Annotated in this window: 53 protein-coding genes and 3 pseudogenes (1 of these 56 running past the window's edge); 33 read left to right on the forward strand and 23 right to left on the reverse strand. The window is 72.5% G+C overall.

Annotated elements, in window-relative coordinates; all coding sequences use genetic code 11:
• Window positions 1–196: 196 nt before the first annotated feature.
• Window positions 197–541, reverse strand: coding sequence for an STAS domain-containing protein (locus ACIA8F_RS28865; RefSeq protein ID WP_399383087.1), 345 nt, complete (start codon window positions 539–541; stop codon window positions 197–199).
• A 536-nt stretch (window positions 542–1,077) separates the two neighbouring features.
• On the opposite strand from ACIA8F_RS28865, the gene ACIA8F_RS28870 reads away from it, so the two are divergent.
• The 5 genes from ACIA8F_RS28870 to ACIA8F_RS28890 all read left to right on the forward strand — a co-directional run bounded on the left by ACIA8F_RS28870 (window position 1,078) and on the right by ACIA8F_RS28890 (window position 4,142).
• On the forward strand, window positions 1,078–1,971 hold the full coding sequence (locus ACIA8F_RS28870) for a SigB/SigF/SigG family RNA polymerase sigma factor (RefSeq protein WP_399383089.1): 894 nt from the start codon (window positions 1,078–1,080) through the stop codon (window positions 1,969–1,971).
• A 9-nt stretch (window positions 1,972–1,980) separates the two neighbouring features.
• Entirely contained in the window at window positions 1,981–2,331 is a 351-nt protein-coding gene (locus tag ACIA8F_RS28875) for an STAS domain-containing protein (RefSeq protein WP_399383091.1), read from the forward strand.
• On the forward strand, window positions 2,328–3,284 hold the full coding sequence (locus ACIA8F_RS28880; RefSeq protein WP_399383093.1) for an anti-sigma factor RsbA family regulatory protein: 957 nt from the start codon (window positions 2,328–2,330) through the stop codon (window positions 3,282–3,284). Before ACIA8F_RS28875 ends, ACIA8F_RS28880 begins: the two co-directional genes overlap by 4 nt.
• A gap of 182 nt (window positions 3,285–3,466) precedes the next feature.
• Window positions 3,467–3,910: an ATP-binding protein gene (locus ACIA8F_RS28885; protein ID WP_399383094.1), complete on the forward strand. Its 444-nt coding sequence runs from the start codon at window positions 3,467–3,469 to the stop codon at window positions 3,908–3,910.
• Window positions 3,911–4,019: 109 nt separating this feature from the next.
• Complete coding sequence (locus tag ACIA8F_RS28890) at window positions 4,020–4,142, forward strand: hypothetical protein (protein ID WP_399383096.1); 123 nt, start codon at window positions 4,020–4,022, stop codon at window positions 4,140–4,142.
• 62 nt (window positions 4,143–4,204) lie between these two features.
• On the opposite strand, the gene ACIA8F_RS28895 is transcribed toward ACIA8F_RS28890, so the two are convergent.
• Window positions 4,205–5,272 (reverse strand): mechanosensitive ion channel family protein, encoded by a 1,068-nt coding sequence (locus tag ACIA8F_RS28895; RefSeq protein ID WP_399383097.1) that lies wholly within the window; start codon window positions 5,270–5,272, stop codon window positions 4,205–4,207.
• 102 nt (window positions 5,273–5,374) lie between these two features.
• Window positions 5,375–6,067 (reverse strand): VanZ family protein, encoded by a 693-nt coding sequence (locus tag ACIA8F_RS28900; protein WP_399383098.1) that lies wholly within the window; start codon window positions 6,065–6,067, stop codon window positions 5,375–5,377.
• A gap of 260 nt (window positions 6,068–6,327) precedes the next feature.
• Between ACIA8F_RS28900 and ACIA8F_RS28905 the strand changes: the two genes are divergently transcribed.
• Both ACIA8F_RS28905 and ACIA8F_RS28910 read left to right on the forward strand, forming a co-directional pair.
• A complete protein-coding gene (locus ACIA8F_RS28905; RefSeq protein WP_399383100.1) occupies window positions 6,328–6,693 on the forward strand; it encodes a PRC-barrel domain-containing protein in 366 nt (121 codons plus the stop codon).
• 294 nt (window positions 6,694–6,987) lie between these two features.
• Window positions 6,988–7,332 (forward strand): SH3 domain-containing protein, encoded by a 345-nt coding sequence (locus ACIA8F_RS28910; RefSeq protein WP_399383102.1) that lies wholly within the window; start codon window positions 6,988–6,990, stop codon window positions 7,330–7,332.
• A 64-nt stretch (window positions 7,333–7,396) separates the two neighbouring features.
• On the opposite strand, the gene ACIA8F_RS28915 is transcribed toward ACIA8F_RS28910, so the two are convergent.
• Complete coding sequence (locus ACIA8F_RS28915) at window positions 7,397–7,552, reverse strand: DUF6131 family protein (protein WP_356662007.1); 156 nt, start codon at window positions 7,550–7,552, stop codon at window positions 7,397–7,399.
• Window positions 7,553–7,739: 187 nt separating this feature from the next.
• Entirely contained in the window at window positions 7,740–9,203 is a 1,464-nt protein-coding gene (locus ACIA8F_RS28920; protein WP_399383105.1) for an MFS transporter, read from the reverse strand.
• A 116-nt stretch (window positions 9,204–9,319) separates the two neighbouring features.
• On the opposite strand from ACIA8F_RS28920, the gene ACIA8F_RS28925 reads away from it, so the two are divergent.
• Window positions 9,320–9,937 carry a TetR/AcrR family transcriptional regulator gene (locus ACIA8F_RS28925; RefSeq protein WP_399383107.1) on the forward strand — a complete coding sequence of 206 codons (618 nt, stop codon included), beginning with the start codon at window positions 9,320–9,322 and terminating at the stop codon, window positions 9,935–9,937.
• Here the strand turns inward: ACIA8F_RS28925 and ACIA8F_RS28930 are convergent.
• Window positions 9,858–10,286, reverse strand: a complete 429-nt coding sequence (locus tag ACIA8F_RS28930) for a hypothetical protein (protein WP_399383108.1) — start codon at window positions 10,284–10,286, stop codon at window positions 9,858–9,860. The two genes, ACIA8F_RS28925 and ACIA8F_RS28930, sit on opposite strands and share 80 nt — an antisense overlap.
• A 297-nt stretch (window positions 10,287–10,583) precedes the next feature.
• Between ACIA8F_RS28930 and ACIA8F_RS28935 the strand changes: the two are divergent.
• A pseudogene (locus ACIA8F_RS28935) lies at window positions 10,584–11,278 on the forward strand (IS5 family transposase); the annotation flags it as partial.
• 60 nt (window positions 11,279–11,338) lie between these two features.
• On the opposite strand, the gene ACIA8F_RS28940 reads toward ACIA8F_RS28935, so the two are convergent.
• From ACIA8F_RS28940 to ACIA8F_RS28950, 3 genes are all read right to left on the reverse strand, one after another.
• Window positions 11,339–11,911 carry a dihydrofolate reductase family protein gene (locus ACIA8F_RS28940; RefSeq protein ID WP_399383110.1) on the reverse strand — a complete coding sequence of 191 codons (573 nt, stop codon included), beginning with the start codon at window positions 11,909–11,911 and terminating at the stop codon, window positions 11,339–11,341.
• 392 nt (window positions 11,912–12,303) lie between these two features.
• A complete protein-coding gene (locus tag ACIA8F_RS28945) occupies window positions 12,304–13,257 on the reverse strand; it encodes a class I SAM-dependent methyltransferase (RefSeq protein ID WP_399383111.1) in 954 nt (317 codons plus the stop codon).
• A 139-nt stretch (window positions 13,258–13,396) separates the two neighbouring features.
• Window positions 13,397–14,056 carry a helix-turn-helix domain-containing protein gene (locus ACIA8F_RS28950; RefSeq protein WP_399383113.1) on the reverse strand — a complete coding sequence of 220 codons (660 nt, stop codon included), beginning with the start codon at window positions 14,054–14,056 and terminating at the stop codon, window positions 13,397–13,399.
• A gap of 110 nt (window positions 14,057–14,166) precedes the next feature.
• Here ACIA8F_RS28950 and ACIA8F_RS28955 point away from each other — a divergent pair, with 110 nt between their 5' ends.
• The 4 genes from ACIA8F_RS28955 (at window position 14,167) to ACIA8F_RS28970 (ending at window position 18,543) form a co-directional block, all read left to right on the forward strand.
• Window positions 14,167–15,198 (forward strand): NAD(P)/FAD-dependent oxidoreductase, encoded by a 1,032-nt coding sequence (locus tag ACIA8F_RS28955; RefSeq protein ID WP_399383115.1) that lies wholly within the window; start codon window positions 14,167–14,169, stop codon window positions 15,196–15,198.
• Window positions 15,199–15,322: 124 nt separating this feature from the next.
• A complete protein-coding gene (locus ACIA8F_RS28960) occupies window positions 15,323–16,984 on the forward strand; it encodes an MFS transporter (RefSeq protein WP_399383116.1) in 1,662 nt (553 codons plus the stop codon).
• Window positions 16,985–17,020: 36 nt separating this feature from the next.
• On the forward strand, window positions 17,021–17,557 hold the full coding sequence (locus ACIA8F_RS28965; RefSeq protein WP_399383117.1) for a GNAT family N-acetyltransferase: 537 nt from the start codon (window positions 17,021–17,023) through the stop codon (window positions 17,555–17,557).
• A 152-nt stretch (window positions 17,558–17,709) separates the two neighbouring features.
• A complete protein-coding gene (locus ACIA8F_RS28970) occupies window positions 17,710–18,543 on the forward strand; it encodes an SDR family oxidoreductase (protein WP_399383119.1) in 834 nt (277 codons plus the stop codon).
• A 57-nt stretch (window positions 18,544–18,600) separates the two neighbouring features.
• Here the strand turns inward: ACIA8F_RS28970 and ACIA8F_RS28975 are convergent, their stop codons facing one another.
• Complete coding sequence (locus ACIA8F_RS28975; RefSeq protein ID WP_399383120.1) at window positions 18,601–19,584, reverse strand: deaminase domain-containing protein; 984 nt, start codon at window positions 19,582–19,584, stop codon at window positions 18,601–18,603.
• A 114-nt stretch (window positions 19,585–19,698) separates the two neighbouring features.
• On the opposite strand from ACIA8F_RS28975, the pseudogene ACIA8F_RS28980 reads away from it, so the two are divergent.
• Window positions 19,699–20,556: pseudogene (locus ACIA8F_RS28980) on the forward strand (glycosyltransferase); the annotation flags it as partial.
• A gap of 27 nt (window positions 20,557–20,583) precedes the next feature.
• Here the strand turns inward: ACIA8F_RS28980 and ACIA8F_RS28985 are convergent.
• Both ACIA8F_RS28985 and ACIA8F_RS28990 read right to left on the reverse strand, forming a co-directional pair.
• Entirely contained in the window at window positions 20,584–22,308 is a 1,725-nt protein-coding gene (locus ACIA8F_RS28985; RefSeq protein ID WP_399383122.1) for an acyl-CoA dehydrogenase family protein, read from the reverse strand.
• Between the two features lie 86 nt (window positions 22,309–22,394).
• Window positions 22,395–22,955, reverse strand: coding sequence for a PadR family transcriptional regulator (locus ACIA8F_RS28990; RefSeq protein ID WP_399383124.1), 561 nt, complete (start codon window positions 22,953–22,955; stop codon window positions 22,395–22,397).
• A gap of 153 nt (window positions 22,956–23,108) precedes the next feature.
• Here ACIA8F_RS28990 and nadE point away from each other — a divergent pair, with 153 nt between their 5' ends.
• The 3 genes from nadE (at window position 23,109) to ACIA8F_RS29005 (ending at window position 26,110) form a co-directional block, all read left to right on the forward strand.
• Window positions 23,109–23,939, forward strand: a complete 831-nt coding sequence (gene nadE, locus ACIA8F_RS28995; RefSeq protein WP_399383126.1) for an ammonia-dependent NAD(+) synthetase — start codon at window positions 23,109–23,111, stop codon at window positions 23,937–23,939.
• A gap of 223 nt (window positions 23,940–24,162) precedes the next feature.
• The gene (locus ACIA8F_RS29000; RefSeq protein WP_399383128.1) at window positions 24,163–24,498 is read left to right on the forward strand and encodes a hypothetical protein; all 336 of its coding nucleotides are present in this window, start codon (window positions 24,163–24,165) and stop codon (window positions 24,496–24,498) included.
• A gap of 28 nt (window positions 24,499–24,526) precedes the next feature.
• The gene (locus ACIA8F_RS29005) at window positions 24,527–26,110 is read left to right on the forward strand and encodes an MFS transporter (RefSeq protein WP_399383130.1); all 1,584 of its coding nucleotides are present in this window, start codon (window positions 24,527–24,529) and stop codon (window positions 26,108–26,110) included.
• Window positions 26,111–26,125: 15 nt separating this feature from the next.
• Here ACIA8F_RS29005 and ACIA8F_RS29010 read toward each other — a convergent pair whose 3' ends face one another.
• Window positions 26,126–26,821 carry a TetR/AcrR family transcriptional regulator C-terminal domain-containing protein gene (locus ACIA8F_RS29010; protein WP_399383132.1) on the reverse strand — a complete coding sequence of 232 codons (696 nt, stop codon included), beginning with the start codon at window positions 26,819–26,821 and terminating at the stop codon, window positions 26,126–26,128.
• A gap of 41 nt (window positions 26,822–26,862) precedes the next feature.
• Between ACIA8F_RS29010 and ACIA8F_RS29015 the strand changes: the two genes are divergently transcribed.
• Window positions 26,863–28,317 (forward strand): FAD-dependent monooxygenase, encoded by a 1,455-nt coding sequence (locus ACIA8F_RS29015; protein WP_399383134.1) that lies wholly within the window; start codon window positions 26,863–26,865, stop codon window positions 28,315–28,317.
• A gap of 15 nt (window positions 28,318–28,332) precedes the next feature.
• Here the strand turns inward: ACIA8F_RS29015 and ACIA8F_RS29020 are convergent, their stop codons facing one another.
• The 3 genes from ACIA8F_RS29020 to ACIA8F_RS29030 all read right to left on the reverse strand — a co-directional run bounded on the left by ACIA8F_RS29020 (window position 28,333) and on the right by ACIA8F_RS29030 (window position 31,979).
• Window positions 28,333–29,946 carry an alpha/beta fold hydrolase gene (locus ACIA8F_RS29020; RefSeq protein WP_399383136.1) on the reverse strand — a complete coding sequence of 538 codons (1,614 nt, stop codon included), beginning with the start codon at window positions 29,944–29,946 and terminating at the stop codon, window positions 28,333–28,335.
• 313 nt (window positions 29,947–30,259) lie between these two features.
• Window positions 30,260–31,144 carry a patatin-like phospholipase family protein gene (locus ACIA8F_RS29025; protein WP_399383138.1) on the reverse strand — a complete coding sequence of 295 codons (885 nt, stop codon included), beginning with the start codon at window positions 31,142–31,144 and terminating at the stop codon, window positions 30,260–30,262.
• A 376-nt stretch (window positions 31,145–31,520) separates the two neighbouring features.
• The gene (locus tag ACIA8F_RS29030) at window positions 31,521–31,979 is read right to left on the reverse strand and encodes a hypothetical protein (protein WP_399383265.1); all 459 of its coding nucleotides are present in this window, start codon (window positions 31,977–31,979) and stop codon (window positions 31,521–31,523) included.
• Between the two features lie 578 nt (window positions 31,980–32,557).
• Here ACIA8F_RS29030 and ACIA8F_RS29035 point away from each other — a divergent pair.
• From ACIA8F_RS29035 to ACIA8F_RS29045, 3 genes are all read left to right on the forward strand, one after another.
• Complete coding sequence (locus tag ACIA8F_RS29035) at window positions 32,558–34,684, forward strand: PIG-L family deacetylase (RefSeq protein WP_399383140.1); 2,127 nt, start codon at window positions 32,558–32,560, stop codon at window positions 34,682–34,684.
• A 233-nt stretch (window positions 34,685–34,917) separates the two neighbouring features.
• The gene (locus ACIA8F_RS29040) at window positions 34,918–35,979 is read left to right on the forward strand and encodes an aromatic acid exporter family protein (RefSeq protein ID WP_399383142.1); all 1,062 of its coding nucleotides are present in this window, start codon (window positions 34,918–34,920) and stop codon (window positions 35,977–35,979) included.
• A 46-nt stretch (window positions 35,980–36,025) separates the two neighbouring features.
• The gene (locus tag ACIA8F_RS29045) at window positions 36,026–36,718 is read left to right on the forward strand and encodes an aspartate/glutamate racemase family protein (RefSeq protein WP_399383144.1); all 693 of its coding nucleotides are present in this window, start codon (window positions 36,026–36,028) and stop codon (window positions 36,716–36,718) included.
• 6 nt (window positions 36,719–36,724) lie between these two features.
• Here the strand turns inward: ACIA8F_RS29045 and ACIA8F_RS29050 are convergent, their stop codons facing one another.
• Window positions 36,725–37,171, reverse strand: a complete 447-nt coding sequence (locus tag ACIA8F_RS29050; RefSeq protein ID WP_399383146.1) for a hypothetical protein — start codon at window positions 37,169–37,171, stop codon at window positions 36,725–36,727.
• Window positions 37,172–37,434: 263 nt separating this feature from the next.
• Between ACIA8F_RS29050 and ACIA8F_RS29055 the strand changes: the two genes are divergently transcribed.
• Window positions 37,435–38,538 carry a hypothetical protein gene (locus ACIA8F_RS29055; protein WP_399383148.1) on the forward strand — a complete coding sequence of 368 codons (1,104 nt, stop codon included), beginning with the start codon at window positions 37,435–37,437 and terminating at the stop codon, window positions 38,536–38,538.
• Between the two features lie 61 nt (window positions 38,539–38,599).
• On the opposite strand, the gene ACIA8F_RS29060 is transcribed toward ACIA8F_RS29055, so the two are convergent.
• Complete coding sequence (locus ACIA8F_RS29060; RefSeq protein WP_399383150.1) at window positions 38,600–39,970, reverse strand: M64 family metallopeptidase; 1,371 nt, start codon at window positions 39,968–39,970, stop codon at window positions 38,600–38,602.
• Window positions 39,971–40,121: 151 nt separating this feature from the next.
• On the opposite strand from ACIA8F_RS29060, the gene ACIA8F_RS29065 reads away from it, so the two are divergent.
• A complete protein-coding gene (locus ACIA8F_RS29065; RefSeq protein ID WP_399383152.1) occupies window positions 40,122–41,474 on the forward strand; it encodes a tetratricopeptide repeat protein in 1,353 nt (450 codons plus the stop codon).
• A gap of 88 nt (window positions 41,475–41,562) precedes the next feature.
• Here ACIA8F_RS29065 and ACIA8F_RS29070 read toward each other — a convergent pair whose 3' ends face one another.
• Window positions 41,563–42,087, reverse strand: a complete 525-nt coding sequence (locus ACIA8F_RS29070; RefSeq protein ID WP_399383154.1) for a GNAT family N-acetyltransferase — start codon at window positions 42,085–42,087, stop codon at window positions 41,563–41,565.
• Window positions 42,088–42,300: 213 nt separating this feature from the next.
• Between ACIA8F_RS29070 and ACIA8F_RS29075 the strand changes: the two genes are divergently transcribed.
• Window positions 42,301–42,954, forward strand: coding sequence for a helix-turn-helix transcriptional regulator (locus ACIA8F_RS29075; RefSeq protein WP_399383156.1), 654 nt, complete (start codon window positions 42,301–42,303; stop codon window positions 42,952–42,954).
• On the opposite strand, the gene ACIA8F_RS29080 is transcribed toward ACIA8F_RS29075, so the two are convergent.
• The 3 genes and pseudogenes from ACIA8F_RS29080 to ACIA8F_RS29090 all read right to left on the reverse strand — a co-directional run.
• Window positions 42,852–43,286 (reverse strand): 4-oxalocrotonate tautomerase family protein, encoded by a 435-nt coding sequence (locus tag ACIA8F_RS29080; protein WP_399383158.1) that lies wholly within the window; start codon window positions 43,284–43,286, stop codon window positions 42,852–42,854. The two genes, ACIA8F_RS29075 and ACIA8F_RS29080, sit on opposite strands and share 103 nt — an antisense overlap.
• Window positions 43,287–43,354: 68 nt before the next feature.
• Window positions 43,355–43,693, reverse strand: coding sequence for an SDR family oxidoreductase (locus ACIA8F_RS29085; RefSeq protein WP_399383267.1), 339 nt, complete (start codon window positions 43,691–43,693; stop codon window positions 43,355–43,357).
• A gap of 16 nt (window positions 43,694–43,709) precedes the next feature.
• Window positions 43,710–43,856: pseudogene (locus tag ACIA8F_RS29090) on the reverse strand (SDR family NAD(P)-dependent oxidoreductase); the annotation flags it as partial.
• Window positions 43,857–43,981: 125 nt separating this feature from the next.
• Between ACIA8F_RS29090 and ACIA8F_RS29095 the strand changes: the two are divergent.
• From ACIA8F_RS29095 to ACIA8F_RS29115, 5 genes are all read left to right on the forward strand, one after another.
• Window positions 43,982–44,101 (forward strand): LysR family transcriptional regulator, encoded by a 120-nt coding sequence (locus ACIA8F_RS29095; RefSeq protein WP_399383268.1) that lies wholly within the window; start codon window positions 43,982–43,984, stop codon window positions 44,099–44,101.
• Between the two features lie 64 nt (window positions 44,102–44,165).
• The gene (locus tag ACIA8F_RS29100; RefSeq protein ID WP_399383160.1) at window positions 44,166–44,510 is read left to right on the forward strand and encodes a LysR substrate-binding domain-containing protein; all 345 of its coding nucleotides are present in this window, start codon (window positions 44,166–44,168) and stop codon (window positions 44,508–44,510) included.
• 407 nt (window positions 44,511–44,917) lie between these two features.
• On the forward strand, window positions 44,918–46,426 hold the full coding sequence (locus ACIA8F_RS29105; RefSeq protein ID WP_399383162.1) for a cellulase family glycosylhydrolase: 1,509 nt from the start codon (window positions 44,918–44,920) through the stop codon (window positions 46,424–46,426).
• A 16-nt stretch (window positions 46,427–46,442) separates the two neighbouring features.
• On the forward strand, window positions 46,443–48,239 hold the full coding sequence (locus ACIA8F_RS29110) for a glycoside hydrolase family 6 protein (protein WP_399383164.1): 1,797 nt from the start codon (window positions 46,443–46,445) through the stop codon (window positions 48,237–48,239).
• Window positions 48,240–48,505: 266 nt separating this feature from the next.
• The gene (locus tag ACIA8F_RS29115) at window positions 48,506–49,684 is read left to right on the forward strand and encodes a serine hydrolase domain-containing protein (protein ID WP_399383166.1); all 1,179 of its coding nucleotides are present in this window, start codon (window positions 48,506–48,508) and stop codon (window positions 49,682–49,684) included.
• 111 nt (window positions 49,685–49,795) lie between these two features.
• On the opposite strand, the gene ACIA8F_RS29120 is transcribed toward ACIA8F_RS29115, so the two are convergent.
• Entirely contained in the window at window positions 49,796–50,848 is a 1,053-nt protein-coding gene (locus tag ACIA8F_RS29120; RefSeq protein ID WP_399383168.1) for a LacI family DNA-binding transcriptional regulator, read from the reverse strand.
• 449 nt (window positions 50,849–51,297) lie between these two features.
• Here ACIA8F_RS29120 and ACIA8F_RS29125 point away from each other — a divergent pair, with 449 nt between their 5' ends.
• The 4 genes from ACIA8F_RS29125 to ACIA8F_RS29140 all read left to right on the forward strand — a co-directional run.
• The gene (locus ACIA8F_RS29125) at window positions 51,298–52,671 is read left to right on the forward strand and encodes an ABC transporter substrate-binding protein (protein ID WP_399383170.1); all 1,374 of its coding nucleotides are present in this window, start codon (window positions 51,298–51,300) and stop codon (window positions 52,669–52,671) included.
• A 147-nt stretch (window positions 52,672–52,818) separates the two neighbouring features.
• Window positions 52,819–53,787: a carbohydrate ABC transporter permease gene (locus tag ACIA8F_RS29130; RefSeq protein ID WP_399383172.1), complete on the forward strand. Its 969-nt coding sequence runs from the start codon at window positions 52,819–52,821 to the stop codon at window positions 53,785–53,787.
• Window positions 53,788–53,791: 4 nt separating this feature from the next.
• Window positions 53,792–54,757: a carbohydrate ABC transporter permease gene (locus ACIA8F_RS29135; RefSeq protein ID WP_399383174.1), complete on the forward strand. Its 966-nt coding sequence runs from the start codon at window positions 53,792–53,794 to the stop codon at window positions 54,755–54,757.
• A 74-nt stretch (window positions 54,758–54,831) separates the two neighbouring features.
• Window positions 54,832–54,899, forward strand: partial view of a GH1 family beta-glucosidase gene (locus ACIA8F_RS29140; RefSeq protein WP_399383176.1) — the start only. The gene runs 1,369 nt beyond the window's last position; the window shows 68 of its 1,437 coding nt (coding positions 1–68); its start codon is at window positions 54,832–54,834; the stop codon falls past the right edge of the window.

Here is a 54,899-nt window from a genome sequence, read left to right on the forward strand (position 1 = left end):
AGACCCCATTCGCGTCGACTCCCTCCTCCGCCTTGCGATCCACGGCACCAGACCCCGCTCCCTGATCCGGCCTGATCGACAAGACACCCCCTAGGACAGGACCCGGCGTGAGCGGCACAACGGGCGGGGTACGCGCTACGCGCGGGAACCCTGAAACGCGCGGGTACCCGGAACGGGTTCGCGCTGCCAGGGCGGTTCACGCTCCGAGCGCGGCCTCGACGCTCTCGTGCAGGGACAGGACCGTATCGGCCCCGGTCACCGCGAACAGCCGTCGCAACTGCTCGCCGGGGGCCGCGATCCGAAGGGTCGTGAGGTGGTGCAGCCGCAGCAGCAGGTTGAGGAAGGAGGAGTCCCCGAAGGTGATGGCGCCGGCGTCCAGGACCACCAGCGGATGCAGGCCCGCGGCATCGGTGAGGGCCTCCTCCAGCGGGACCAGGGTGTCCTGGTCCAGTTCACCCCGGGCCACCACCACCCAGCCGGCCCCGGCCGGGTAGCCGTCCCCGACCACGCCCTGCCCGTATCCGTCCCCTGCTCCGGTCATGTCCGCCTTCCCCGGTCGTCGGTCGTATCGTTCTTCCAGGGAGTATGCCTGCTCGCCGCCCCGGCGCCGCAGCCTCCCGGCTGTTCGCTCCCCGCTCACGGCTCCCGGGTGGAGCAGTCCCGGCTCTCAGCCGAAGACGTCCGGGACGTCCGGCCAGGCGCGGAGCGGCCGGGCCGCATCGGGACCGGTCGGACCGCGTCCATCGCGCCACCGGGTCGGCGTCGGCGGTCGACCGCCCTTCCAGCCACAGCCGGGCCACGTACGGCAGGTTCGCCCTCTCCATGGGCATCCGCTCGCGCCGCACGCGCAGTTCACCCGTCGTCAGCGCCACCTTCCGGTCCCTCTTCGGATACCAGACGCGACCGACCCCGAACGGCGTCGACCGCAGGCGCCCGGACCGGGAGCGCCGTTCCGAAAAAGAATCGCCGCCTCGTAGGGTGTAGACCCTCCGAGGAGGGGCAGAAGCGCCCCGGCAGCCGTCAGTCGATCGGGAGGGAGCGGCCACCATGTATCGCTCGGCCACCGTTGTAGGCCCCATGCGTGCAGCATCCGCTGAAGTACCCGTGTCCAACCAGGAGTCCGCGGGAACGCCCGCGCAGGACACGGACCTGTTCCAGGTGCAGAACGCCCGGGAGATGGCGCCCACTGACGCGCGGGAGCTCTCGCGGCACTTCTTCGCGAGGCTGCGCACGCTGGAGGAGGGGACGCGCGAGTACCAGTACACGCGCAACACCCTGATCGAGATGAACCTCTCCCTCGTCCAGTTCGCCGCACGTCGCTTCCGGGCCCGCGTGCTCGGCGGCGGACTCGACATGGACGACATCATCCAGGTGGGGACGATCGGCCTGATCAAGGCCATCGACCGCTACGACACCGAGCGCGAGGTCGAATTCTCCACCCTGGCCCTCCCGTACATCACCGGTGAGATCAAGCGGTACTTCCGCGACACCACCTGGGCCGTGCACGTCCCGCGCCGCCTGCAGGAGCTGCGCACGGAGCTCGCCAAGGCACAGGACGCCCTGAGCGACGTCCTCGGCAGGGCGCCGACCGTCAAGGAGCTCGCCCAGCACCTGAAGCTGTCCGAGGACGAGATCATCGACGGGCTGATCGCCGCGAACGGCTACACGAGCAGCTCGCTCGACGCCACCGCCGACAGCGACGAGACCTCCTCGGCGGGCCGAGGCGCCCGCCCGGCGGCGGAGCGGCACGGAGCCGTCGATCCCGGCATGGAGCTCTTCGAGGAGTTCCACACCCTCGCGCCCCTGCTGGAGCAGCTGGACGAGCGCGAGCGGTTCATCCTCCAGATGCGCTTCGGCCAGGAGAAGACCCAGGCGGAGATCGGCGCCGCACTCGGCGTGTCCCAGATGCAGGTCTCGCGGATCCTGTCCCGGACCCTGACCCGGCTGCGCACCGGCATGCTCGCGGTGTAGGAAGGGACCATGAACTCCCCACCCGGTGCGGAGGCAGGAGCGGACGCCCGGGCGCCGCTGAGCTCCCGGCCGTGGCAGGACCGTTCCGGGGCGCGCCTGAGCGGCAGCTGCGACCTCGATACCCGGCAGTGCCTGACCGCGGCGCTCGGCGCCCTGACCGCGATGCCCGGCCCCGTCGTCCACCTCGACCTGTCCGCCGTGGTCTTCCTCGACGCAGACGCGGTCGCCGCCCTCGTACGGGCGGCGGCCGCCCTCAGCGGGCAGGGGCGGCGGCTGCTGCTCCACGACCCGCCGTACTCGCTCCGCAGGGTCGTGGAGATGTTCCCGGACGAATGCGCCGCGCTGGAGGTCGCAGCATGATCACCGTTCCTGAGCCCACCGGGCCCGGGGCCTTCGTCCATCCCGCCCTCTTCTACCAGGACCTGGACGCGTACGTGGCCGGCGTGGGCTCCTTCGTGGACACCGCCGTGGCCGCCGGCGAACCCGTCCTCGTCGCCGTACCGGGCCCGCAGCTGGACGCCCTGCGCGAGAGCCTCGGCGGGAGCGCCGCGGACGTCACCTGGACGGACATGACGGAGCTGGGCCGCAATCCCGGCCGCATCCTGGCCGCCCTGCAGGACTTCGCCGGCCTGCACGTGAGCCGGGCGGTCCGGATCGTCGGAGAACCGATCTGGCCCGGCCGCTCCCCCGCCGAGGTCCTGGAGGCCACCCGGCACGAGGCCCTCATCAACACGGCCTTCACCGGCCGGCCCGCCACCGTCCTGTGCCCCTACGACACGCGGGGGCTCGCACCCGGCGTACTGGCCGACGCGCGGCGCACCCACCCCACCCTCATCGAGGACGGCACCGAGCTGCCGAGCCCGGCGTACACCGACGCCGCGCGGGTCTCGGCCGACTGCGACCGCCCGCTGCCCGAACCCGAGGGCGGAGCGACCCGGTTCGCCTACTCCCACGGAGGACTGGCCGAGGTCCGCGACCGCGCCGACGCCTGGGCCCGTGGGACCGCCCTGACCCCGGCGCGCCGCGGCGATCTCGTCCTGGCCGTCAGCGAAGCGGCGGCCAACTCCCTGTCCCATGGCGGCGGCAAGGGCGCCCTGCGGCTGTGGACCACGTCCGGTGCCGGTGCGGGGGTCGTCGCCGAGATCCGGGACGCGGGCCGCCTGGCGGATCCCCTCGCGGGGCGCCGCCGCCCCTCCCTGGGCTCCGCCCTCGGCGGCCGCGGCCTGTGGATGATCCACCAGCTCTGCGATCTGGTCGAGGTCCGGGCCCTGGACGACGGCTTCACGCTGCGGCTCCACATGGCAACGCCCTGACACCGGAGGTCACCTACACTCGGGGGCGGGCTCGGGTGTTCCCGGGCCGCTCGGGGGCATACGGACAGTCCGGAACGGCGGCCACGGCCTCGTCGGGCGGTTCCGGAAGCAGCGAACGAGGCAGCGTCGGCACGGGGGTGCACAGCATGGTGGAGACCATAGGACCGGAGACGGGAGATCCAGTGAGCGCCGGCCTTCCCGGCAGCCTTCCCGCCGGAGCCCAGCGGCGTCGCCTCGCCTTGGCGGGCGTCGGCGGCGCGGTGGCCAAGGGACGCGATTTCACGCGCCGGGCCCTGGGCGACTGGGGCTGGGACGGAACGGAGACCGCCGAGGACAGCCTGCTCCTGGTGTCGGAGCTGCTGACCAACGCCTCCCTGCACGCGGGCGGTTGTCACGAGCTCGTCCTCACCTCCGGGGAAACCCTGCGCATCGAGGTCTACGACGGCACGACGGACCTCCCCCTCCTCCACCCCGCCCCACGCCACGGCACCCCGGGCGGCCACGGACTGCACATCGTGGAACGCCTCTCCGACCGCTGGGGCACCCACACCCACCCCCACGGCAAGGCCGTCTGGGCCGAGATCGAAGCCTCCCGGCTCAAGTCCGGCAGGCCCGCGACACGCTGACCGCGGGCCGGGAGGGGCGGGCCGGATCCGATCGGGCCCGTGGTCCGCTCGTGCCGGCCGTCCCGGCCGGAGTGTGCGTCAATCCGGCCGCCGGGGGCAGGAGCGCTTCATGACCTCTCATCAGCTCACCTCCCTGTCCCTGGCCCCGGCGATCGGGCCCTCCTGGGTGCACCTGCTGGTCATCGCCTTCGCCCTGATGGTCCTCGTGCACACCCTCGCGCGGCACCGATAGGTCCGTGCGCCCGGCCGGCCCGGACCCGTACGGTACGGGCCCGGGCCGGCGGGGACTTCGTGTCAGTGGGTGTGTCCGCCGGGCGTGCCGGGCGCTGTCGGGGCCCGGTCCAGCAGGACGCGGGGCAGGGCCCCGGGGTGCTTCTCCGAGAGCCAGGCGATCAGCTGCTCGCGTACGGCGCAGCGCACCGTCCACACGTCGTCGGCGTCCTTGGCCGTGACGATGGCCCGGACCACGATGGTGGAGGGCGTCGTCTCCGTGACGGCGAGGTCCCAGGCGCGGCCGTCCCACTGCGGGCAGGCGTGCAGGATCTCGTGGACCTTGTCCCGCATGAGGTCCACGGGCGCGCTGGGGTCGCAGTGCACGAAGACGGTGCCGGTCATCTGGACGCCTCCCCGCGACCAGTTCTCGAACGGCCGGGTGGTGAAGTACGAGACGGGCATGGTGATGCGGCGTTCGTCCCAGGTGCGGACCGCGAGGAAGGTGAGGGTGATGTCCTCGACCACCCCCCACTCGCCGGAGACCACCACCGTGTCCCCGATCCGCACGAGGTCGCCGAAGGCGATCTGGAAGCCCGCGAAGAGGTTCCCGAGGGTGGGCTGGGCCGCCACGCCGGCCACGATGCCGATGATCCCGGCGGAGGCGAGCACGGAGGTGCCGAGCGCGCGGAAGCTCGGGAAGGTGAGGAGCATGGCGGCGCCCGCGATGACCCCGACGACGACGGTCAGGACCCTCGTGATCAGCGTCACCTGGGTGCGGACCCGGCGTACCCGGGCCGGATCGCGGGTGCCGGTGGCGTAGCGGGCGTACCCCGACTCGACGGCGGCGGAGGCCACGACCACGATCAGCCAGGCCCCGGCGCCGATCAGGGCCAGCGAGAGGATCCGGCCCGTGGCGGCCGCGTTGTCCCGCAGCGGCGGCCACGTCGTGTTCCGGAAGGCGGCTTTGAGTAGTGCGGCGAGCAGGACGATCTGCAGGGCGTGGCGGCAGCGGCGGAGCAGGTTCCACCACGGTGTTTCGGGATGTCGTGCATCGGCGCGGCGGAGCAGTCGGTCGACGGCCCAGCCGGTCGCGGCGGTGAGCAGGATCGAGCCTCCCAGGAGGGCCAGGAGGCGAAAGGCGCTGTTCATGTCTCCCCAGTGGGTGGTAGCGGCACGGACCTTTCCGCACCTGCCCCACGGCCGGGACCTGACACGGGGAGTGCGCAGCTCCCCGGTCCGGTGGCCGGCGGGTCACCCGCCCCGCTGGAAGGCCTTCCGCCAGCCCGGGCGGCCCGGCTTCGCCGCCTGCTGCGCTGTCAGCTCGGGCGTGGGCTCGGCCCGCGGAGCCGGCATCGGCTCCGGCCTCGGTGCGGGTACGGGCCGCTCCTGGCGGGGCCTGCGGTGCCACCAGTGCCTGCGGCGCGGGTGTACGGCCCGTCCCAGGCGGCGGCCGATGAGCAGGTAGCCGAGGAGCGCTCCGGTCGTGTTGAGGATGACGTCGTCGATGTCGAAGACGCGTCCCGTGACGAGGGCGCCCTGGATCAGCTCCACCAGCGTCATCAGACACACCGTCACCGCGGCGACCCGCAGCAGCCCCCGGGCCGGGGGCATGAGGACGGGCAGCAGCACGCCGAACGGCAGGCCCAGCAGGAGGTTCCCGCCCAGTTGGCGCACGGCCTCGAAGGTGGAGGCGCCGTCCAGGTAGAGGCTGATCGAATGGCCGGGCCGGACGTTGCTGTGCACCAGGTCCACCGAGGCGGCGGAGGGTTCCAGCGTGAGCCGGGCCAGGACCACGCTGAACAGGACGGTCCCGATGAAGGCCGCCAGCATGGCCAGTGCCCGGACGGCCGGATGGACCGGGCCGCGTTGTCTCCATCCTTCCGCCGCCACTACGGACCCGCTGTCGGGGTTCTCGCCGCGCCGCGGCGCTCGTCTCCATGTCATGGCGGCTCGTGTGCCCTGCGAACGGTCTCCTACGCCCCTGGCGGGCGAGTCGCGTCCGGACCGCGTGTCCTGGTAACTCCGGTGTTCCGGACGGCGAATGAAGGGCGGGAGCCGGGGCAGGCGCGTTCGTGCGGGGCACCGACGCGGGCTCCGCGCAGGACATCGAACGAACCATCGCGTCGAAGAAGTCGAAAGACTCGAAAGAGAGGGACGGCCGGCACTGCCCCGCCGCCCCCTGTCTGGAGAAGGAGTTGTTTCGCGTGACTGAGCATGTGTGGAGCTACCGGTCGACCGCCGGCCATCTGACCGGCACCGACCTGATCGGGTACACGGTCGAGGCGACCGACGGCAGCATCGGCAAGGTCGACAAGCACTCCGACGAGGCCGGTGACGCCTATCTGGTCGTGGACACCGGGGTGTGGATCTTCGGCAAGGAGGTCCTGCTCCCGGCGAGCACCGTGATCATCGTCGATGCGAACCGGCAGAAGGTCTACGTGGACGGCACGAAGGAGCAGATCAAGAACGCTCCGGAGTTCCACCGCGAGAAGCACCTCGACGACGTCGGGTACCGCGAGGAGATCGGGACCTACTACTCCGTCGGCGGCTTCGGCGGCCGCATCATCTGACCCGCAGGCGCGACACGGGCCCGGACTCTACGAGTCCGGGCCCGGTTTCGTCTCCGCGGACGGTTGCCCTGCCCACGGTTGCCCTGCCGGCGGTGGCGGCGGCGCCGGCTGTCTCGGCGTCGTAGGGCCGGGAACGCCGGCGGGGCGCAGGACCCTTGGGCCATTCGGAGCAACAGGGGCGTGTTCTCCCCGGGCCGCCCGCGTTCCGGCGCCGGAGCGGTGGATAGTCGGTCGGGCGGTCGGCCGCACGGGCTGCCGGCCCCGCGCCCAGGCGACACAGGGAGAGTGGAACCGATGGTGAAGAAGGCATTGCTGACGTACGCCTTGGCGGCCGGAGTACTGATCGGGCCGCTGAGCACGGCCGGCTGGGCGGCCGACGGGCTCGCGGCCGGTTACGGACGGGGCCCCTCCGGCCCGGTGGGCGTCGTCGAGTCCCGCGCACCGCTCAACGTCCGCGAGAAGCCGACCGTGTACTCGGACGTGGTGAAGCAGCTGCAGCCGCACGCGCGGGTGGTCCTCGAGTGCCAGAAGCGCGGGGGCTGGGTGGACGGCAACCCGGTGTGGTACCGCCTGCACGGCGCGAAGGGCTGGGTCTCGGCCCGCTACGTCCACAACCTCCAGCCGGTCCGCCCCTGCTGAGAGCGCGCGGCGAGCCCTGACAGGGCATGAAGGAAAGGCCCCCGGTGTCCGGAGGCCTTTCCTTTTACCAGTAGTGGCGGCGGCCGCCGACGGCGTGGCCGACCGAGCCCATGATCCACAGCACGGCCCCCACCACGAGCAGGATGATGCCGATGGTCCACAGGATGGAGATTCCGGTCAGGAATCCGATGAGCAGGAGGATGAGTCCGGCGAAAAGCATGATGTCCTCGTTCGCGGGTCGGGAGGACTGCTGAGCGGTTGCTCGGCAGCGGTGCCTCGGCTCGCGTCTACCCCCTTACCCCCTTCTTATCTGCGCCGTGGCCTGCCGGTTGATCACGTCTTCTGCGCGGCCGCGTACTCCCTCGCGAGGGAGTACGCGGCCGTCTGCGGACCGCCCTCGGACAGCGCTACTTGTTCAGTGCGGTGGAGGCCGTTTCGGTCACCGGGTCCGCCTGGTCCCGCAGTTCGAGCTGCTGCGGCCGGAGGGCGGGGATCAGGGCGGCGATGGCCCCGGACAGCAGGGCGAAGCCGCCGCCCATGAGCAGGCCGGTGCGGAAGCCCGCCTCGGAGGTGAAGGTGAGTCCGCCCGCCGTGGTGGTCATCTGCGCCAGGACGACACCGACGACGGCAGCGCCGACGGAGGTGCCCAGGGAGCGCATCAGGGCGTTGAAGCCGTTGGCGGCGCCGGTTTCCGTCAGCGGGACCGCGCTCATGATCAGCGCGGGCATGGCTCCGTAGGCGAGGGCGACACCGCTGTTGATGACCATCACGGCGGCCATCAGCCCGACGGCCGTCGAGGAGAAGAGGAGCGCGACCCCGTAGCCCGCGCCCAGGACGAGTGCGCCGCTGACGAGGGTGACCTTCGGCCCGTGGAGGTTGGTGAGCTTGCCTCCGAGGGGGGACACGGCCATCATCATCAGCCCGCCGGGCAGCATCCACATGCCCGCCGCCAGCATCGACTGGCCCAGGCCGTAGCCGGTGGCCGCGGGGAACTGCAGCAGTTGCGGGATGACCAGCATGCTCGCGTACATGCCGAAGCCGATGGACACCGAGGCGAGGTTGGTCAGCAGGACGCGCGGGCGGACCGTGGTGCGCAGGTCCACGAGCGGATCGGTGGTGCGCCACTCGAACCAGCCCCAGGCGGCCAGCACCACGACGGCGGTGGCGATCAGGCCGAGGGTGGTGGCGGAACCCCAGCCCCAGTCGGCGCCCTTGGACACGAACAGCAGCAGGGACACCAGGCCGGCCGCGAGGCCCAGCGCGCCGATCACGTCGAAGCGCTGACCCTTGGCGGCGGCCGGGACCTCGGGAATGAAGGCCACGATCATGACGGCCACGCAGCCGGCGAGCGCGGCGGATCCCCAGAACAGGAAGCGCCAGCTGGTGTACTGGGCGACGGCCGCGGAGAGCGGGAGGCCGATGCCGCCGCCGATGCCCATGGAGGCGCTCACGAGGGCGATGGAGGAACTGAGCTTCTCCGCGGGGAGGATGTCGCGGAGCAGGGCGATGCCCAACGGGATCATGCCCATGCCGACGCCCTGCAGGCCCCGCCCGATGATCATCTGGACCACACCGCCCGCCAGCGCGCACACCACCGAGCCGATGATCAGCGGTATGCAACAGGCCAGGAGCATGCGGCGCTTGCCGAGCATGTCGCCCAGGCGTCCACTGATGGGCACGCACACGCCCGCGACCAGGAGGGTGGCGGTCACCACCCAGGCGGAGTTGGAGTGGGTGGTGTGGAGGAGGTTCGGCAGGTCGGCCAGCAGCGGCGTGACCAGGGTCTGCATGACGGCTGCGGCGATGCCCGCGAGGGCGAGCGTCGCGATCACCTTGCCGGAACGGGGGACGGCCGCGGGCGGCTGTTGCATGAAAGGTCCTAGGAGCGAGGTCGGCACACACCACAATCAGTAGTCAACTATCAGTTCGCGGTGTGCGACGTGTCAACCGGATCCGATCGCCGACTATCGGTTGTAGGGTCGGCTGCGTGTCGAACGACAGTCCCAAACCCTTGCGTGCCGACGCCGTGCGCAACATCGAGAAGATCGTCCGAGCGGCCCGCGACGTGTACGCCGAGCTGGGACCCTGTGCGCCGCTCGACGAGATCGCGCGACGCGCCGGCGTGGGGATCGCCACGCTCTTCCGCCGCTTCCCCGACAAGGCGGCCCTGCTCCGGGCCGTGCTCGACCAGCAGTTCACCCAGGACGTCCTGCCCGCCATCGACCGCGGGCTGGCCGACGAGGACCCCCGCCGCGCCCTGACCGTCGTCCTCGAGGCCGCCCTGGCCTCGGCGGCCGACGAGCACCACGTCCTGACGGCCGCCCGCAGGGCCGGGGTCCTCTCCGCGGAGGTCAGCGCCCGGTTCTTCGAGGCCCTCGACCCGCTGGTGGCGCGCGGCCAGCAGACCGGGGTGATCCGGGAGGACCTCGTGCCCGACGACCTGAAGAGGATCGTGAGCATGCTGGTCAGCGTGCTCTGGACCATGGACCCGGCCGAGGAGGGCTGGCGCCGCTACGTGGCCCTGCTCATAGACGCACTGAGCCCGGCCGGGGCGAGCCCCCTGCCCCACCCGGCTCCCCCGCTGCTGCGCCGGCCGCAGGACTGAGCCCCTCCGGGCCGCGGCTCAGATCCAGTCGCGCCGCTTGAAGCCGAGGTAGAGGGCGACGGAGAGGGTGGGCATCAGGGCGGAAGTGGTCGTCCACGAGGTAGTCGAGCAGCCCGTGGAGCAGGAAGCCGACGCCCTCCTTGGCGAGGTCGGCGGAATCGTCCCAGTAGGAGACGGCCGGCTCGTGCAGCCCGAACTGCTCGGTGATCAGGTCGAAGTCCGCCTCGGTGGGATCGCAGAGGTCCAGCCAGACGGTGCAGTCCGGCTGCCCCGCGTACGCGGAGAGGTCCTCGGCGGGGAACCCCTCCAGGGCCAGGACGCCGTCGCGGTAGAGCCGGGTTCGTGCCACCGGAGCAGGCTAGGGGGTGTCTTGTCGATCGGGCCGGGTCAGGGAGCGGGGTCTGGTGCCGTGGATCGCAAGGCGGAGGAGGGAGTCGACGCGAATGGGGTCTCCCCTGCTCGAGCGAAGCCGAGAGCTTGGGGAAGTCGGCGAGTGACGACAACGCGGCGAGGCGCGGTGCCAGACCCCGCGAGCCCGGCCTGATCGACAAGACACCCCCTAGGGCCTGTCCGGCGGATCTTGTGACCGTCGCGGCCTTGGTTCGTTGGCATGCACATGAGGCGGGGAGATCTCACAAGCGAAGAATACGAGCGTCACCGCCGCTGGTCAGCGGATGGCACCTGGGACAGACTCTTCGCGGCCGTCCTGGCCGATGCCGATGCGGAAGGCCGCATCGACTGGTCGATGGTGAGCGTGGACTCTACGTCCCGCCGGGCCCACCAACATGCCGCCGGAGCACGCAGGGAGCCCCCACGGCTGCCGGGAAAAGACGCGCGCCCCGGCAAAACACCGCCCCACGAGGGAATCGGTCGCTCCCGGGGGGGCCTGACCTGCAAAATCCACCTCGCCGGTGAGGGCGGACGTCGCCCACTGGCGCTGCTGATCACCCCAGGCAGTGGGGAGACGCCCCACAGCTCATCTCGATCCTGGAGCGTGTCCGCGTCGCCCGCCAGAACGGCGGGCGCCCCCAGACCCGGCCCGACCATCTCGGCGGAGACCAGGCGTACTCCTCCCGCCGCAACCGCGGTTACCTGCGACGACGCCAGATCAAGCACACCATCCCCGAAACAGAGAACCAGCGGGCCAACCGCCAACGCAAAGGCAACAAGGGCGGCCGGCCCACCGGCTTCGACAAGACGATCTACAAACGCAGGAACGGAGTCGAGCGAACGATCAACGCGCTGAAGGGCTCTCGGGCCGTAGCGACCCGCTTCGACAAACGGGCGTACGTCTTCCACGGCACCGTCACCCTGGCGGCGATCAGGCTGTGCCTCCGATGACACACCTGCCCGGGTGTCACATCCAAAGACGCGACGGCGCAGGAAGTGCTGGAGCTGTTGTCAGCGGACGACGTCGAAGATGTTCTTCTGCAGGCCGTTGGCGTAGACCTCGTGCTCGACCAGCTTCAACTTCTGCGTGTCCTTGTCCGTGGCGCTGAAGAGCCGCTTGCCCGCGCCGAGCAGCAGCGGGAAGACGAGCAGGTGGTAGCGGTCGATCAGGCCGGCGTCCGAGAGGGCCTGGTTCAGGGAGGCGCTGCCGTGGACGATGATCGGGCCGCCCTTGGTCTCCTTCAGCGCGGCAACCTCGTCGAGTGAACGCAGGATCGTGGTCTCGCCCCAGTTCGCCACCAGGTCGTCCTTGCCGAGGGTGGTGGAGACGACATACTTCGGCATCTCCTTGTAGTCGGCGAAGTCCTCCATGTCGGGCCACACCGGGCTGAACGCCTCGTAACTGGTCCGGCCCATAAGCATCGCGGTGGCTTCCTGCTGATCTTGGCCCTTGATGCCGAACGCCTCGGGCAGGAACTCGATGTCCTTGAAGGTCCACCCGGAGTTCCGGTAGCCGGGCTCGCCGCCCGGAGCCTCCACGACGCCATCGAGCGAGATGAAGGCGGTGCTGATCACAGTGCGCATCAAAGGTCCTCGGTATCTCGTGTCCGGTTCTCAACAGATCCGGTCGGTGCGCGATTGGATCACACTCGCGGCTTCAACGCACCAACCTTGATCTTTGACTGCGGATCACGGAGAAACTCATCGGTCGTTGCCCACTCTCCCCAGCAGCCTCACACCGGAGAGAGCACACAGGCCGGAATACTGCCTGGTCACCTACGAGATGCTGCCGTCGGACATGATCCGCGGGACAGGCCCTGGACGGACGGCTCGGGCCGGTCCGCGAGCGACACCCCCGGGGACACGGCCCGGGACGGCGTCGCTCTGCGGAAACCGGCCCGCGAGGGCATCGCGCGAGGCGTTGCGCCGTGCGCGAGGCGTGGTGCCGTGTGCCGTGCCGATGGAGCTCGCGCGGATCAGTTCGGGCGGCGTGCGGCCCAGACGGTGCGCTCGGTCCGCACGGCGAGGTCGTCGCGGCGCAGGATGCTCCCGGGGCCGTCGGTGTCGAGCAGCAGGTCGAGGGCGGTGAGGTCCTCGGGGCTGAGGACCTCGACGATGCTGCCGCGAAGGCGCTGCAGGCTGCCGAGGGCGTACGCGCCGACGGCTTCGCTGCGGGAGCCCTCGATGTTCACGTCGATCACGCGGTCGCCGTCGAGGGTGAATCCGGCCGCAGTGAGCTTCGGTCCCCAGTCGGCGCCGCGGTGGGGCACGTGCTCGGCGTGGTAGCTCTCGCTCGCGGTGTGGCAGCGGTCTTCCAGTCCGGGCCGGCCTTCGGGGGCGTCCTCGGGCAGGAAGCGGGGGAAGCCCGCCAGTTCGACGACGGCGAACAGTCCGCCGGGGGCGAGCAGTTCGCGGACGGTGCGCAGGGCCCGGTCCGGGTCGGCCATGTGGTGCATCGAGGCCGAGGCCCACACCAGGTCGGGCACACCGAGGTCGGGCCATTCGGTCGCGTCGAGGTCGGCCTGCACGGTGCGGACGCGGTCCTCGACGCCCCGGGCGCACGCCTTCTCGCGCAGGCGCTGGAGGTGCCCCGCCGAGGAGTCGACGGCCGTGACGTGGGCATCGGGGAACTGCTCCAGCAGGGCGAAGGTGCCGGCTCCGGTGCCCGAGCCCAGGTCCACGATGTGGCGAGGGGGCTCGTTCAGGGGCAGCCAGGTGGTGATGTCGGTGATGTGCTCGGCGAGGACTTCCGCGTCCAGGTCGAGGATCTCCGCCTGGCCCTCGAGGTCGCTCCGGGTGTGTCCGTGGTGCGCATGGCCGGGCTGGGCGTGGCTCTGCCGGTCGTTGCCGTGGTTGCCGTGGCCGTGGTTGCCGTGGCCGTGGCCGTGCTGGGTGTCGCCGTGCTGGGGTGCGTGCGGTGCGTGGGTCATGACTCCACCGTAGGGCCGCCATGCGCTTGCGGCATCGAATCTTGCCGGCTAGGCAAGAAGATGGCCCCGTGGACCCCAGGACGCGCAAGACGCCCGCGCCCGACACCTTGTACGGGGCGGGAGGCAGCGCCGCGCGGCCTCAACGAGCCGGCCCCTGAGCAGCACCCGCGCCGCCCGCACCACCGCCGGCACTCCCCACGCCGTCCGCTTCGCCCGCGTCACCGACGCCGCTGTCCCGCTGGTGTCCTCGGCGGGCGTCGCGGTCGAAGATGCCCAGGATCTCGCACGGCCCCCCTTCTGCCCCGATCGCGTGCGGCATCATCGTGGGGAACTCCGCGGACTGGTTGGCCTCGATGCGGAAGCGGCGGTGCCCCAGCAGGAGGATCGCGGTGCCGGACAGGACCACGAGCCATTCGCGCCCGGGGTGCGCGCGCATGCGGGAGGGATTGTCGGGCGGCGGCTCGGTCATGCGCTGGCGGATGACCGTCATGCCCGGCTCGCCCTTGATGGGCCACCGCATCTGCCCGCGGGCGGCGTCGATCATCGGGCTGGTGACGACGTCGTCGGTCGCGGTCTCCACGAGCTGGTCCAAGGTGGTGTCCAGGGCGCGGGCCAGGGTGACGAGACTGTCCAGGGCCAGGCGGCGCTGGCCGTTCTCGATGCGGCTGAGCGTGGACTGGCTGAGCCGGGCGCGCACGGCCAGTTCCTCCAGGGACCAGCCCTGCGCCACCCGCAGCGCACGGATGCGTTTGCGTACGAGGCTGTCCAGATCACCGTCTTCTTGCGTCATAGGCAACATTGTATGCCCGCGCTGCAAGTCGGGGTTAGCGTCGTGTCCAGACAGACGGCCCCGGACCATCTCGGACCACCGGGCCGGTACGAAGGAACACCCAGAAAGGAACCGACGACATGCCCGCGATGACTACCGCATGCACGACGGACGCACTGCCGGACGGGACCGTCGACGCCGTGGTGATCGGCGGCGGCGCCGCCGGCCTGAACGGTGCACTGATGCTCGCCCGCTCCCGCCGCTCGGTCGTGGTGATCGACAGCGGCACCCCCCGCAACGCACCCGCCGAGGGCGTGCACGGCCTGCTCGGCCTCGACGGCACCCCGCCGGCGGACCTGTACGGGCGGGGCCGTGAGGAAGTGCGCGGCTACGGCGGCCTCATCGTCTCCGGCGAGGTCGGCGCCGCCGAGCACGCAGCTCCGTCCGCCGACGGCGACCTGCGCTTCACCGTCACCCTGACCGACGGCCGCGCCCTGACGGCGCGCCGCCTGCTGGTCGCGACCGGCCTGCGCGACGTACTGCCCGACCTGCCGGGACTGGCCGGGCACTGGGGGCGGAGCGTGGTGCACTGCCCGTACTGCCACGGCTGGGAGGTGCGCGACGAGCCGATCGGCGTCCTCGCCACCGGTCCCGCGTCGGTCCACCACGCGCTGCTCTTCCGTCAGCTCACCGACGACCTCGTCTACTTCGCGCACGGCACCGAGCTCGACGAGGAGACCCGTACGCGCTTCGCCGCGCGCGGCATCCGGGTCGTCGACACCCCGGTCGAAGAGGTCGTGGAGGACGGGGACGGCGGCATCGGGGGCCTCCGGCTGACGGACGGGCGGGTCATCGCCCGCCGCATCCTCGCGGTGGCGACCACGCTCGTGGCCCGCACCGAGGGGCTGGCGGGCCTGGGCCTGCCGATGGAGAACCTGCCCGGCGGCGGCCGCAGCTTCGTCTCCGGCCCGGCCGGCGCCACCGACGTGCCGGGGGTGTGGGTGGCCGGCAACGTCACCGACCCGCTGGCCCAGGTCGGGGCCTCGGCCGCGGCCGGGGCGCTGGCGGGCGCACACATCAACGCCCTGCTCGCCGTCGCCGACACCGACGCCGCGGTCGCGGCCCTCGCTGCGGCAGGGAACGGCACGGCCTCCGCCACCACCCTCGCCTGACGGGCAGCAGGCACTCGGGCGCCCCTGGCGCCTGACCACCCCCATCCCTCCCCCTCCCCCTTCACCGGCAGCGCCGGACCCGGTCCGGCGCTGCCTTCCGCATGCCCTTTTCCGAGAGGAAGCCATGAGTACGAACCAGCCCGCAGGGGCCGCGGTCCCCGAAGCGCCAGACCCCGCCCGCGGAGACGACGGCCCGGATCCGCGCCGGCTGCGCACCGTTCTGATCACCGTGTGCATCGCCTTGATGGCCGTGATCGCCTCGGTCTCCGGACTGAACGTCGCCCAGCCCGACCTCGCCGTCGAGTTCGGCGCCTCGCAGAGCACCGTCCTGTGGATGATCAACCTCTACACCCTCACCCTGGCCGCGCTCCTGCTCCCGCTCGGTGCGCTCGGGGACCGGCTGGGCCGCAAGCCCGCGCTGATCGCGGGCCTGGCCGTCTTCGGCATCGCGAGCGCGCTCGCGGGTCTCGCCCCCTCGGTGGAGGTCATGCTCGCCGCCCGCCTGCTCAGCGGAGTGGGCGCCGCGATGATCATGCCCATCACCCTCGCCGTGATCACTTCCACCTTCCCGGAGGACCAGCGCGGCCGGGCCATCGGCGTGTGGACCGGAGTCGCCGGAGGCGGCGGCATCCTCGGCATGTTCCTCTCCGCGGCGCTCGTCGACGTGTCGAACTGGCGCTACCTCTTCGTCCTGCCCGTCGCCCTGGTCCTCGTGGCCCTCGTGATGTCGCTGCGCGCGATCCCCGATTCCCGCGAGGTGCCGAAGCACTCCTTCGACACCGTCGGGGCGCTGACCTCCGTCGTCGCCGCGGTCGGCCTGATCTTCGCCCTCCAGGAGGGGCCGGAGCGCGGCTGGTCCGGTCCCGCCACCCTGACGGGCCTCGCCGTCGGACTGCTCGCCGCCGTCGCCTTCGTGTCCTGGGAGCTGCGGCTCCGCGAGGCCGCGCTGCTCGACGTACGGCTGTTCCGCGAGCGGGGACTGGCCGGCGGCTCGCTCACCCTCCTCACGGTCTTCGGCGTGCAGGCGGGGATCTTCGTGGTGCTCTTCCCCTTCTTCCAGGCCGTCCTCGGCTGGTCGGGCATCCGGTCCACGCTCGCCCTGATGCCCATGGCCGTGGCCATGATGCTCGCCTCCGGTCTGGCTCCCCGGCTGGCCGTGCGCGCCGGTGCCCGCGCGACCATGGCGACCGGCATCCTGCTGGCCGGAGCCGGCCTCGCCCTCATGGCGGGCATCGTCTCCGTCGGCGGCGGCTACCCGTCCGTCCTCCCGGGCATGCTCGCCATGGGCGTCGGCATGGGTCTGGCGATGACGCCCTCCACCGAGGCCATCACCGGCTCGCTGCCGCGGGAGCACCAGGGCGTCGCCTCCGCTCTCAACGACGTCACCCGCGAGTTCGGCACCGCGCTCGGCGTGGCCCTGCTCGGGGCGCTGCTGTCGGCCGGTTACCGGGACGCCGTGGACGAGCGGCTCCACGGATTCCCCCGGGGTGCGGCGGACGCCGCGCGGGAGGGCGTCGCCAACGCCGTCGGGGCCGCGGAGGGTGCGGGCCCCCGGGCCCATGAACTCGTCGACGCCGCCCGGCAGTCCTTCGTCGAGGGATGGCAGCAGGCCATGTGGGCGGGGGTGGCCGTCATGGGCGTCCTGTTCCTCTACGTACTCGCCCGCGGCCCGAAGAGCCAGGACGCGATCCCGGAGCCGAACCCCAACCCGAATCCGAACCCGGGCCTGGATCCGGCGCCCGGCCGCGAGCCGGAGGCGGACTCCGAGCCCCTCTCCGCAAGGTGACGGGATGACATATCCGGCTATGTCATCATCGACTCCATGAGTGAAGTCGAGATCCTCCCCCTGCGTCTGACCCACCTCGATGCCGTTCTCGATCTCGGCTACCGGTCCTTCGACGTGAAGGCGATGCCCTACACCTCCTGGTCCCTGTCGTCGGTGGCCGCGCACTGGGACGCCCAGCCGGACGCCTGCTGGATCGCCCGCGACGAGGAGGGGCTGCTCGGATTCGTCCTCGGGTCGCTGTCCTACGACGAGCGGGAGGACTGGGGCTACCTGGAGTGGATCGCGCTGGAGGAGCGCGCACGGGGCCGGGGCGTCGCGAGCTCCCTGGTCGAGCACTGCTGCGCCGCGCTCTTCGCCGCGGGGGCGTCCCGGATCATCACCGATGTGGAGAGCGGCAACGCGGCCTCCGCCGCGATGATGCGGCGCAACGGGTTCACCGAGAAGGTCACCGTCACCCTCTTCGTGCGCCCGAACCCGCTGGAACACACCGGCACCGTCGCGCACTCCGCGCAGGATCCGGCCCGGTCCCGGCTACGCCGCGCCGCCCGGGCGAGCGGTGGTCCGGCGGCCTGAGCGTCCGGCCCCGGCGGCGGGGCGCGTGCGCGCCCCGACGTGCGCCTGCGCGCCTCCGCGCGCCCCCGCAGCGGGGATGACCCCGGACCGGAGGCGCCCCGAACATGAACTGCCGCCACCATCAGGGGCAACTCGGCCATCACGGGGGAACCATGGGACGACGCTGGCTGGTCACGGGATGCTCTTCGGGGCTCGGGCACGCACTGGCCACCGCGGCGGCCCGGGCCGGGGACGAACTGGCCGTCACCGCCCGCAAGACCGCCGACCTGGAGGATCTGGCCGCCGCCTGGCCCGGCCGCATCGTCCCGGTCCCGCTCGAACTGCGGGACGAGGCCTCCTGCGAGCAGGCCGTCCGCACCGCCGTGGAACGCCTGGGCGGCATCGACATCCTCGTGAACAACGCCGCGGTAGGGCTGTTCGGCGCCGTCGAGGAGGTCTCGGACGCCGAACTGCGCGACCAGCTGGAGACGCTGGTCGTCGGCCCCTGGCGGCTCGCGCGGCTCGTCCTCCCGCTGATGCGGGCCCAGGGGCACGGCCACATCCTCAACGTCTCCTCGGTGGTCGGCCGTCTGGCCTTCCCCGGCCTGGCCGCCTACACCGCGGGGAAGCACGCCCTCGAAGGCATGAGCCGGACGCTCGCCATGGAGGCGGCTCCGCACAACATCCGGGTCACCGTCATCGAACCGGGCATGTTCGCGACGCGTTACGGCACCTCGATGGCCGAGGCCGCCCACCGGGTGCCCGCGTACGACGCCACCAACCGCGAGATGCTCGAAGGGGCCCGCGGTCTCGCGGAGAGCCCCGAGACCGGGCGCCCCGAGTACTTCGCCGAACGGGTCCTGGACATCGTGGCGTCCGAGGGCCCCACGCCGCTGCGGATCCCCGTGGGCGACGACGCCTACGGCTACATCGACGCGTCGGAGGAGCTGGACCGCGCCGATCACGTCGCGGCCCGCCTCCTCGTGCAGGGCCCGCCCGAGGCCTGACGGCCGGGCCGCGCGTCGCCGGGCTCAGCGGGCGCCGGGCCCGGCGGGCGGCCGGGCTCAGCGGGCGGCCGGGAAGACCTTCAGCCAGGTGCCGCCCGGTCGCGCGGTGGCGTCGGCGTAGCCGCACCCGTCGGCCTGCGCGGCCGCAGCCGCGTAGGTCACCTCGATCCGTACCTTGGGGAAGTCGGTCACGAAGGCCGCCAGCGCGGCCCGGCCGGCCTGGCTGGGCCCGCGCTCCCCGAGGAGCCGCACGGTGCCCTGGTCGATGCCGCGGATCCACTGGCGGAAGGACTGGGGGCGCATCTGCTGTCCGGGCGCCATCGTGTCGCGGATGCGGTCCGCGACCTGGTCCAGGACGGCGGCCACCTCGTCGAGGAGGGCCGCGGTGCCACTGGGCGCCGGGTACAGGAAGGGGGCGCGGGGCTGCTGGTCGACGGCCGTGACCGTGCCCTGGAACCGGTAGCCGTCGGGGCCCGCGACCTTGGCGTCGAAGGTGGCGGTGACCGCGGCCAGCGGGCTGCCGGGGTAGACCTTGACCCACTGGCCTCCGTCCCCCTGCTCGGCGTCGCCGATGCCGTAGGCCCCGTACAGCCCGTCGCCCGCCTGGAGGAGCTGCGCCGTGCCGCCGCCGAACAGGGCGTTGCGGTAGCGGACCGTGAGGGCGAGGGCCGGGAAGTCACGGCGGAAGTCCTTGATCACGGACCGGCAGGAGTGGCACGGGCCCATGTCGGAGTACAGGTCGACGGTGCCCTTGCGGACGGCGGCGATCCGGGTCCGGTACTCCGCCGTGTTCCGGCAGCCGATGTGGCGGTAGACCGCGTCGGCGAGGAGGTTGACGACCTGCCGCTCCGCGTCCTTGCGGTGCTGGATGCCGCGCAGGGCGCCGGTCCAGTCCGCGGGCTCGGGCAGGTCCTGGTAGTAGTTGTCCCCGCGCAGGTCCTGGTGCGAGATGCCCTCGATCTCCCCTTCGAGGTCCGCGTACCCGACGAAGGCGATCGAGTACCGCAGCCGTGCCTTGTTCCTGAATGCCGCCGTGGTCATGGGTCTCCCCCACTCGCTCCCGCGGTACGCCGCGATCCGCCCGGCCGGCCGGATCCCCCTCGGCGTACCCCGCCGGTCCACCATAACGCGCGGCGATGACAGCGGACTGAACGAATGCTCAACGCCCGCCTCCGGCAAGCCGGATGGACTCGGGAATCGGCTGACATTCGACCATCTCCATGGAAACCGACTCAGGAGCGGGTTCGTTCGACCTTGTGCCAGAACCCTCAAGGAACCCTGACCGAGCAGTGGTTCGGGGCCCCGGACCTGGAGTTCATCACGGACGCCAAGAATGCCGAGGAGACCGAGCGGCTCGCCTCGGCCGGCTTCGCCGAACACGGCCGGGTCACCATCGACGACCTCCTCGCCCTCGCCGGCCCCTGGCGGCCCGACGTCATCGTCCACGCCGCCTTCCAGGCCGCCGCGCCCCTGGTCTCCGCGGCCCTCGGCATACCGGCCGTGGTCCACAACTTCGGCGTGATGCCCGGCTCCGGCATGGTCGCCCGGCTCGGCGGCCTGCTCGCGGACGAGTACGCGGAGCGCCGGGTCGACGGCCCCGCCACCCACACCGTCCTCGACGTCGTCCCGCCCTGCCTGGGCGGGGGCGGCACCGGCTGGCGCGTCCGGTACGTGCCGCACAACGGCGCCGGCTCCGTACCGCGCGATCTCCTGGCCCGCGGGTCCCGGCCGCGGGTAGCCATCACCCTCGGGACCGTGGTGACCGCGTTCGCGGGCGTCGCCCCGGTGGCCCGGGTCGTCTCCGAGGCCGCTGCCGTCGACGCCGATTTCCTGCTGGCCGTCGGCGACACCGATCTGAGCGCGCTCGGTACGCTTCCCCGCAATGTCCGGGCGCTGCCCTGGGTGCCGCCGGCCCAGTTGCTGGACACCGCGGACGCGATCGTGCACCACGGCGGCTCCGGCACCATGCTCACCGCCGCCGCCGTGGGCGTCCCGCAGCTGATCGTTCCGCAGGGCGCCGACCAACCTGGTGACCTGATGTCAGGGCTTCATCTCATACGCCCCCGCCAGGGCCTCCACCCGCGCCCACACCCGCGCCGAGCGGTCGGCGTCCACGGCCGGGCGGCGGACCGCGCCCAGCGCCCAGGCCTGCTGGTCGGCGGTGGCGGAGTCCTTGCCGTGCAGTTCGACGGCGTGCGCGGAGAAGTCCCGTACGAGGACGGCGAACAGCTCGTCGAGCACGTCCTCGTCCAGTCCGGTCAGGCGGGCCTGCTCCAGGACGAGCTGGCCGTGCACGACCAGGGCGAAGAGCTGGCCGACCGCCAGGAGGAGGTCGAGGTCCCGGCTCTGCTCCTCGTCGGGGGCGGCGGTCTCCACGAACGCGCAGAGGGCGTCGGCCTGGGCGCGGAACCGGGCGACGTTGGGCAGGGCGGCGTACGCCTCGTAAGCGGGGCGCCAGTCGTGGAACCGTACGGATCCCAGCCCGCGGGCCGGGCCCTGACGGAAGAGGAAGGCATCGTCGGCCGCGTCGAGGCGGGTGGGGACGGGGGCGTACTCGGCCGGTTCCAGCAGGTGGTTGCGCATGAACTTGAGGATGAGCGCCAGGTTGACGTGGACGGTGCCCTCCAGCTTGGGCAGGCCGCGGATCTCGACGGCCGCCTGGGCGAAGTAGGTATCCTTCTCGAAGCCCTTGGCCGCGATGACGTCCCACATCAGGTCGATGACCTTCTCGCCCTCCGTGGTCACCTTCATCTTGGTCATCGGGTTGAAGAGGAGGTAGCGGCGGTCGTCGGGGCCCGCGGAGCGGAAGTAGTCGACGGCGCGGTCGCTGAACAGCTTCATCCCGACGAGGCGGACGTACGCGTCGGTCAGCTCGCGGCGCACGTGCGGGAAGGCGGTGACGGGACGCCCGTAGAGGATGCGGCCCTGCGCGTGGGTGACGGCCTCGTACATCGCGTGCTCGCAGATGCCGATCGAGGCGGTGCAGAGGTTGAACTTGCCGACGTTGACGGTGTTGAGGGCGGCGTCGAAGGCGGCGCGGCCGGTGTGCAGGACGTCCTCGGCGCCGACCGGGTAGTCCGTGAGGCGGAACTCGCTGACGTACTTCGAGGAGTCGACCACGTTCTTCACCACCTCGTACGCGGGGTGGCGGCTGTCCGCGGCGAAGAAGACGTAGCCGTCGGGGCCCTCGACGTCGGTGCGGCGGCCGAAGACGGAGACGAGTCCGGCGGCGTTGCCGTTGCCGATGTAGTACTTCGAGCCGGTGGCCCGGAAGCCTCCGGAGCCGTCGGGCTCCAGCAGCATGTCCGTGTGGTAGATGTCGGCGCCGTGGGTCTTCTCGGACAGGCCGAAGGCGAACACCTCGCCGGCGTCGAGGAGTTGCGCGGCGCGGTCGCGGGCGGCGGCGTTGTCGCTCTGCCAGACGGGGCCGAGGCCGAGGATGGTGACCTGCCACGCGTACCAGTAGTCGAGGCCGTAGAAGCCGAGGATCTCGTTGAGGGCCGCGATGCGCGCGGTGTCCCAGCGCTTGTCAGGACCGTCCTGGCCGACGGCCGGCTCCGGGGTCAGGAAGGTCGCGAAGAGGCCCTCCTTCGCGGAGAAGGCGAGGAAGTCGCCGAGCCAGGCGCGGGTGCGGTAGTCCTCGATCAGCCGGCGCTTGCCGCGCTCCTCGAACCAGTCGACGGTCGCGCGCAGCAGGCGGCGGGTCTCGGGGTCGAAGTGCGCGGGGTCGTAGGTGCGCGGGTTGAACAGCAGCTGGTCGCTCATGGGCGTTCGCCTTCCGGTCGGAGGATGCGGAGGATGCGGGGTGACGAAGGAGGGGAGGGAGCGGGAGGGGGCTCGGCGGGGCCGGGTCAGGGGGATGCCAGGCGGTGGAGGGTGGCCAGTACGTCCTCCAGCCAGGCGAGCTGCATGCGCTCGTAGGCGATGCCGCCGCGGAGCACGACGTGCTGGAGCTCCCGTCCGGCGTCGGCGGGGTCCGCGGCCGGGGCCTGCGGTCCGGTGAAGTCGCGGAGCTCTCCCGCCAGGTAGTGCGTGAGCCGGTCGGCGTGGGTCCGGTGGTGCCGCTCGACCTCGCGGATCAGGGCGGCCGGATCGTCGAAGGCCGCGCCGCGGATCTTCACGGCGAGCTCGTGGCGGACGGTGTCGGGCTGGATCGGCTCGTGGAGCCAGGCCGAGAGGGCGGCGCGGCCGGCCTCGGTGACGGAGTACTCCTTCTTGTCCGGGCGGGTCCGCTGCGGCACTTCGCGGACGTCGAGCCGCCCGTCGCCCTCCATCCGGCTCAGCACGCGGTAGATCTGCTGGTGGGTCGCGGTCCAGAAGTAGCCGATGGACCGGTCGAACCGGCGGGCCAGTTCGTATCCGGACCCCGGCTGCTCCAGCAGGGAGACGAGGATCGCGTGCTCAAGTGCCATGCCCCGATCCTTGTATGCAACTCGTTGCATAGACAAGCGCCGCCGCGAGGGTGAGACGCGGCTCACCCGTGCGCTCGGTTAGGGTCGGCGGGACAGCGCACCGCATCGCACCCCGTCGTACCGCGGACCGACCCACCATCATGAGGAGCAACCGTGAGCCAGCCGGCGTCCACCGCCCTGCAGCAGGAGATCGCCCGGGAGCTCCTGGTGGCCGAAAGCTTCGACGCCGGGCAGGAGATCGAGCGCCGGGTGGCGTTCCTCGCCGAGCGGCTCACCTCCACCGGCCTGCGCTCCCTGGTGCTCGGGATCAGCGGCGGGGTGGACTCCACCACGGCCGGCCGGCTCTGCCAGCTCGCCGTGGAGCGGGTCCGGGCGGCCGGGCACGAGGCGACGTTCTACGCCATGCGTCTGCCCTACGGGGTCCAGGCCGACGAGCGGGACGCGCAGCTGGCGCTCGGTTTCATCAACGCCGACCGGGTGCTGACCGTGGACGTGAAGCCCGCGAGCGACGCGGCGCTGGCCGCCTCCCTGGCGGGCGGGACCGTATTCCGGGACGCCCGCCACCAGGACTTCGTCCAGGGCAACATCAAGGCACGCCAGCGCATGGTCGCCCAGTACGCGGTGGCCGGCGCGCACGACGGCCTGGTCGTCGGCACCGATCACGCCGCCGAGGCGGTCTCCGGGTTCTTCACGAAGTTCGGCGACGGCGCGGCGGACGTGGTGCCGCTGACCGGGCTGACCAAGCGCCGGGTACGCGCCTGCGCCGACGCCCTGGGCGCACCGGCCGAGCTGGTCTGGAAGACGCCGACGGCGGACCTGGAGACCCTGGACCCGGGCAAGGCCGACGAGGACGCGCTGGGCGTGACGTACGACGAGATCGACGATTTCCTGGAGGGCAAGCCGGTCGGGGAGCAGGCCTTCGACACGATCGTGCGCCGCTACCGGCTGACCGAGCACAAGCGGCAGCTGCCGATCGCGCCGTAGCGGCAGCGGGCGCCCGGCGGCGGTGACGGCGGCGGGCACGGCGGTTGCGTGGCGCGGGCGGGCACGGCGGTGGCTTGGAGGGGGCGGTCACGGTTGCGCGGCGGCCGTGGAGGTGGGGTGACGGCGGGCGTGAAGTCCGCCTCCTCCGGGTAGTGGACCGTCACGGCGAGCAACCACTTGCCCGGCTCGCCCAGGCGGTGCCGTTCACACCCGAGGAGTCCCCGTGGCCGTCCTCAGCACGATCCTCGTCGTCCTCGGCGCCTGGTGCGCCGCCAGCGTGGTCACCGCCGCCCTGTACACGGTCCTGCGGCGGCTCCATGTCCGGCAACAGCGGGCGTCGGCCGCCCTACCGGACGTCCCGCGTGCCGCGCCGGTTGCGCAACCCGGTGCGCGGACGGGCCTGCCGGGCCGGGCGGGCCCGCCCGTCGGGCTCCACCGGTCCCAGCGGCTCCACCGCCTCCACCTCCACCGCCCCCACCGGCTCCGCCGGCCCGCTCACCCGTCCGGCCGTTCCGGCTGGAGCCGCCGGGTCCCACCGCCGGATCTCCAGGCGGGCTGAACCTCACGATCCGTGTTTGGCTGACTGCATGACGTCCGCCAGCGGAACCTCACCCGGCAGCCCGATGCCCGACGCCGCACCCCGGCCCGCCGACGGCGGCGCACCGTCCGGCCCGCCCGACCCCCGGCGCTGGTGGGCGCTGGCGGTCATCGGACTGGCCCAGCTGATGGTCGTCCTCGACGCCACCATCGTGAACATCGCGCTCCCCTCCGCCCAGCGCGATCTGGGGATGTCGGACGGCAACCGGCAATGGGTGATCACCGCCTACTCGCTGGCCTTCGGCGGGCTGCTCCTGCTGGGCGGGCGCATCGCGGACCTCATCGGCCGCAGGCGGGCCTTCGTCATCGGGCTCGGCGGTTTCGCCGTCGCCTCCGCCCTGGGCGGCGCGGCGGGCGGTCCGGGGATGCTCTTCGCGGCCCGGGCGCTGCAAGGCGTCTTCGCGGCGCTCCTCGCACCGTGCGCCCTGTCGCTGCTGGCCACCACCTTCGACACCCCCAGGGAACGCGCCAAGGCCTTCGGCGTGTTCGCGGCGATCGCGAGCGGCGGCGGAGCCGTGGGCCTGATCGCCGGAGGCCTGCTCACCGAGTACCTGAACTGGCGCTGGTGCCTCTACGTCAACGTGGCCATCGCCGCGATCGCGATCCTCGGCGCCTTCGCCGTCCTGCGCGGCACGGGGCGTACGGGGGCGAAGCTCGACGTTCCGGGAGCGGTCCTCGGGTGCGGCGGACTCGTGGCCCTCGTGTACGGGCTGAGCGAGGCCGAACCGCGGGGCTGGTCCGACGGCATGGTCATCGGCCTCCTGGCCGGAGGGGCCGTCCTGCTGGCCGTCTTCGCCTGGTGGCAGACGCGGGCGAGCGATCCCATGCTGCCCCCGCACATCATCAGGGACCGGACGCGGGCCGGCTGCCTCCTCACCATGGCGCTGGCCACCATCGGCCTGTTCGCGCTGTTCCTGTTCATGACGTACTACTTCCAGCTGGTCCTCGGCTACTCCCCCGTGAGGACCGGGCTGGCCTTCCTCCCCATGACCCTGGCGATCATCACCGGTGCGACGCAGGTCTCGGCCCGCTTCCTCGACCGGCTCGCCCCGCGCCGGCTGATCGTTCCCGGACTGCTCCTGGCCACCCTGGCGCTGGTCCTGCTCACGCGGCTGACGGTCGACTCCTCCTACGCGACGGACGTGCTCCCCGCCATGCTGGTCCTCGGGTTCGGCATGGGCCTGGTCTTCATGCCCGTGATGTCGACGGCCACCCAGGGCGTGGCCCGCAGGGACTCCGGGATCACCTCGGCCACGGTCAACACGGCGCAGCAGGTGGGCGGGGCGATCGGGACGGCGCTCCTCAACACCATCGCGAGCACGGCCGCGACGGCCTACGTCGCCTCGCACCTCGCGGGGCCGGCCGCGGCCGCCGACGGCGCCTCCGCCTCCGCGGCCGCGGCCCAGCGGCTGGTCGAGGCACAGGGCGTGGTGCACGGCTTCGGGGTCGCCCTCTGGTGGGCGGCCGGCATCATGCTCCTGGGCGCCGGAGTCGCCGCCGTCATGGTGACCGCGCCGGCGGCCGCGCCCCGGCGCGAGGTGCGGGGCGCGGCGGTCGCGGCCCCGACCCCCTGACGGGTTCGCGGGGTCCTACCGGCCCTGCGGGGCGGCCCGCGCCGCCGGCGGGAGCAGGGTCGTGGCGATGCCCGCGAGCACCGCGGCGAGCCCCGCTTCGAAGCCCGCGTCCTGATCGCGGAACATCTCCGGGCCCGCCTCGGCCGCCAGCGGGTAGTCCGCGAGCCGTTCGGCGCGGGCCTCCAGGTCGTAGCCCTCGCCGTCCGAGCCGGGCAGCGGGCCCATCGACTGCTCCTCGATGACGTAGCCGATGGTGTAGCTGTACGCGGTGAACCAGGCCCGGGCCGCCCCCGCGGCCGTGAAGCCGCCCGCGACGAGCGTCCGCAGATGGGCCTCCATCGGAGCGGCGTAGCTCATGTCGGTGAAGTGCGTACCGCTGTAGACCTTGGCGCCGTCCCGGTAGCGGAGCAGGTGTCCCCGCAGGCCCCGCATGGCGGCCTCCAGGGCCTGGGACCAGTCGTCGGGCGGGCGGGCCGCGTCCAGGTCCGCGGTCATCCGGCGGAACATCTCGGTGGCCATCTCGTCGAGCAGGGCCTGCTTGTCCTTGAAATGCCAGTAGAGGGCAGGTGCCTTGACGTCGAGCTCCTTGGCGATGGCCCGCAGGGTCAGCCCCTCCAGGCCCACGTCTCCGAGCAGCCGCAGGGCGGTGGAGGCCACCGTCGCGCGGTCGAGCCGGGCCCGTTCGGGTTTCGCTTCTCGTTCTTCTCTCACCACCTTGACAACTTAACAGCGTTAAGCACATTCTCGTACCCATGACCGAACTTAACAGCGTTAAGGAAAACGGGGCCACGGAGAACCGGGCTCCCGACGTCCTCGTCGTCGGCGCCGGCCCCACCGGGCTGGCCCTGGCCCTGGACCTCACCCGCCGCGGCGTCCGCGCCCTGGTCGTCGAGCGGGCCGACACCCTCTTCCCCGGCTCACGGGGCAAGGGCCTTCAGCCCAGGACCCTCGAGGTCTTCGACGACCTCGGCGTGGGGGGCTCGGTGCGCGAGGCCAGTGCGCACGCACCCATCGGGCAGATCTGGCAGGACGGCCGGGCCGTGGGCGAGCACGACATGCTCGGCGACGGCGACGTCGGCGGACCCACGGACACCGAGCCGCATCCGCGCGCCCGGCTGCTGCCCCAGTGGCGCACCCAGGAGATCCTGTTCGAGCGCCTCACCGGGCTCGGCGGCCGGGTCCGCTTCGGCACGGCCCTGACCGGCTTCGAGCAGGACGCCGCCGGGGTCAGCGCACACCTCTCGGACGGCAGTACGCTGCGCGCCGCCTACCTGGTCGCCGCCGACGGCGGCCGCTCCACCGTCCGAAAGGCCCTGGACATCGGCATGACCGGTGAGACCGTGGACCCCGCCCCGATGGTCGTCGCCGACGTCCGGCTGCGCCCCGGGGCGCTGGACCGCGACCACTGGCACCTCTTCCCGGGCCCGGACGGCGGTTACGCCGCGCTGTGCCCGCTGCCGGGAACCGACGAGCACCAGTTCGTCGCGCGGACCGACGATCTCGACATCCCCGCCGCGGTGGCCGCGCTGACCCACCTGAGCGCGCAGGACGTCGCCGAGGTCCGGTGGGCCTCCGACTTCAGGCCGCGCGCCGCCCTCGCCGACCGCTTCCGCGCCGGCCGGGTGCTGCTCGCGGGGGACGCGGCCCACGTGCACTCCCCCGCCGGGGGCCAGGGCCTGAACACCAGCGTGCAGGACGCCTACAACCTCGGCTGGAAGCTCGGACAGGTACTGCGCCACGGCGCGGACCCCGCGCTCCTGGACACCTACGAGCAGGAGCGCCGGCCCGTCGCCGCGGACGTACTGGGGCTGTCCACGCGGATCCACCGCGGCCAGGCGGAGCGCGGCGGCGCCACCCGCCAGCTCGGCCTGGGCTACCGGGGAGGCCCCCTCTCCGAGGGAGCCGCGGGCGCCCTGGAAGCCGGGGACCGGGCACCCGACGGACCGCTCCCGGACGGCCGCAGGCTCTTCGACCTGTTCCGGGGCCCCCACTTCACCCTGCTCGCCGTCGGCACGGACGCCGAACTGCCTCCGGTGGAAACGGAGTTCGTCCGTGTCCACCGGATCGGACCGTACGAGCCGTACGGCAAGGGCGTCTTCCTGATCCGCCCCGACGGCTACGTGGGCTGGGCCGCCGAGGACGCGACAGGCCTGCCCTCCTACCTCGCCCGCCTGTCCCGCACCGCCTCCCCCACCGCGGGAGCCTGACCGGGGCGGCCGGTGTCAGTGCAGGGTCGGGATCACGTCCTTCGTCTCGTCGACGGGGGTGGGGGCGGTGGTGCGGCGGGCCAGGGGTTCCGGGGGTGTCTCGTCCGCGCAGACGGTGCCCCGGGCGGGCAGGGCCAGGGTGGACAGGTAGGCGTTGACGAGCGCGCTGACGCACTCGCTCCGGTTGTAGCCGGTGTGCCCCTCGGCGTCGAAGGTCAGGAGCCGGCCGGCGTCCAGCGTCGCGGCCAGGGTCACGGCGTCCCGGTACGGGGTGTCCGGGTCCCCGGTCGTCCCGAGGACCAGGATCGGGGCGGAGCCGGCCGCCCGGTAGGAGCCCTCGTAGCGACTGGGGCGTTCCGCCTGCCACTGCGCGCAGGTGGGCGCGTGGTTGTGGTCGTAGGTGGGCGGTCCCAGGCCGATGGGCGGCCCGAGCAGGGGCGCCGAGGCGGACTCCGCACCGACCACGGCGCCCAGGAGGAGGCGGCCGGCCGGGTAGACGCGGTCGGCGCACTCGACGGCCATGTTGACGTTGAGGAAGTCGAAGGACGCGGGCGAGGGGGGTGAGAGGAGGAAGGAGGTCTTGTGGGCCTGGGCCAGGGCAAGGGCCTCGCCCAGGTAGGGCCAGATCTCCTTGCCCGAGTTGATGTTGAACATCAGCCGGTAGGCAAGGGTGTAGCCGGTGGCCGGGCGCCCGCTCGCCGTGATGACCGGATCGGCGTCGAGGTCCCGCTTGAGCTTCTCGAAGGCCCGACGGGGTTCGCCCCCACCGAATCCGCAGGTGGTGGCGTTCTGTGCGCACCAGTCGAGGAACCGGCCGACCGCTCCGTCCAGGGCGGTGAACTGCGCGGCGTCGTAGGCGTAGGGCACGTCGGCGTAGCGGCGCGGGTCGTAGGCCCCGTCCAGGACCATGGCGCGCACGCGCCGCGGGAACTGTGCGGCGTACACGGTGCCTACGTAGCTGCCGAAGGAGCGGCCGTAGAAGGTGAGCGTCTCCTCGCCGAGGGCCTGGCGCAGCAGGTCGAGGTCCTTGGCGTTCGACGCGGTGCCGATGAACGGCACGAGGCCGCCCGAGCGTTCCCGGCAGGCGGCGGCGAACTCCCCGCCCTGCCGGATCGCGGTCTGCAGGGCGCCCGGTCCGGGGACTCCGCGCGCGGCGTCGACGGCGGCCGCGTACTCCGTGTCGTTCCAGCACTCCACCTGGCCGCTGCGCGCCACGCCCCGCATGTCGTACCCGACGACGTCGAAGCCGTCGCGGAGGGCGGCGGGGAGCGCCTCGTAGCTGTCGCGGGCGAAGTTCACGCCCGAGTTGCCGGGTCCGCCCGGGTGCAGCACCAGGACACCGGTGCGGTGGGCCGGGTCGGCCGCGAGGTGCCGGGTGACGGCCAGCGGGATCGTGGCTCCGGTGGGCCGCCGGTAGTCGAGCGGCACCTGGGCGGTCGCGCACTCGAAGCCGTCGCCCTGGTCGTCGGAACAGGGACCCCAGGACAAGGCGGGTACGGGCGGGGCGGGCAGGGCGGTGGCCTTCGCGGCCCCGGGCCCCGCGCCGAGCAGCGCGGTGACGGCGGTCAGGACGAGGGCTGTCCCCCACACCACTCGCTTGCGCGCATCGTCGGCCAATCGGGTCTGCATGCGGTGAACTCCCTTGCTGGCGGGTCGACTGCAGGGGCGCGCGGGCCGTGTCGGCCCGTTCCGGGGGGAGGGTGGGCGCGCCCGCGCTCGGCTGAGCGGCACGTTCAGGCTCCCATCCGTGGCCCGGACGGGATAGACGGCGGACCCGACGGGATGCGGAACGTACCGCCCCGGCCTGCGGGTTCGGCCCGTGCGCTGCTCGGGCGACCGGACTGCCGTACGAGCGGCTGGCCTGAGGGCCTTGTGACCTGAGGGCCGGCCCACCGGGTAGGTGGGGACGGTGCGGAGCCAGGGCCGGCGGCGGCGACGGTGGTCAGGCGGTGCCGGTTGCCGTGTTCCACACCGGGCGGAGCCGTTCGGCCGCGGCGCCCGCCTGGGCGAGGCCCGCCCGGTACGCCGGCTCCCAGTACGCCAGGTCCTGCAGGTCCGGTCCGAACGCGCGGACCGCGTCGGGGTCGGGTACGAGGGTCACGACGGTCCGCGCCCCGGCCGGCTCGGGCTGCGCTGCGAGCGGCTCACTGGGGAACAAGTGCGCCATGGGCGCGACGACGACCAGCGTGCGGGCCCCGTCCGCGAGGTCCGCATTGGCCCCCGCGCGCAGGGCGCCATCCATGTACCGGCACCCTCCGACGGCGACGGCCGGTTCGGCGCCGGGGAAGGCACTGCTCGCGGCCACGGCCTGCACCAGCGGCACGCCGCTCGTGCGGTCCCACACCACGGGCTCACCGGTGGCCGCGTCCACTGCGGTGATCAGCAGCCGGCGCTCCGGCCAGTCATGGGCGCCGATCAGCGCGGCCCGGCCTGCGAGGAGTGCCCGCTCGGCGTCGGGACCGGACGCCGAGGCGGCGTGGTCCAGGGCGATCCGGCCCACGCGCCGCCGGGCCTCCCCCGGCTCCAGGCAGGCTTCGCCCAGCACGGCGAACACGGAACCGAGCCGGGCCGCGTCCGCCCGTGCCGCGGGAGCGGCCGGACCGGTCGCGGCCCCCGGGGCGGCGAGCCGACCGGGATCCCGGCCGGTGGCCAGCAGTGCGCCGACGATCGCACCGGCCGACGTGCCCACGACGAGCTCGGCTCCGCCGAGGTCGACCCCGGCGCGGCGCAGCCCTCCGGCCAGGCCCGCCATCCAGGCCGTACCCACCGGACCGCCCGGTCCCAGTACGACCGCCCGCCGCGCGGCGGCTCCGGCAACACGGCTCATGGTGCTCCCCCCTCGTCCGACGGCCATCGGAGCCGACGGTAGGACCTCGACCAGAGTTGAGGTCAAGCTGCCCGGCCGGCCGTGCGAGAAGCCGGACGCACGGCCACCCGGCCACCCGGCCACCCGGCCCCTCGGCCCCTCGGACCGGGTCCCGGGGGTCGGGTCCGTCGCGCAGCGCGCCGGCCCGCGGTTCGGAGGCTTCGCCGGGACACCGGCCGACGACCCGACAGGCCCAGCAGGGCTGGTCCGCACCCTGGGTGAGCTTCGACTGGGGCCTGCCGGCCGGAGCGCCGGTCACCTGGTTCCGGCGCCGCCGTGGCGGTGCGGTACGACGGCGGCCAACCGGCGGAGAGCACCCGTGGGCTTGCGCCGTGGCTCAGAGCGCGATCGGCCGGTACGCCAGAGCCTCGTCGACGATCTGCTCCGCAGACGCGCCCTGAAGGTTGTCCGAGGGCTGGAAGACCAGGTCGCTCACCCGGGGATGTGCCACGTTCGCCTCCAGGAGCCGCAGAGAGAAGTCGCTCTCCGCAGAGGCGGCCAAGAGTCTGCGGACGATCTCGACGAGTTCGTCCCGGGTGATGTCCGCGACCACGGGGCGAGCCGGCCGGGCCGCCTCCCTCGCGAACTCCTCCAGGCTTCTGCTTGCGCCGTACTCGGCGAAGTCGAGAGCCGCGTAGTCGTGACCCGTCCTCGCGTTGAAGGCCGCGAGGGCCTCGATGGCCTCGCCGCCCATGTGCGGCCGGGCGGCCAGCAGCTCAGCGATCCGCTCCACCGCGGCACTCAGCTCCTCCAGCCGCTGCCGGCTGACGGGCGGGGGCAAAAGCTCCGGTCTCATGTCCACGGCTCGAATGATGCCCGTCGGTGCCGACACGCCCCAGCCGGGCCCCTGCCCCGGGCGGCGCATGTCGCTCGCCGTCGGCCGCCCCGTACGACCGATCCGGGGCGGCCGGCGGCGTGACGGGCGCGCGCTTCCCGCCCGTCTCAGGCCCGGCGGGCGTCATGTGGATCCGCTCACACGGGCGGCGTCCCCTCGCGCCGCCGGCCGGGGCGATTCGCCGTCGGTCGCCGATGCCCCGTCAGGGGTGAGGGGCGGACCTCGCACCCCGCCGACCTGCGCATCGACCGGGCGTACGACCGATTGCGCCCGGAATGCGACAGCGACTCGGGCCGGCCTGGCGCGTGAGACGCGGGCGGGATCCGGTGCTCCATTTATCCGGACAAATAGCATTCATCCCCACCATCGAGGCAAGGCATCCCATACAACCCGATAATCGACCCGACGGTGTGTCAGGCACACACGTGCGAGGCATAATCGGGCCCGGTCGTCTCCGGAAAGCGGTGGGGCCAACGGGGCGCGGAACCGCCCCGCAGCCCAGCCCCGCACCCGACCGACCGATCCCCGAGGCGTTGCAGATGTCCCTGGCCAGCCGCACCCGCATCGCGGGCCTGCTCGCCGCGCTCACCGTCGGCGCCGCCGGCGTGACGACCTGGGCCTACGGGTACGGGACCACGCCCGAGTCGCCCGCCCCGGGGGCGGCGCTGCGCCCGAGCGTGACCGAGGGAACGGTTCTGCAGATCGTCGCGCACCCCGACGACGACCTCTACTTCATGAACCCCGACCTGAGCCGCTCCATATCGACGGGCATCAAGGTCACCACCGTCTACCTCACCTCCGGTGAGTCCGACGGCCGCAACGAGGCCCACAGCCCGCACCTGCAGGACCCCGCGGTCCCGGCCGACCACGCCGCCTACGCGGAGGCCCGGCAGAACGGCATACGCGCCGCCTACGCACAGATGGCCACCGGCGACCGCACCAGCGCCTGGCAGCGCCGCTCCATACCCACCCTCGGCGGCGGGAGCGCCGAGGTGGACGTCCTCGTGGCGCGGCCCGAGGTCAATCTGGTGTGGATGCAGCTGCGCGAAGCCCGCACCATCCTGGGGGACAGTCCGGACAGCCTGCGCGGACTGTGGGACGGCCGGGTCCCCGCCCTGGAGGCCCAGCTCAGCTCGGGGACGCCGGTCAAACCCGGGTTCTCGTACGACAAGGACCAGGTCGTGGAGGCCATCGCGGGGATCTTCGCCCTGTACCGGCCGACCACCATACGGACCCAGGACCCGACCCCCGGGCGGGTGCCCGGCGGCGGTGTCTTCCTCGACCACCAGGACCACGTGTTCGGCGCCCGCTTCGTGCAGGCCGCCGCCGAGCGCTACGCGAAGTCCACGGACCGGCCGCACTTCTCGGTCCAGAACTACGTGAGCTACCCCAACAGCGCCCTGCCCCCGGTGCTCGACCCGCAGGCCGCCGAGGAGAAGCTCGGCTACCTCAAGACCTACTCCTGGTCCGACCATGAGAACTGGTGCGGCAGCCCCGCCGGGTGCGGTGACCGCAAGACGGCGACCCGGCCCGCCGGCTCCGGCTGGAGCCGGACCATCCGCTACGGCCGGGGCGATGTCACCTCCTGGATGACCGAGGGCGTGTCCGGCCGGCTGTGGGCCTTCGGCGTGTTGGACGGACGAATGGCCTACTGGTCGCGCAGCGGCCCCAACGCCCCTTGGCAGGGCCCCCAGTTCCTCGCCGGGACCGGGATGGACACGGGAGCGACGGCGGTCCGGCTCCCCGACGGCAGGGTCGCGGTCTTCGGCACCCGGACCACCCTGGGCAGCACGCCCCAGGAGTACGGACGCGAGCTCGTGTACTCCGTCCAGGCAGCGCCGGACGGCGCCTTCGGCCCGTGGCTGTCGCTGAGCACCCCGGACACGGAGGACATCGCCGGCACCTCGGCGATCAGCGCACCGGCGGTGGCCCTGGACCGTACCGGCCGGATGACCGTCTACGTCCGCGATTCCCGGCGCACCCTGCGCGCCAGCACCCAGTCGGCGCCCGACGGCACCTTCGGCGCCTGGGAGTCCCTGGGCGGCTCCGGCCTGCGGGGCGACCCGGTCACCGCGACGGACGCGGCCGGTCGGCGCCACGTGTACGCGGTCACGACCCAGAGCGTGCTGGCCTGGGTCCAGCAGACCCCGGACGCCCCGTTCGGCGCCCCCGTCCCCACCGGGCTGCCGGCGACCACCGGGTCGCTCGCGGCGAGCGCCGAGGGCGACGGCGTCGCCCTGTACTTCCGCCACCCCGGCACGGGGACCGTCGCCACGAGCCTGGCCACCGCGGGCGGTACCGCGCCGGAGTTCTCCCCGGTCACGGAGCGGGGCGGCGAGGGCGGCTACGGCGCCGTCGGTGTCGCGGGGAGCCTGCTCACGGGCCGCGCGGGCGCGGGCACGGTCGGCGCTTCGGACACGGACGGCGGACCGTCCTGGTACGAGTCCCAGATGCACTACACCGGTGCGCCGGCGGCCCTGACCTCACAGGACGGCACGGCCGTCGGCGCCGTCCTCGGCCTGGACGCCGCTCTGCACGTCACGACCGCTCCCCCGGCCGGCTCCGAGCCGCTCGGCAGCCGGCCGCCCTCCTCCCCCTGGTACCGGGCCGTCCCGCCGGCGGCGGGCGCACCGGAGAGCCGCGCGAGCTCCGGGTGGCAGCGCTGAGCGGTGCGCGCGAGGATGGCGGCGGACCGCGCCGCTCCTGACGCCGTCCCTGCCGGCCACCCCGTTCACCCGGCCACCCCGGCCACCCCGTTCACCCCGTCACCCGCTCACCCGTCCACCCGGCCACCCCGGCTCCTTCCCAATCGACCCGCGATCGGGGCTCCCATGACCTCGTGCCCACCCGTGCGGAGGGATCCCGCGCCCCGTCGTACCGGCCTGCGGCCGCTCGACGGATGACCGGTCCCGCCGACTCACCGGTGCACCGGGCCGGGCGGGCAGACCGGGCCCGGGAGCTCGTGCGCACCGAGGGGCCGGCCGCCGCGCGCATCGTGGTCACCGTGGCCGCGGCCTGGCAGGCCGCGTTGTGGCTGGGTGCCGACCAGCCGCCGGTGTTCGCGGCGATGGTCCCCCTCGTGTCCCTGCGCGGCGATCCCATGACGGCCCTGGGCACCTCGCTCCAGCGGATCCTGGGGGTCGTGGCGGGCGTGCTGATCGCGATCGGCGTACTCAACCTGTGGCAGCCCTCCACCCTCACCCTGACCCTGGTGGTGGCCCTGGGCCTGGGCGTCGGCATGGTCTTGCGGGCCGGCGGCACGAACAACATCCAGGTCGCCCTGTCCTCCCTCCTGGTCTTTGCCAGCACCTCCCCCGATGCCTACGCCCTGGACCGCGTGTGGGAGACCGCGGCGGGTGCGGCGGTCACCATCCTGCTCGCTCCGCTGCTGTGGCCGCCCGACCCCCAGCGCGTCCTGACGGCCGTGGCCGACGACTGCGCCGCACGGCTGAGCCGTTGCCTCACCGGTACCGCGGCGGTGCTGGGCGGCGGTCGGGCCGCCGCACGCGACAACCTTGCCCGGGTGCACGCCCACGTCGAAGCGGTGCACGCGGGCGCCGCACGCGCCCGCGAAGCGGAGCGCGCCCTGCGGTTCAACCCGTTGCGCCGCCGTCAGCGCGGCACCGTACGGCTCCGGGCCGAGCGCGTCGCCACCGCCGACGGGCTCGCGGTGCACGTGGCGACGCTGGCCGGTGAGGTGGACGCGTTCACCTGCCGCGACGGCCTCGCTCCCGAGCTCGACCGGGCCCGGCTCCGCGTCCCCGACCTGGCCTCGCTCACCGCGCGGGCCGTCGAGGAGGCCCTGTCGGGGGGCGACCCCGGGGCCGCGGTGGCCGCCGCCCGCGCGGGTCTGGCCGCGTACGCCGACGCGGATCCCCGGCCCGTCGCCGTGGCCCTGCGCCGACCCTTGCACCGGGTCCTCGACGCGCTGGAGGCCCGGCCCACAAAGACCCAAAGCTAACCTTATGGATGTACAGCAATCATCGGACTCCCCTTATGATCTGCGCATGAAGACGATCGGTTTGATCGGCGGTATGAGCTGGGAGTCGACGGCGGAGTACTACCGGATCCTCAACGAGCGGACCCGCGAACGGCTCGGCGGACTCCACTCCGCCCGCTGCGTGCTCTACTCCGTGGACTTCGCGGAGATCGAGCGCCTGCAGGTCCAGGGCCGCTGGGACGAGGCCGGCGAAGTACTGGCCGACGCCGCCCGGTCGCTGGAAGCGGCGGGCGCGGACCTCCTGCTGATCTGCACCAACACCATGCACAAGGTCGCGCACAGCGTCGAGTCCGCCGTCTCCGTCCCCCTCCTGCACCTCGCGGACACCACGGCCGCCGCCGTCCGCGCTGCCGGGCTGCGCCGGGTGGGGCTCCTGGGGACCGCGTTCACGATGGAACAGGACTTCTACCGGGGCCGCCTTGCCGCGGGCGGGCTCGACGTCACCGTCCCCGGCCCCGAGGGGCGTGCGCTCGTACACCGGGTGATCTACGAGCAGCTCTGCCTCGGCGTGGTCCGTGAGGAATCACGGGCCGCGTACCGCCGGGTCGTGGAGGACCTCGTCGCCGGGGGCGCCGAGGGAATCGTCCTGGGGTGCACGGAGATCGAGCTCCTCATCGGTCCGGCGGACAGCCCCGTACCGCTCTTCCCCACCGCCCACCTGCACGCGGAGGCGGCGGTGGACGCGGCGCTGGCCCGCTGAGACCCGTCAGGCTGGGCCGGAATCCGAGCCGGTGTCGGCGTCGGTGTCGTTGTCGGCGTCGGTGGCGGAGTCGAAGAGGTCTTCGCGGGCGTCGTCGAGGATGAATCCGTTGTCGAAGCGCACCCGGACGGTCACCCGCAGCGGCTCCGCACGGTAGGCGGTCCACGCGGGCTCCAGGCCGGCGACCTTCTCCTCCAGCTGCTTCTTGCTCTCCGCCGGCATGCCCGCCCCGTAGGCGTCGAGGAGCGACTTGAGCCGCTCGTACTCGCGGGACTCCTCGGTCTGCCGGTCGTGCTCGACCACCCGCACCACGGTGCCCACGGTGCCCGCCGCCAGGGACAGCGAACCGGCGACCGCGCCCGCCGGATCCGCGGGGCCCTCCGTCGTCGCGACCCAGTCGGTCAGCCGGACGTCCCCCGCCAGCCTCACTCGCCGGCCTTCTTGCAGCGTCATCGCTTCTTCCACTCTCCGCTCGGTGTGCCGTGCCATTATCCGTGTCCGCCACACGGCCCGGCAGGCCGGGCCGGGACGGTACGAGTGATCTTGGGCGGGCAATGGCACCACGGACCCGATCTCCTGGCTCGACGGCGCCGGCCGCAACCCACGCACACCCGGGGAGCGGACTTTCCCTGCTCTCGTTCCTCCGGAGCCACCGGGCTGCCACACTCCACGGGAGGGGGCGTCCGCGCCGACCATGCGGGCTTGGGGGAGACAACGTGCCGGTTCCGCTGCCAGCCACCGACGCCCAACTGCGGCAGGCCGCCGAACGTGCGGTGAAGCAGTGGACCGACGGGACCGGCCGGGCACTGCGCGAGCGGTGGACCGCGCAGCCCGGTCTCGACCATGCCCTGGCAGCCGTTCCGCAGGGACCCCGGCGGTCCTGGTGGGCCGACGTGCTGCGGGGGTTCGCGGACAAGCGCACCCACCGCTTCCCGGAGGCCTCGGCGCCGCGTCGCGCCGAGGCGACCGGCCAGGTGCTGGAGATCCTGCGGAGCAGGGAACCGCGCCTCACGGGCGAGGACCTCACCCGTCCGACGGCTGCCCTCCTGGACGCGCTCGCCGGTCTCGTCGCCGCCACCACAGTGGGACAGGACCTGACCGCGCTGGCCGGGGCCGTGGACGCGGAGATCGCCGAGTTCGTCGCCCGCTCGGTCCAGCTGGAGGAACTCCGGACCAGCAAGATCACCGCGCTGACGGCCCTGTGCGGCCCGCTACTGGCCCGGATCGCCAAGGCGGACGCCTTCGAAGCCCGGATCACAGCCGCCGACCGCCCCGCACTCCTCCTGGCGTGGACCGGCCCGGCGCTCGCGGCCCGCGACGCCGCCCGCGCCGCGGTGGACATCCGGCGGATCGCCGACAAGGCCGACCGCGCGCTGCGCCTCCTGCCCGACGCCGCGTTTCCGGAGCGGCAACAGGCCCTCTCCGCGCCGTTCGACGTCGCCGCCGACGCGATCGGACCGGCCGATGCGGCCTTCTCCGAGGCGTGGGACGCGCTCGGCGAGGCGGTGCACATCCACCATGAGTTCTTCCGCACCTGGGACGACGGCACGGCACTCTGGTGGGCCGAACAGTTCACCGGCGTCTACGGGTACACCGGTCTGCTGGCCATGCACGAGCTGGACTCCTACCTGATGCAGCGGACCATGAGGAAACTCGACGGATCCCAGGGCTGGAGCCTCTGGGCGCGCTTCCAGGAGTACTGCCCCACGGGCAGTCCCCGGCAGCGGATCACCGATGCCCTCACCGAACTCGGCACGGACCAAGCGTGGTTCCCGGGCAGCGGGGGGTATCCGCCGTCGGGCCCGAGTCCCCGGCTGTAGCCACTGGAACCCCGGACCGGCCCGATGGTCCCGCCGCCGACCGCCCCCGCCCACCCCCCGTCTACCGGCGGACGGTCCAGTCGACGGTGGTGCGCAGCGTCCGGGCGATCTCGGGGTCGCGGACGGACGGGGTCCGGTCCTCGGCGGTGACCGACAGGGTGTGGTGGCGCAGGCCGGAGAGCCGTAGCTCCGCCACCGTCACCTCGGTCCGGCCGGCCAGTCGCCGGAGCTCCCGGCCGTCGAGGTACCAGCGGACCACGAGCTGGCGGCCGTCGCTGCCGGTGAGCCGGGGTACGGCCACCTTCGCGGTGTGCCGGGTGCGCAGGGTGCGGTCCGTCGGGGTGAGCGGGGTGACGGTGTTCGCGTGCTGGTGGAAACCGGCGATCATCGCCTCCACACCGGGCAGGTTGAAGGGTTTGCCCAGGACCCGCATCAGTGAGTTGTCGGTGGGCCGCTGGAGGCCGGTGACGAAGTAGCCGCCGCCCTCGTAGGCGCCGACGGTGCCGCCGTCCGGGGAGGGCTCGCCCAGCCAGCGGTACCACTTGGCGCGCCGGGCCGTCATGGGGTCGGCGGACAGCGTGGAGATGTTGGACTCGGCGGGCTCGGGCCCGGTGTACTTCTCGTAGTCCGGGACACCGGGGTAGAAGTACTCGTCGGCGAGTTTGCCGAGCGAGTGGCCCGTCTCGTGGATGGCGACCTGCCCGGACCTGGCATTGTCCGCGGAAGCGGTGGAGATGCCCTCGTAACCGAGGGTGGCGCTGGGCTCGTTGTAGCCGGCCCCGCCGTACTTGGCGCTGTTGGCCAGCACGATGACGAGGTCGGCCTCGGGCGCCTTGGCCACGTAGGAGTCCACCTTGGGCTGGTCTATGCACAGGAGCCGCTCGATCTCCTCGCACCAGAAGTACGCGCCGAGCGCCGTGTCGCGGACGGTGGCCCGGTCGGGGTCTCCGGAGACGCCCGACTCCCGGGAGACGGCGTCGACCGTCCAGACGTTGAAGAGGTTCCGGTACGTGGCGTACGGCTCCACGGCCGTGACCTCGGCCCATTTCGCCTCGGCGTCGGCGTGGAACTTCGCCAGTTCGGCCGCCGTGTAACCGTCGCCGATGACGACCACGTCGAGCCGGTCGGCGGTGGGGCCGTTGTCGACGAACTTGGCCACCTCGCCGTCCGCCGCCCGCTCCGCTTCGGACAGCCGGGCGCCCGTACCGCCCGTTCCGGCCGGCCCCGCGGACCGGGCGGGGACCCGGGCGTGGCCCGATCCGGCGTCACCACCCTGCTCCGGTCCCGGAATCTCCACCACCAGCCGGGGCGCGACCGGGGCGCCGACCGCGCGGACGGGTCCCGCGGCCAGCAGCGCGGCGGTCGCGCAGGCCGCCGCGAGGGCTGCCCGCAGGACCACCCGGACGGCGGCCGGGCGTCTGACGTGGTGCATGAAGTCCTCCTGCACTGAAGGGAGTTGAGCAGATGTGTAAGCGGATGTGTAAGTGGAGTGAATCGGTTGCTTAAATTAGGGGGCGCACGACGGGTGCGCAATGCCCTGCTCCCCCTGAATACTGGGGAGTTCGAGCACCCAGGGGGATTCCATGGACGAACCGGCCGAGATCGGCCGCAGGGTTCAGCGCATGCGCACCGAACTCGGGCTGACACAGCGCAAGTTGGCGGAGCCCTCCTACACCGCGGCGTACGTCTCCACACTGGAGTCGGGCAAGGTGCGCCCCTCCGAGGCCGCGCTGCGCTTCCTGGCCGGGCGGCTCGGCACCTCCTACGAGGAACTGGCCACCGGACGCCCCGCCGGACTCGCCACCGAGCTGCGCCTGGCCCTCACCGATGCCCAGCAGCTCCTGGCCTCCGGCGCGGCGGGAGAGGCCGCGGTCCACTACGGGCGACTGCTCGCCGAGGCGGAGCAACTCGGGCTCACCGGCGAACGGATCGGAGCGCTCCTCGGACTGGGGGACTGCGCCCTGGAGACAGGCGAACTCACCGCAGCCATCGCCCATTTCGAGGCGGCCGAACGGCTCCTGGCCGATGAGCCGCTCCCCCGCCGGGCCCGCCCGATCCGCGGCCGCGCCGTGGCGCACCTGCTCGCCGGGGAGCTGCGCTACGCCTGCTACCTGCTCGAATCCACCATCGACGAGCTGGGGACGAGCGGACTGGCCGACCCGGAGGCGCTGGTCCTGCTCTACGCCGCGGTCATCGGGCCGTACATCGACATGGGCGCCCACGCCCGGGCCGCCCACGCCGCCGAGACGGCCCTGGCGCTGGCCCCCCGGGTCACCGACCCGGCCCTGGTGGCGGGCATGCACCGGCAGGTCGCCCGTACGTTCCTGACGGAGGGGCGCGTCGCCGATGCCGACGCCTCCCTGGCCAAGGCCCAGGCGATCTACGGACAGCTACAGCTGCGGACCGATCTGGCGCACTGCCACTGGATGCGCGGCTACGTACAGGCCCAGAACGGGGACCTGGACTCCGCGGAGCGCGAGCTGCGCACGGCCCGGGACATGCTCTCGGCCGGGCGGGCGGCCCTGTACACCGCACAGGTGGAGGTCGAGCTGGCGGACGTACTGCGCCGGCTCGGCCGGTACGAGGAGGCCGCCGGGCTGCTCTCGGCGCTGCTGGCCCTCGGCGACAGCCACGGGGCGGTCCACGCGGGCGGGGCGCACCGGCTGCTCGGCCTCATGGCGGAGGAGCGGGGCGCGTACGAGTCCGCCGAGGAGCACTACGTGCAGGCCCTGGCGCTGCTGGAGCGCAGCGGGGCGACGGGCGACCTCGCGGACCTGTGCCGGCTCCTGGGTGACCTGCTGCGCCGGGCCGGCCGCACGGAGGCGGCGCTCGACGCGTACCGCACGGGCCTGGGCCACCGCGCGGCTCCGGGCACGACCACCCTCGGCCCGGCACCCGCGGCTCCAGCGTTCCCGCACCATCCGGCGTCGCGGTAGCGGCGGGGCGGGGCGGGCGACAGGCGGGCGGTCGGTTGGGCGGGCGGGCGGGCAGCTCAGCGGCCCGGAGGTCCGGCGTCCCAGCGGCCTAGAGATCGATCCAGTAGCGCCGCTTGCGGCCGATCAGGGTCTCGCGGACGTCCTCCAGCACGCCGCCGTTGCCCTCGATCGTGCGGATCGAGCCCTCGTTCCCGGGGTCGCAAGTGAGCAGCACCCGGTCGATCCCGAGCAGCCGGGCCTCGTGCTTGACCTCACCCAGGGCCCAGGTGGCCAGCCCGCGGCGGCGGGCCGAGGGGCGCACGCTGTACCCGATGTGGCCTCCGGCGTCGAGGAGGAATCCGTTCAGGTAGTGCCGCAGGTCGATGGCGCCCAGGTACGCGTCCCCCTCGGCGATCCACCAGTAGGTGGCGTGCACCCGTCCCGGTTCGAGCGGCAGCGCCCGGTCCCCGTAGCCCCGCAGCCGCTCCGTCCAGGCGGCGAAGCCCTCCGCGCTGTCCACGTCATCGTCGGAACCGAGCCCGGCACCGTCCATGTGGGCGTCGGGCCCCCACTCCTCCTGCGCGGAGAGCCAGGAGGCGTACAGGCGGGGCGTGGGCGTGATCAGCTCGGGCATGAGCGGACGATAACAGTCCGCGGAAACGGCCCTGGCGGGCGCAGGGGCGTACAGGCCCTGCGGGAGAAGAGCGCGCATGGGTGCGGAGGGGCGGAGGCAGGACGGGTCTCAGGAGGGGCTCCTGTGCGGGGGCCGGTGTCGCGTGCCGGGCGTCGGGTGTCAGGACGGAGCTCGCTCCCCTTTGAATCAATCCACGTCGATTATATTTGCGCCATGACCGAGATGCCCCGCGATGCGGAGGACCAGCGCATCCACCACGCCCTGGCCGTACCGTCACGTCGGCGTCTGATGGCCCTGCTGCGGGAGGCGGACGGCCTGCTGGGCGTGGGGGACATGGCCGCCGCCACGGGGCTTTCGATCGCCACCGTGCGCCACCATCTGACCGCCCTCGCCGAAGCGGGCCTGGTCACGGCCACCGCCTCGGCCGGTCCGGGCCGGGGCCGTCCCCGGATGCGGTACGCGGCCACCGGGCCCGACCCCCGGGAGGAACCGGCGGACACCGCCTTCCGGGAGCTCGCCCAGGCCCTGGCCGAGGCCGTCGGCGGCGGCGGACCCGGCGCTTCCCGCGAAGCCGGTCTCGGGTGGGGCCGCCGGCTGGGCGGGAGCGGACCCGCTGCGGAGCGGGTGTTCGCCGCGGCCGCCCGGATGGGCTTCGCACCCGCCGACGCACCGGAGCCCGACCCCGGCACCCGTCGGGTACTGCTGCGGGCATGCCCGTACCGGGAGCTCGCCCGGACCCGGCCCGAGGTGGTGTGCGCCGTCCATCAAGGCGTCCTGGAGGGGCTGCTGGAGTCCAGCGGGACCACGGTGCGGCTACTGCCCTTCATCGGCCCGGACCTGTGCGCGGCGGACCTGCGTCCGGCCTGACCCAACTGACCGGCCTCACAGGCTCGACCCGCACCGTCCGCCCTACGGACTCCGACCGACCGCCACATGGCCGACCGCCGGGCCCGGTCGCCGGCTCGGCCGCGGGCGCGGTTGCGGGCGCGGGCGCGGTTGCGGGCGCGGTTGCGGTACTCGTCCGTCGGGACACCGCCCACGCCCCAGTCCTCCAGGGCGACTTGCTCCATGAGGACGAACGTGGTGGCCGGGTCCTTGTCGAGGACCTTGACCAGCAGGTCGGTGACTCCTGCGATGATCTCGGCCTTCTGCGACGCGGTGGCGCCTTCACGGGTGATCTTGACGTTGACGTACGGCACGGGATTCCTCTCCTCTAGGGGGGCGATGGCCACGGACGGGTGCGCACGCCCGGGCGTGCGGCCGGGTGTCAGATGCGACGGCCGGTGACATGGCCGCCGTCCACCCGCAGGGCGTGGCCTGTCACGAACCCGGCGCCTGCGAGGTAGAACACGGCGTCGGAGATCTCGGCGACCTCTCCGACCCGGCCCTGCAGGGTGAGGCTGCCGTAGAAGTCCACGTCCGAGGCCTCGTGGAGGGGGGTGCGGATGACTCCGGGCGGGGCCAGGTTGACGCTGATCCCGTCGACGGCGAGCTCGACGGCGAGGCCCGTCGTCAGCGCGTGCACACCGGCCTTGCCGACCACGGGTGCGGTGGCCGGGAAGCCCGCCAGTGCGTGGTCCACCAGCACGGTGCCGATGTTCACGATGCTTCCGCCCTCCCCCCTGGGCGCGCAGAGCCCGTACGAAGGCCTGGGTGGTGAGGTAGGTGCCCTCGAGGTTGTCCGTCAGACAGCGGTCGGGCTCGTCCTCCGTCATCTCGGTAAAGGGCTTCGGTGCGAAGGTGCCTGCGTTGTTGATCAGGACGTCGATCCGCCCTCAGCGCTCCACCGCCGTACGGACGAGGGCCTCGCCGGCCGCCCGGAAGGCCCAGGCGATGTCACCGCCGCCGAGCGCCTCTACTCAGCCAGCCAGCGCTGAGCCGGCAGCTCACCCGGCTGGAGGCGCGGCTCGGCATGCAGCTCTTCGTCCGGAAGGGCCGCCGCCTGGTCCCGAATGCCGCCAGCCGCCGGCCGCCGGCTCTTGGTCGCCGCCCGCCACGTCCTTGGCAAACTTGAATCGGCCGCGCGCCCTGCGCGAGCTCCGCGACGGGCGGGACCGGCGCGTGCGGTTCGCCGCACAGTGCAGCACCACATCGAGGTCCGGATCGAGACCGTCGCCGACGACGCGCCGATCCCGGCCCTGCTCGCCGACCTGGTCGACGTGGCCCTGGTGACCAAGCCGGACGTACAGATGGACCGGGTGTCCCTGACCCGGCTGTTCGAGGACGAGATGGTGGCGGTCGTGCCCGCCGGGCACCCGTGGGCGTCCCGCGCGCACGTGACGGCCCGCGACTTCGATGGTACGGACCTGGTGATCGAGATGGTGGCGGGCGGCAAAGGCCTGGCCGTCCTGTCCGATTGGGCGGCTTCGCCCTGTGCGGCCTCGCACGGTCTGGCCCGGTCCGCATGGGGGCGAAGCCGCTGACCCGCACGTGGTTTGTCGCCACCCGGACCGGCGTCGGCCCGCCCCACGTGGAGGCATTCGTCGAGGAACTCGTCGGCCGTCCGAGTTCCCCGCACGGACTGAGCGGGATCGGCCGGCCCGGGTGGCGCCGGATCTGCAGGGGGACGGTTCTCCTCTCGCTTCTCGGTGGAGGGGTGAGCGCGCGGATTGATGAGCACAAGCTGTGAACCAGTGGGAGCGCTCCCACTGTGCAGACGGGACTCAACGCCGTCAAGGTCCGTGAAGAGTCGAAGACCGTCCCACGGCAATTTGCTCAACTCCTCTGTTGCTTGACGTCAGTTGCCGCTACGGTCTGGCCCCAACCAGTGGGAGCGAATCCGTCAGTCGGCGCGCCGTCGAAAGCGCGCCCTCGCTGCAAGGACTCGCTCATGCGACACCCCCCACGTACATCCGCGCTGCTCACAACGGCAGCGTTAGCGATGGTGAGCTGCGCGCTCGCCGTCACGGGTACGGCCTCAGGAGCCGCGGCCGCACCCCCGTGCACAGTGACGTATTCGGTCGTCGGCCAATGGGCCGGCGGATTTCAGGGTTCGGTCACCGTCACCAACAACAGCCCCGCGCTGAACGGCTGGAGCCTCGGCTTCGGCTTCCCGGCCGGTCAGGTCCTCGGTCAGGGCTGGGGCGCCAAGTGGTCCCAGAGCGGGGCGGCCGTCACCGCCGCGAACGAGAGCTGGAACGCAGCACTCGGCACGGGCGCGAGCGTGACGACCGGCTTCATCGCCTCGTGGGCGGGCGCCAACACGCCGCCCGCCGCGTTCACGCTCAACGGGGCCGCCTGCAGCACCGGGTCCGGGCCCGGACCCGATCCCAGCGCCACTCCAACGCCAACTCCAACTCCTACGCCCACACCCACCGACCCGGCCTCCGGCGCGCCCGAACTGAGCGTCACCGGAAACCGGCTCACCGACCGGAACGGTGCCACCCGGCGCCTCCTCGGAGTCAACCGCTCCGGGGGCGAGTTCATGTGCGTCCAGGGCCACGGCATCTTCGACGGTCCCGTCGACGACGCCTCGGTGCGCGCCATCGCCGACTGGAAGGCCAACACCGTCCGCATTCCGCTCAACGAGGAGTGCTGGCTCGGGCTCGACACCATCAAGCCCGAGTACCGCGGCGCGAACTACGCGAGCGCCGTCAAGGCGCTGGTCGACCGGGTCCTCGCGCACGGCATGACCCCGGTCGTCGAACTGCACTGGACGTACGGCCAGTACACCGGCAACTCCTCGGGGTGCGCCGACGTCCACGCCTCCTGCCAGAAGCCGATGCCGGACGCCCAGTACGGCCCGGCGTTCTGGACCTCGGTGGCGAACACCTTCAAGAACGACCGGCGGGTCGTCTTCGACCTGTTCAACGAGCCCTATCCGGACCGGGCCGCATCCACCGCCGCCCAGGCATGGGCGTGCTGGCGCGACGGCGGCACGTGTCCGGGCATCGGCTACGAGGTCGCCGGCATGCAGGACCTGGTGGACGCCGTCCGCGCGACCGGCGCCCGCAATCTCGTGCTCGTCCCCGGCATCGCCTACTCCAACGACCTGAGCCAGTGGCTCACCCACTCCCCCACCGACCCGACGGGCAATCTGGCCGCGGCCTGGCACGTCTACAACTTCAACACCTGTTCCAGCGAAGCCTGTTGGGACTCGGCCCTCGCGCCGGTCGCCGACCGGGTCCCCCTCGTGGCGGGCGAGATCGGCGAGAACACCTGCACGCACGCGTTCGTCGACCGCGTCATGAAGTGGTTCGACGACCGCTCCCTCTCGTATCTCGGCTGGACCTGGAACACCTGGGACTGCAGCTCCGGTCCGGCCCTGATCACCTCGTACGACGGCACCCCCACCGCATTCGGCACCGGGCTGCGCGACCACCTGCGCGCCCTGAACTGAAAGGCATCCCCTCACCATGAGCCGCACAGCACTCGGCACGACCCCCCGCACCACGTCCCGTACGACCCGGCGCACCGCCCTGGTGGCGGCCCTCGGCCTGGTCACCGCCGCCGGCGCCACGGCCACCGTGTTCGGCACCTCCGCCGGCGCCGCCACCGCGGGCTGCAAGGTCGAGTACCAGATCACGAACCAGTGGAACACCGGCTTCGGCGCCAACGTCATCCTGACCAACACCGGTGACCCGGTCGCCTCCTGGACCGTCGAGTGGTCCTACGCGAACGGCCAGCAGGTCACCCAGGGCTGGAACGCCACGATCACCCAGTCCGGGGCGGCCGTGAGCGCCAAGAGCCTCTCGTACAACGGGAGCCTAGCCACGGGCGGTTCGACCTCCTTCGGCTTCAACGGTTCGCACACCGGCACCAACGCCGTACCGGCGACGTTCAAGCTCAACGGCGTCACCTGCAACGGCGCGACCGACCCGACCCAGCCGCCGACCACTCCTCCGACGACCCCGCCCACCACTCCCCCCACGACCCCGCCGACCACCCCGCCGCCGTCGGGCGGCAAGGCCGACAACCCGTACGCCGGTGCCAAGGTGTACGTGAACCCCGAGTGGTCCGCCAAGGCCGCCGCGGAGCCGGGCGGCTCCAGGATCTCGAACCAGCCCACCGGTGTCTGGCTGGACCGCACCGCCGCCATCGCGGGGACGGGCGGCTCGATGGGCCTGCGCGCCCACCTGGACGCGGCGCTGGCACAGAAGGGCAGCGGCGAGCTCGTGGTCCAGCTGGTGATCTACAACCTGCCCGGACGGGACTGCGCGGCGCTCGCCTCCAACGGCGAGCTGGGCCCGACCGAGATCGACAAGTACAAGACGCAGTACATCGACCCGATCGCCGCCATCCTCGCCGACACCAAGTACGCGGGCCTGCGCATCGTGACCACCGTGGAGATCGACTCCCTGCCGAACCTGGTCACCAACGTCACCGGGCGCCCGACCGCCACGGCCAACTGCGACGTCATGAAGGCCAACGGCAACTACGTCAAGGGCGTCGGGTACGCCCTGAACAAGCTGGGCTCGATCGCCAACGTCTACAACTACGTGGACGCGGGTCACCACGGCTGGCTCGGCTGGGACGACAACTTCGGCGCCTCCGCGGACATGTTCAAGCAGGCGGCGACCGCCGAGGGCTCCACGCTCGCCAAGGTGCACGGCTTCATCGTGAACACGGCCAACTACAGTGCGCTGAAGGAGGATTACTTCAAGATCGAGGACTCCGTCAACGGCACGTCGGTGCGCCAGTCGAAGTGGGTCGACTGGAACCGGTACACGGACGAGCTCTCCTACGCCCAGGCCATGCGGGCCAAGCTGGTCTCCCTGGGCTTCGACGCGAACCTCGGCATGCTGATCGACACCTCCCGCAACGGCTGGGGCGGCACGGCGCGGCCGACCGGACCCGGCGCGCAGACCAGCGTCGACACCTACGTCAACGGCGGCCGCTACGACCGGCGCATCCACCTCGGCAACTGGTGCAACCAGTCGGGCGCCGGCCTCGGCGAGCGGCCGCAGGCCGCGCCCGCGGCGGGCATCGACGCCTACGTGTGGATCAAGCCGCCGGGCGAGTCCGACGGGGCGAGCAAGGAGATCGCGAACGACGAGGGCAAGGGCTTCGACCGGATGTGCGACCCGACGTACACGGGCAACGCGCGCAACGGCAACAGCATGTCGGGGTCCCTCCCGGACGCGCCGCTGTCGGGCCGCTGGTTCTCGGCCCAGTTCCAGGAGCTCATGAAGAACGCCCACCCGGCGCTGTGACGCACCGCCGGTGAGCTGACCGTCCCGCTCCACCCACTCCACCCCACCCCGCCCGGCCCCGCTCACAGGCCGGAGCCGTACGGAAACCCCTGGTCTCCGTACGGCTCCGGCCGCGGCGCGCTCAGCGGGATCGGGTCCGGTGCGTGTCCCGGACGCGCCGGGCGCCAGGGAGTCGCTGAGGTGCGGGAGAGGGTCAGGGTGACTTCGGGGATGGGTCCGGGGTCACCCTGATGCCTGGTCGGATGGCGGCTGGCAGTGTGAGGATCATGACACCACCACGCATGTCACGAAGGGTCTTTGTGGGCGCCGCGCTGTCGGGAGCGGCCGCGCTGGCCACCACCGCGGTGCTGCCCATGAGCCGGGCCGTCGCCTCTCCCAGGTCTCCCGCTCCTCTTCCACCACTGGACACCGCCGCACTGCGGGCGGCGATCGAGGATCTGGAGCATCCACCGTCGACGGCAGCCCACTTGCTGGTCGGCGGCACGGCCGGCCGCTGGCGCGGCACCTCGGGCGTGGCCGACGTCACGACGCGGCGGCCGGTGACGGTGCACGACAAGTTCCGCATCGGCAGCATCACCAAGGTCTTCGTCGCCACGGTGGTGTTGCAGCTCGTGGCCGAGGGCCGGGTCGTCCTGGATGCACCGGTGCAGCACGTCCTGCCGGGGTTGCTGCCGGATCGGTTCTCGCCCGTCACCGTGGCGCATCTGCTGAACCACACCAGCGGGCTGCCGGATCACGTCGGCATCCCCGAACCGGTCACCGCAGAGGACGTCTTACGCCACCGCTTCGACCATTGGACGCCGCAGGAGTGGGTGGCGACGGTGACGCGCCTGCCGCTGAAGTTCGCCCCGGGCACTCGGCAGGAGTACCGAGGCATCCATTACGTTCTGGCCGCGATGATCATCGACGAGGTGACCGGACGCCCGTACGGAGAGGCGGTCGAAGCCCGCATCCTGCGCCCTCTGGGCCTGACCCGCACCGTCGTACCCGGCAACGATCCGCAGGTGCGCGGCCCCCACGTGCACGGATACCTGGCGTTGGCCGACGGCGGCCTGCGGGACATCACCTCCTACGACCAGTCGTCCGCCCGGGGCGAGGGCGACATGATCTCCACCGCGGGCGACCTCGACCGGATGCTCTCCGCCCTGTTCTCCGGCGAACTGCTCCGGCCGGAGCTGCTCGAGCCGATGTTCACCCTGCCACCGGACCACGTGCGCATGCTGGACGGTTCCCCGGCTCGCTACAGCAGCGGCCTTCAGCAGGCCACCGTCAACGGCGTGACCCTCTGGGGGAAGACCGGCGAGACGTACGGCTACAAGAACGCCGCGTTCTCCACGCGTGACCGGCAACGTCGCTTCGTGCTCGCCTACAACCCGACGGCCGCCCGCGGCTCCGGGGAGAGCCAGATGGTCGCCAGGGTGGCCGACCTGCTCACCCGCAGCTGAGCCCTGAGGGTCCGGGGCGGCCAGATGCCTGTCGGCCACGTCGGCCACGTCGGGCCGCAGTCACTCGCCGACGGCTGCGGCGAGGGGGAACCGGTCTCCTGGTGACCGGCCTCAGGAAGAATCCCGCACGACCAGTTCCGTCGGGAGGACCCTGCGCGCCGCCTCCTCTTTCGCCCCCGGCGTTGCCGAGCCGGCTCCGGAACCCTCCGCGATCTTCTGGAGCAGCAGCCGGGTCATCGTGCGGCCCATCTCCTCGATCGGCTGGCGCACGCTGGTCAGGGGCGGGTCCATCAGGCGGGCCACCGCGGAGTCGTCGACCCCGACCAGGGCCACGTCCTCGGGGATCCGGCGTCCGGCCTCGCGCAGCACCCCGCGCGCGCCGGCCGCCATCACGTCGGAGGCGGCGAAGACCGCGTCCAGGCCGGGGGCCCGCTCCAGGAGCTCGCGCATCGCCAGCCGGCCGCCCTCCTCGGTGAAGTCGGCGGTCGCCACGAGGGACTCGTCGGGCTGGATCCCGGCCTCGGCGAGCCCCGCGCGGTAGCCGCCCAGACGCGCCCGTGCCACGTACATGTCCAGCGGTCCGCTGATGGTGGCGATCCTGCCCCGGCCTCGTCCCACCAGGTGGGCGACGGCGGCCCGTCCCGCGCCGATGTTGTCGGAGTCCACGTAGGCGACGGGTTCGGCCTCGGAGCGCCGCCCGTTCATGACCACCGGCAGGCCCAGCTGCGCGATACGGTCCGGCAGCGGGTCGTCGCCGTGGACGGACGCCAGCAGCACGCCGTCGACCCGCTGGGCGGCCAGGTAGTCCTCGAAGCGCCGGCGCTCGGCCTCGGTCCGGACCAGGGTGAGCAGCAACTGCTTGTCGGCTGAGGCCAGTTCGGCGCTGACCCCGCGGATCAGGTCGAGGAAGTACGGCTCGGAGAAGAGCCTGGCCTCGGTCTCCGGAATGACGAGGGCGACCGCATCGGTCCGGCTGCCGGCCAGCGCCCTGGCCGCCTGATTGGGTACGTACCCCAGCTCGGCCACGGCGCGGGCTACGGCTTGCCGGGCCTGCTCGCTCACCCGCGGCGAGCCGTTGATCACCCGGGAGACGGTGCCCCGGCCGACTCCGGCCAGGGCCGCGACCTCTTCCAGGGTGGGCCTGCCGTTCTGCCGTCCGCTCACGATGCTCGAACTCCCCTCGTGCGCCCTCGCGCTCCGGGCCGGTGCGTGCCGGGCCGGAGCACGGCTGATCAGGTAAGAAGCGGATCCCGCCCCCCGTCTCACGCGGAACACGTTACGCCGCCCCGGCGCACGGAAGGTCCAAATGGGAGCGCTCCCACACTACTCATGATCCCGCCGTGCCGCCACGTCCGCGTTCACAACCCGACGAGGCCGCATCGCGAAGCGGGGCCCCCGACGCACCGGACGCCCTCCCGTCACGAATTCGCGTTCATGTCTTGACACCCGCACCCGCCAAGCAGCAACCTTCCGGCAACGACGTGGGAGCGCTCCCACTCCTGGATGCGAGAACGACCTTCACATCAGGTCCGGGCCGGACCCTCGCCGAGCCGCGAACAGCCCGCCGGACCCCCTGGCGCACAACGAGCACCACCTTGGACGAGGAGAGTGGAATGCGCACTTCCAGCAGCAGCAGACACGGACGCGGACGCCGCACCGCGATCAACGCGGTCACCGCGATCGCCGTCGTGGCGACCGGCACGGCCCTGCTCACCGGCTGCGGCAGCGACGGCGACGGCAGCAGCAAGGGCAAGGCCGACGGTGCGGCCGGCGGCGGGCAGATCACGCTGCGGATCGGAACCTTCGGCTCGTTCGGCTACGACGACGCCACCGGGGCCAAGCTCTACGCCGAGTACGAGAAGGCCCACCCGAACATCAAGATCGAAGAGTCGAACGTCGCCGACGGCCAGAAGTACTGGGACACGCTCAAGCTGCGCCTCTCCCGCGACAGCGGCCTCGCGGACATCCAGGCCCTGGAAGTGGGCTACATCGCGGAGGCGACCGGTTCCGCCATGGCGGACAAGTGGACCGACCTCGGCAAGACGGGCGGCGCCGACCTCGGCGCGTTCCTCGACTGGAAGGTCAAGCAGGCCACCACGGCCGACGGCAAGGTCATCGGCCTCGGCACGGACATCGGCCCGATGGCCATCTGCTACAACAAGGACCTCTTCGCCCAGGCCAAGCTCCCGACCGACCGCACCGAGGTCGCCAAGCTGTGGGCGGGCGACTGGGACAAGTTCCTCCGGACCGGTGAGACGTACAAGAAGAACGCCCCTGCCGGGACCGCCTTCCACGACTCCGCCAGCGGCCTGTTCAACGCGGTGATCTCCAGCCAGCCCGTGCAGTACGCAAACACCAAGGGCGAGCTGGACTACGAGAACAGCCCCGGAGTGAAGAAGGCGTGGGACACCGCCGTGGCGGCGGCGAAGGGCGAACTGACCGCCAAGCTGCGCCAGTTCGACGAGAAGGGCACCTGGAACGCCGCCTTCAAGAACGCGAAGTTCGCCACCGTCGCCTGCCCCAGCTGGATGACGGGCATCATCAAGGACCAGGCGGGCCCGGAGAACCAGGGCAGGTGGGACATCGCCGCGCCGCCCGTGGCCGGCAACTGGGGCGGTTCGTTCCTCGCCGTGCCGAAGTCCGGCAAGCACACCAAGGAGGCCGCCGAGCTCGCCGCGTGGCTCACCGCACCCGCGCAGCACGCGAAGGTCTTCGCCGTGAACGGCAACATTCCCTCCACCAAGGACACGCTCACCTCCGCGACCGTGCAGGACGCCAAGCTGCCGTACTTCGGTGACACCCCGGTCGGCAAGATCTACTCGGAGGCCGCGGCCGGCATCACGCCCGCCCCGATCAGCCGCTGGGACGGCCAGGTGAAGACCTTTCTCACCGACAACGGCATCCTCGACATCGAGCAGCGCGGCACCGATCCGGTGAAGGCCTGGGAGAACGTCAAGAAGCTGGTCGACGACAAGATCGAGAAGTAGCGGGGAGCGCGCGCGGCCCGTCGCCGCCCACGGGCGGCGGGCCACCGCCGTCCGCACCGCGCGTACGCGTCACCACCCCGTACGCACCACCCCGTACGCACCACCCCGCACGCACCTCCGTACGCACCGACCCGGAAGGACGCCCCCGTGGCCACCTCCGTACGGGCGACCAGTGGCGGCTCCCCGCCGCCCACCAGCCTGCGCAGCACGCTCTACCGCCTGGACCTGAAGGCGGTCCCCTACGTCTTCGTCGCCCCCTTCTTCCTCACCTTCGCGGCCTTCGGGCTCTTCCCCCTGATCTACACGGGCTGGCTCTCGCTCCACCGGGTCGAACTCGGCGGCAGCGCGCAGTGGAAGGGGCTGGAGAACTACAGCTCCCTGGCGACCAGCGAGTTCTTCTGGAACGCGCTGGGCAACACCTTCACCATCGGCGTGATCTCCACCGTCCCCCAGCTGCTGATGGCCCTCGGCCTCGCGCACCTGCTCAACTACCGGCTCCGCGGCCGGGGTTTCTTCCGCGTCGCGGTCCTCGCCCCGTACGCCACCTCGATCGCCGCGGCGACGCTCGTCTTCGCCCAGCTGTTCAACACCGACTACGGGCTGATCAACACCGCTCTGGGCTGGGCCGGCTTCGAACCGGTCGCCTGGGAGTCCTCCAAGTGGCCCGCGCAGATCGCGATCTCGGCGATCGTGACCTGGCGCTGGACGGGCTACAACGCACTCATCTACCTGGCGGCGATGCAGGCCGTACCGCAGGACCTCTACGAGGCCGCCGCGCTGGACGGGGCTTCGCGCCTGCGGCAGTTCCTCAGCGTCACCATCCCCTCCATCCGGCCGACGATCCTCTTCACGGTCATCGTCTCCACCATCGGTGCCACCCAGCTCTTCGGGGAGCCGATGCTCTACGGGGGCAGCGTCGGCATCAGCGGGGGCAGCGGGAACCAGTTCCAGACGCTGAGCCTGCTCATGTACGAGAAGGGCTGGGTGACCGGCGCGCTGGGCCAGGCTTCCGCCATCGCGTGGGTCATGCTGCTGCTCCTTCTGCTCATCGGCGGCCTCCAGGCCCTGATCACCCGCACGCACCACCAGCGCAAGAACAAGAAGCCGGGGAGCTGAGCTCATGGCCCGCACGCTCGATACGCCCGCCTCCACCTCGGCCTCGGCCTCCGCGCCCGTGCCCCCGGGCGGCCCCGGGCGCCCGCCCGGGGCCGCGGCCCCCGCGCCGGCGCGGCGCCGCGGCCCGTTCCGGCAGTCGGCGGGACGTCAGCACCACGCGGGACCGCTGACGTACGTCCTCCTCGGTTTCGCCGCCCTGGTCTCCCTCTTCCCGCTGTACTGGAACCTCGTCGCGGCCTCGCACACCGGCGAGCGCGTGGTCGAGGCCCCGGCTCCGCTGCTGCCCGGCCCCCGGCTCTTCGACAACCTCGCCTTCGCCTGGAACCAGGTCGACATGGGCGAGGCGCTGGTCAACACGACCGTCGTGGCCGGGCTCGTGGCCCTGTCCACCGTGCTGTTCTCCACCCTGGCCGGCTTCGCCTTCGCCAAGCTGCCCTTCAAGGGCCGGGGCGCCCTCCTGGCGCTGGTGGTGGCGACCATGACGATCCCGCCGCAGCTCAGCGTGATCCCGCTCTACCAGATCATCACGGACCTCGGCTGGGTCGATCAGCTCCAGTCGGTCGTGCTGCCCTCGCTGGTCGCCGCCTTCGGGGTGTTCTTCATGCGCCAGTACCTCATCGAGGCCCTGCCGGTGGAGCTGGTGGAGGCGGCGAGGATGGACGGGGCGCACAGTCTGCGCATCATCTGGCACGTGGTGTTCCCGGTGGCCCGGCCCGCGATGGCGGTCCTCGGGATGCTCGTCTTCGTCCAGGCCTGGAACGATTTCTTCTGGCCGTTCATCGCGCTGACCCCGGACGGGAATCCGACCCTCCAGGTCGCCCTGGCCGGCCTCGGCGCGGGCGCCCACACCGTGGACCAGGCCGTCGTACTGACCGGCGCGCTCATCTCCACACTGCCGCTGCTGCTGGTCTTCGCCGTGCTCGGCAAGCACATCGTGGGCGGCATCACCGCCGGGGCCGTCAAGAACTGACCGCCCCGTACCCTGCCCCGCCCTGCCCCGCTGTCCGCACCCCTCCATCCACACTACGTTGGGAGCGCCCTCCTATGACCGCGTCCGAGACCCGGCCGCTCACCGCCGTCCGCTCTTTCCCGTCCGGCTTCCTGTGGGGCAC

It is taken from the genome of Streptomyces sp. NPDC051563, assembly GCF_044454225.1.
GTDB lineage: Bacteria > Actinomycetota > Actinomycetes > Streptomycetales > Streptomycetaceae > Streptomyces.

Excerpts from the sequence above, each read along its gene's own strand:
- ACIA8F_RS28865 (WP_399383087.1), bottom strand. The coding sequence starts at position 541 with ATGACCGGAGCAGGGGACGGATACGGGCAGGGCGTGGTCGGGGACGGC.
- ACIA8F_RS28870 (WP_399383089.1), top strand. The coding sequence starts at position 1,078 with ATGCGTGCAGCATCCGCTGAAGTACCCGTGTCCAACCAGGAGTCCGCG.
- ACIA8F_RS28875 (WP_399383091.1), top strand. The coding sequence starts at position 1,981 with ATGAACTCCCCACCCGGTGCGGAGGCAGGAGCGGACGCCCGGGCGCCG.
- ACIA8F_RS28880 (WP_399383093.1), top strand. The coding sequence starts at position 2,328 with ATGATCACCGTTCCTGAGCCCACCGGGCCCGGGGCCTTCGTCCATCCC.
- ACIA8F_RS28890 (WP_399383096.1), top strand. The coding sequence starts at position 4,020 with ATGACCTCTCATCAGCTCACCTCCCTGTCCCTGGCCCCGGCGATCGGG.
- ACIA8F_RS28895 (WP_399383097.1), bottom strand. The coding sequence starts at position 5,272 with ATGAACAGCGCCTTTCGCCTCCTGGCCCTCCTGGGAGGCTCGATCCTG.
- ACIA8F_RS28900 (WP_399383098.1), bottom strand. The coding sequence starts at position 6,067 with ATGACATGGAGACGAGCGCCGCGGCGCGGCGAGAACCCCGACAGCGGG.
- ACIA8F_RS28910 (WP_399383102.1), top strand. The coding sequence starts at position 6,988 with ATGGTGAAGAAGGCATTGCTGACGTACGCCTTGGCGGCCGGAGTACTG.
- ACIA8F_RS28915 (WP_356662007.1), bottom strand. The coding sequence starts at position 7,552 with ATGCTTTTCGCCGGACTCATCCTCCTGCTCATCGGATTCCTGACCGGA.
- ACIA8F_RS28920 (WP_399383105.1), bottom strand. The coding sequence starts at position 9,203 with ATGCAACAGCCGCCCGCGGCCGTCCCCCGTTCCGGCAAGGTGATCGCG.
- ACIA8F_RS28940 (WP_399383110.1), bottom strand. The coding sequence starts at position 11,911 with ATGCGCACTGTGATCAGCACCGCCTTCATCTCGCTCGATGGCGTCGTG.
- ACIA8F_RS28945 (WP_399383111.1), bottom strand. The coding sequence starts at position 13,257 with ATGACCCACGCACCGCACGCACCCCAGCACGGCGACACCCAGCACGGC.
- ACIA8F_RS28950 (WP_399383113.1), bottom strand. The coding sequence starts at position 14,056 with ATGTTGCCTATGACGCAAGAAGACGGTGATCTGGACAGCCTCGTACGC.
- ACIA8F_RS28955 (WP_399383115.1), top strand. The coding sequence starts at position 14,167 with ATGCCCGCGATGACTACCGCATGCACGACGGACGCACTGCCGGACGGG.
- ACIA8F_RS28960 (WP_399383116.1), top strand. The coding sequence starts at position 15,323 with ATGAGTACGAACCAGCCCGCAGGGGCCGCGGTCCCCGAAGCGCCAGAC.
- ACIA8F_RS28965 (WP_399383117.1), top strand. The coding sequence starts at position 17,021 with ATGAGTGAAGTCGAGATCCTCCCCCTGCGTCTGACCCACCTCGATGCC.
- ACIA8F_RS28970 (WP_399383119.1), top strand. The coding sequence starts at position 17,710 with ATGGGACGACGCTGGCTGGTCACGGGATGCTCTTCGGGGCTCGGGCAC.
- ACIA8F_RS28975 (WP_399383120.1), bottom strand. The coding sequence starts at position 19,584 with ATGACCACGGCGGCATTCAGGAACAAGGCACGGCTGCGGTACTCGATC.
- ACIA8F_RS28985 (WP_399383122.1), bottom strand. The coding sequence starts at position 22,308 with ATGAGCGACCAGCTGCTGTTCAACCCGCGCACCTACGACCCCGCGCAC.
- ACIA8F_RS28990 (WP_399383124.1), bottom strand. The coding sequence starts at position 22,955 with ATGGCACTTGAGCACGCGATCCTCGTCTCCCTGCTGGAGCAGCCGGGG.
- ACIA8F_RS29005 (WP_399383130.1), top strand. The coding sequence starts at position 24,527 with ATGACGTCCGCCAGCGGAACCTCACCCGGCAGCCCGATGCCCGACGCC.
- ACIA8F_RS29015 (WP_399383134.1), top strand. The coding sequence starts at position 26,863 with ATGACCGAACTTAACAGCGTTAAGGAAAACGGGGCCACGGAGAACCGG.
- ACIA8F_RS29020 (WP_399383136.1), bottom strand. The coding sequence starts at position 29,946 with ATGCAGACCCGATTGGCCGACGATGCGCGCAAGCGAGTGGTGTGGGGG.
- ACIA8F_RS29025 (WP_399383138.1), bottom strand. The coding sequence starts at position 31,144 with ATGAGCCGTGTTGCCGGAGCCGCCGCGCGGCGGGCGGTCGTACTGGGA.
- ACIA8F_RS29030 (WP_399383265.1), bottom strand. The coding sequence starts at position 31,979 with ATGAGACCGGAGCTTTTGCCCCCGCCCGTCAGCCGGCAGCGGCTGGAG.
- ACIA8F_RS29035 (WP_399383140.1), top strand. The coding sequence starts at position 32,558 with ATGTCCCTGGCCAGCCGCACCCGCATCGCGGGCCTGCTCGCCGCGCTC.
- ACIA8F_RS29040 (WP_399383142.1), top strand. The coding sequence starts at position 34,918 with ATGACCGGTCCCGCCGACTCACCGGTGCACCGGGCCGGGCGGGCAGAC.
- ACIA8F_RS29045 (WP_399383144.1), top strand. The coding sequence starts at position 36,026 with ATGAAGACGATCGGTTTGATCGGCGGTATGAGCTGGGAGTCGACGGCG.
- ACIA8F_RS29050 (WP_399383146.1), bottom strand. The coding sequence starts at position 37,171 with ATGACGCTGCAAGAAGGCCGGCGAGTGAGGCTGGCGGGGGACGTCCGG.
- ACIA8F_RS29060 (WP_399383150.1), bottom strand. The coding sequence starts at position 39,970 with ATGCACCACGTCAGACGCCCGGCCGCCGTCCGGGTGGTCCTGCGGGCA.
- ACIA8F_RS29065 (WP_399383152.1), top strand. The coding sequence starts at position 40,122 with ATGGACGAACCGGCCGAGATCGGCCGCAGGGTTCAGCGCATGCGCACC.
- ACIA8F_RS29070 (WP_399383154.1), bottom strand. The coding sequence starts at position 42,087 with ATGCCCGAGCTGATCACGCCCACGCCCCGCCTGTACGCCTCCTGGCTC.
- ACIA8F_RS29075 (WP_399383156.1), top strand. The coding sequence starts at position 42,301 with ATGACCGAGATGCCCCGCGATGCGGAGGACCAGCGCATCCACCACGCC.
- ACIA8F_RS29105 (WP_399383162.1), top strand. The coding sequence starts at position 44,918 with ATGCGACACCCCCCACGTACATCCGCGCTGCTCACAACGGCAGCGTTA.
- ACIA8F_RS29110 (WP_399383164.1), top strand. The coding sequence starts at position 46,443 with ATGAGCCGCACAGCACTCGGCACGACCCCCCGCACCACGTCCCGTACG.
- ACIA8F_RS29115 (WP_399383166.1), top strand. The coding sequence starts at position 48,506 with ATGACACCACCACGCATGTCACGAAGGGTCTTTGTGGGCGCCGCGCTG.
- ACIA8F_RS29125 (WP_399383170.1), top strand. The coding sequence starts at position 51,298 with ATGCGCACTTCCAGCAGCAGCAGACACGGACGCGGACGCCGCACCGCG.
- ACIA8F_RS29135 (WP_399383174.1), top strand. The coding sequence starts at position 53,792 with ATGGCCCGCACGCTCGATACGCCCGCCTCCACCTCGGCCTCGGCCTCC.